Origin of the sequence: Rathayibacter sp. VKM Ac-2929, assembly GCF_022815495.1 — a bacterium.
GTDB classification, from domain to species: domain Bacteria; phylum Actinomycetota; class Actinomycetes; order Actinomycetales; family Microbacteriaceae; genus Rathayibacter; species Rathayibacter festucae.
This window is the reverse complement of record NZ_JALGRV010000003.1, coordinates 623,055-680,725: the sequence shown is the minus strand read 5'-3', so window position 1 is coordinate 680,725 and position 57,671 is coordinate 623,055. Positions and strand designations below refer to the sequence as shown.

Here is a 57,671-nt window from a genome sequence, read left to right as displayed (position 1 = left end):
CCTCGAGCACTCCCGCGCGCACCTCGCCTGGATCGACGGCGTGCTCGACCGCCACCCGCAGCTGATCCTCGAGAACTGCGCCTCCGGAGCGATGCGCGCCGACTCCGCGATGCTCTCCCGGCTGCAGCTGCAGTCGACCTCCGACCAGGAGGATCCGCTGCTCGCGCCGCCGATCGCCGCAGCGGCCCCGCTCTCGATGCTCCCCGAGCAGGCCGCGAACTGGGCCTGCCCGCAGCCGGAGATGAGCGACGAGGCGATCGCCTTCACGCTGGTGACGGGCCTCGCGGGCCGGCTCCTCCTCACCGGCCACCTGGATCGGATGACGGCGCAGCAGCGCGCGCTCGTCGCCGAGGCCGTGCGCACCGCCGGCGAGCTCCGGGCGCACCTGGTCGCGTCGGTGCCGCTCTGGCCGCTCGGCCTGCCGGGCTGGACCGACCGCTGGGTCGCCTCCGCGCTGCGCGGACCGGACGCGATCTCCCTCTCGCTCTGGGACCGCGGCGACGACGCGGGCGAGACGACCCTCGCGTTCCCCAGCCTCCTCGGCCGCGCGGTCGAGGTGAGCACGGCCTTCCCCGCCGGGCTCCCCGCCTGGCGCACGAGCTGGGACGCGGGGACCGGACTCCTCACCGTCCGCTCCGTCGCCGGCGAGCCGGGAGCGCGGTCGCTGATCCTGAGCGTCACCGGCTGAATCGCCCCGGAGCCGATCCCCCGGCCCGCTTGACTATGCTGAACGGACCCGCGATGTCGAGCCCTCGTCATCCCGCCGCACCGAGGGTGCCCGGCTCTCCCCTCAGGGGAGCGGAGGAGGTCCGCGCCATGGCCGATCGGCCCAACCTCCGGCATGTCGCCGCGGTCGCCGGCGTCTCGCACATGACGGTCTCCCGGGTGCTGAGCGGGCACCCGAACATCAAGGAGTCGACCCGGCAGAAGGTCCTCGAGGCCGTCTCCGAGCTCGACTACCGCCCCAACATCGCGGCGCGCTCCCTCGTCACCCAGCGCACCGACCGCATCGGCGTGATGATCGAGAGCGGCGCCGAGTTCGGCCCGTCCAGCACCCTCCGCGCCATCGAGCGGGCCGCGCGCGAGAAGGGCTACTCCGTCACCTCCGTCGCGCTGCGCGACGACCAGGACATGAGCCCCGTCGACGCGATCCGGCACCTCTCCGGCCTCGGGATCGACGCGCTCTGCGTGATCGCGCCGCGCTCCTCCTCCGTCGCGACGCTCCGCACCGTCGAGATCGGCGTGCCGACGCTCGTCGTGAAGTCCGACAAGGACGCGAACTTCCTCACCGTCTCGGTCGACCAGCAGGCCGGGATGAGCCAGGCGGTCGACCACCTGGCCTCGCTCGGCCACCGCGACGTGCTGCACATGTCCGGCCCGCTCGACTGGCTCGACGCCCGCGCCCGCGAGCGCGCCTTCCACAGCCGGGCGAAGGCGTGGGGGATGCGCGAGCGCCCGATCGTCATCGGCGACTGGACGCCGGACTCCGGCTACGAGTTCGCGCGCAGCCTGCAGTCGGTCCCGGAGTTCACCGCGATGGTCGTCGCGAACGACGAGATGGCGCTCGGCGTCATCCACGGTCTCGTCGAGCGCGGCATCCGCGTGCCGCAGGACGTCAGCATCGTCGGCTTCGACGACCTGCCCACCGCCCGGCACTTCCTGCCCCCGCTGACCACGGTGCGGCAGGACTTCGACAAGCTCGGCACCACCGTCGCCGAGGTGATCCACGCGCGGATCCGCGGCCAGGAGATCCCGCAGCGCACCCGCATCCCCACCGAGCTCGTGGTGCGCGAGTCGACGGCGCCGCCCCGCAGCTGACGCTCGCGACCGGCGCTCGCGTATCATCGGCGGCACCCCTGGCGCGACGCTCCCCCGGCGCCGCCCCGCACACGAACCGAGGACGGCACGTGTCAGTTCAGTCGACGACGACTCCCGCACGCCCCGGTCCCGCACGCCCGGACCCGGTCGTGGAGATGACGGGCATCCACGTCTCCTTCTCCTCCGGGCCCGCGCTGGCCGGTGCGCGGCTGCGCCTCGTGCCGGGCGAGATCCACGGCCTGATGGGCGAGAACGGCGCGGGCAAGTCCACGCTGATCAAGACGCTCACCGGGATCCACCAGCCCGACGCCGGTGAGATCGTCGTCGACGGCGTCGCCCGGCGCTTCAGCGGACCGGCCGACGCGAAGGCCGCCGGCATCACCGCGGTCTTCCAGGACGAGCGGCTGACCGACAACCTCAGCATCGGCGAGAACGTGATGATCGGGCACGAGATCCGCGGGCGCCTCGGCATCTCCTGGTCGCGCACCCACGCGCGGGCGGCCGAGATGCTGGCCGAGCTGGGTCTCGAGGACCTCGATCCGCGCCTGCCGCTGCGCTCGCTGTCGCCCGCGATCCGGCAGCTGGTCGCGATCGGCCGCGCGATGGTCGACCGGCCGCGGGTGCTGATCCTCGACGAGCCGACCTCGAGCCTCGACCTCGGCGACGTCGCCCGGCTCTTCACGGTGCTGCGGAGGCTGCGCGGCCAGGGCGTCGCCATCGTCTTCGTCTCGCACTTCCTCGAGCAGGTGCTCACCCTCAGCGACCGCATCACCGTGCTCCGCGACGGCTGCACCGAGGGCGAGTACCCGGCCGGGCGGATGGACCGGGCCGAGCTGATCGCGAAGATGATCGGCAAGGACATCGACGCGCTCCGGCAGATCGGCTCCGACCGCCGCGAGCACCGCCGCCAGCCCACCGGCCCCGCGATCTACCGCGCGGTCGGCATCGGCCGCCGGGGCGCCGTCTCCCCCACCGACATCGAGCTGCACCGCGGCGAGATCGTCGGCTTCGCGGGCCTCCGCGGCTCCGGACGCACCGAGCTGGCGTCGCTGCTCAGCGGCGTCGAGCGGCCGGACAGCGGCGAGGTGCTGATCGACGGCGAGCACGCGGACATCGTCGACCCGGTGTCGGGGCTGCGGAACCGCATCGCGCACTCCAGCGAGAACCGCCGCGAGGACGGGATCATCGGCGACCTGTCGCTGCGCGAGAACCTCGTGCTCGGGCTGCAGGCGCTGCGCGGCTGGGCGCACCCGCTGTCGGCGGCCGAGACCGACACGCTCGTCGCCACCTACGTCGAGGCACTGAACATCACGCCGGCCGACCCGGACATGCCGGTGAAGTACCTCTCCGGCGGCAATCAGCAGAAGGTCGTCCTGGCGCGCTGGCTCGCCACTCGCCCGCGCCTGCTGGTGCTCGACGAGCCGGCCCGCGGCATCGACGTCGCCTCGAAGGTCGAGATCCAGGCGCACATCGCCCAGCTCGCCAAGGAGGGCGTCTCCATCGTCTACATCTCCTCCGAGCTGGAGGAGGTGGTGCGCCTCAGCGACCGCATCGTCGTCTTCAAGGACCGCGAGAAGATCGGCGAGGTCAGCAACGGCCCCTGGCTCACTGTCGACACCATCGTCGAGATGATCGCCGCCGACACGACGGACGACGACGCGACCGACGACCCCTGGTGACGCGCTCCCTGCTGATCGAGTAGCCCTCGCAGAGGGCGTATCGAGATCCGGTGGACACGGTTGACCCCTGTGAAACGTCTCACGTAGGGTGGCGCGGGACCGGGGAAAGCGCATTCCTGCATCCCGGACCATCGATGCCGAGGGATTCAATGCCGAATTCACGTCCGTTCCGTCCGACCACCGCCGCCGGGGCGCTCCGCTCCGGCCTCGGCCTCGCGCTCGCCGCGGGGCTCGCGCTGACCGGCGCATCCGCTGCCGCAGCGCAGACCACCGCGCCGCCCGCCGTCCCCGCCAGCCCCGTCCTCACCGCGCAGCTCGAGGACCTCGACCGCGGTGTCGTCGCGCTCGCCTCGCCCGACGGCGGCGTCTTCGTCAGCTGGCGGCTGCTCGCGACGGAGGTGACCGGCTCCTCCGACAGCGGGATGGTCGGCGCCGACTTCGCCGTCTACCGCGGGGCGGAGCGGATCGGCGTCGTCACCGACAGCACCAACCTTCACGACCCGGTGGGCGCGCCCGGTGACGAGTACCGCGTCGTCCCGCTCGTCGACGGCGAGCCCGGCGAGCCGAGCGCTCCGGCCACCGCCTCGTCCGACGCCTTCGAGACGCTGCCGCTGCAGAAGCCGGCCGACGGCGTCACCCCGGCCGGCGAGGCCTACACCTACAGCGCCAACGACATGAGCGTCGGCGACATGGACGGCGACGGCGACTACGAGTACGTCGTGAAGTGGTACGCCTCGAACGCGAAGGACGTCTCGCAGAAGGGCTACACCGGCAGCACCTACCTCGACACCTACGAGGCCGACGGCACACTGCTGCACCGCATCGACCTGGGCGTGAACATCCGCTCCGGCGCGCACTACACGCAGTTCCTCGTCTCCGACTTCGACGGCGACGGCCGCTCCGAGATCATGACGAAGACGGCCCCGGGCACGACGATCCTGCCCGGCGGCGACACCGCCCGCGCCGAGTCGATCACGCTCCTCCCCGAGGACGTCGCCGCGGGCGTCACCCCGCAGGACGACTACCGCCTCTCCGCCGCCGGCTACCGCGAGCACCTCATCGAGGTCTTCGAGGGCTGGGGCACCCGCGAGGAGGTCACCTCCGGCCAGTGGCCCGCGACGCTCGAGGAGGCGTTCGGCATCGCGCCGACGCACGCCTACCCCCTCGACCGCGCCGGGGCGACGGAGCTCGCCGACTACTTCATCGACGTCTACGCGCCGAGCCGGAGCGACCGCAACGACCTCACCACCTTCGAGGGCTTCGTCCTGACCGGCCCCGAGTACCTCACGGTGTTCGACGGCGAGTCCGGCGAGGAGCTGCAGACCGTCGCCTACGAGCCGGCCCGCGGAGACGACGGCCTGCTCTGGGGCGACTACGCCTACTCCCGGATCGAGCCGGGCAACCGCAACGACCGCTTCCTCGCGGGCGTCGCCTCCTTCGACGGCGAGACGCAGTCCGCCGTCTTCGCCCGCGGCTACTACACCCGCGCGGTCGTCGTCGCCTACGACTGGGACGGCAGCGAGCTCTCGCAGCGCTGGGTCGCCGACAGCGGCCACGTCCCGCTGACCAACCCCTTCAACGACACCCCGCACGGCCGCGAAGGCACCAGCCCGGAGTGGGCGACGCTCACCACGCAGGGCTTCCACTCGCTCAGCGCGGCGGACGTCGACGGCGACGGCCGGCAGGAGATCGTCTACGGCTCCGCCACCCTCGACGACGACGGCAGCCTGCTCTACAGCTCCTACGACACCCTGCCCGAGGGCAGCAGCGCGCCCGGCACCGAGGCCAAGCTCGGCCACGGCGACGCGATGCACGTGACCGACATCGACCCGGCGAACCCCGGGCTCGAGATCTTCTCCGTGCACGAGGGCGGAGTCGGCGCCCCCTACGGCTACGCGCTGCGCGACGCCGCGACCGGCGAGGTGCTCTTCGGCGCCTACTCCGGCAAGGACACCGGCCGCGGGATGATCGGCGACATCGATCCCGCGATCCCCGGCCAGGAGGTCTGGGCGATCGGAAAGCTCTCGGCGAGCGGCGAGCCGCTCGACGGCGGGGACCCCGCCGAGCAGCCCGGCACCAACCAGAGCATCCGCTGGGCCGCGGACATGACCACGCAGATCGTGGCCAGCACGACGATGCAGGACGCGACGCCCGTCACTCCGACGATCGTCACCGGTGACGGCACGGTGCTGCTCTCGGCCGAGGGCACGGTGACGAACAACGGCACGAAGGGCAACCCGTCGCTCGTGGCGGACGTGCTCGGCGACTGGCGCGAGGAGCTGCTGCTGCCGACCGCGGACTCGAGCGCGATCCGGATCTACTCGAGCACCGAGGTCACCGACCGCAAGCTGACCACGCTGATGCACGACCCGCAGTACCGGGTCGAGGTGGCGCGCCAGCAGACCGCCTACAACCAGCCGTCGTACACCTCGTACGGCCTGGCGAGCGACATCGACTGGTCGACCGTGCCCGTGCTCGCGCAGGAGGGGACGGAGCCGGTGCCGACGCCGACGCCGACGCCGACGCCGACGCCGACCGCCACCGCCACCGCGACGCCCGTGCCGATGCCGACCGAGACCGCGCCGCCCGTGGTTCCGGCGCCGGGCGATCCCGCGCCGCACGAGCCCGCGCCCGTCGCCGGCCCCGACGGCGACCTGGCCGCCACCGGCACCGACCTGACGCTGCTGCCGCTCGGAGCGCTCGCGCTCCTGCTCGGCGGCGGGGCGCTGCTCCTGCGCCGTCGCGCGACGCCCAGCGCGTAGCGAGCCCTTGCTGGTCGAGTAGCCGCGCAGCGGCGTATCGAGACCCCACCCTCTGCACACGGTGCATCTCGATACGCCCGCACGCGGGCTACTCGATCAGCATGAAGCGGGCACCCTCAGGGAGTTGCGCGGCGGGCTAGCCGGCGAGCAGCTTCAGCGACGGGGCACGGCCCTTCTCGATGTGGGTGAAGGCGATCGACTCGGCGAGACGGTCGTTCCCGGAGAGGATCGCCTCGAGCAGTCCCTGGTGCTCGTCGGACTGCTGGTGCTGGTCGCGCGCGGAGGTCAGATAGAACAGCCACGTCATCCGCCCGCTGACCGCCCGCATCAGCGAGCCGAGCAGTGCGCTGCCGGCGATGTCGACGATCGCCTCGTGCACGATCGTGCTGGTCTCGGCGACGAGCAGCCAGTCCTCGCTGTCGAGCGCCCGGTGCTCGGCTGCGATGGCCTCGTGCAGCGGCTCGGGTGACACGCCCTCTGCGACGCGCCGGGCGGCCAGGCGGGCGGCGAGCGTCTCCAGGCTCAGGCGCACGTCGAACAGCTCCGTGACATCGGCGGTGGTCCACTCCGTGACGCGCGAGCTGCGCCGCGGCAGGGTGCGCACGAAGCCCTCGTTCTCGAGCTGCGGCACCGCCTCGCGGATCGGCAGCCGCGACACCTTCAGCTCGCTCGCCAGCGTCGACTCGACCAGCCGCGACCCCTGCGGATACCGGCCCAGGATGATCTCGCGGCGGAGCGTGCGATAGGTCTGCGCCGTCAGCGACTCCTCGGGGGCGATGCCGGTCACGCGGGCCTCCTTCGCTCGGCTCCCCCTATTCAACCGGGTCGGCGGCGCGACCGTCACCGGACGGCCCGCGTCTCGACCTCGACACCGAGGGCCGCGCGCTCAGCCCGGGCGAGCACGTGGGCGCCCGCAGCCAGATCCTGCAGGCCGATGCCGACACTGTTGAAGACGGTCACATCGTCGCGCGACGAGCGGCCCCCGGTCCGGCCGGTCAGCACCTCCCCCAGCTCCGCCACGTCGGCGGGCCGGAGACCGGAGCGGCGCACGTTGTCCGACTCGGAGAAGGCGATCCCGCGGGTGTCGACCACGACCCGGTCCGCCCGCGCGAAGACGTCGGCGCCGAGCTCGCGGTAGCCGTGTCGAGGCGGCGACCCGACCGCGTTGACATGCACGCCATCGGTGAGCCAGGCCGCGTCGAGCAGCGGCTCGACCGACGGCGTCAGCGTGCACACGACGTCGGAGCCGCGCACCGCATCCGCCAGACCCTCGGGAGCCGTCGCCGACACGCCGTTCGCGACGAGCTCCGCGGCGAGCGCCGTGGCGCTGGAGCCCGACGGCGACCAGACCCGCACCTCCTCGAGCTCGACCACCGAGCCGAGGGCGAGCGCGTGCTCGCGGGCGAGCGGACCGGCGCCGACCAGGGTGAGGATCCGGGAGTCGGGACGGGCCAGGGCCGAGGTCGCGAGCGCCGAGACCGCCGCCGTCCGCAGGCGCGTCAGCGCGCGGCCGTCGATCAGTGCCAGGCACTCCGCGGTGTCGGCGGAGTAGAGCGAGACCGTCGAGCGCTGCGGCGGCAGCCCGCTCGCGCGGTTGCGCGGGGCGTCGATCAGCAGCTTCACCGAGGCGAGACCGAGGTACGGCGCGAAGGCGACCATCGGGACGGCGGCGGGGCCGTCGGCGCTGGCGTCCCCCGGGATCCGCAGGGCCTCGGGGACGGGCTGCACCGCGCCGCCACTGGCGAGCGCCCGGTGGGCGTCGGCGAGTGCGGCGATCAGACCGGGCCACTCGGTGAGCGCCTCGCACTCCTCCGACGTGATGATGCGTGTCGACATGTGATCCTCCTGCGCTCATTCTGTATGCACTGACCGCCCGACCGCATCATCGTGGCCTATCGCAGGCGTCGTCATTTTGGTATCCAGAACGAGTGGCAACGCACTAAATACCGGCTTTTAGGCGCGTTTCGGAGGTCGAAAGGATACTAATCGGCGCAAAAGTGTTTACACCCCGGAAACCTCCGGAGACGCGCACGAAACAGAGAAGGCGCAATTCTGTATACCGACAGCACCACGGACACCCACTCGAACGGAGGCGGCGCGATGGGCCCCTACCTCGTCAGACGACTCGCCCAGGGTCTCGCGACGATCTTCGCCGTCGTCACGATCGCGTTCGGCCTGGGCCGCCTCAGCGGCAGCCCCGCGGCGCTCCTGCTCACCGAGAACGCGACACCCGAGCAGATCGCCGACCTGAACCAGCGCCTCGGCTTCGACCTGCCGCTCTGGCAGCAGTACCTCCGCTACCTCGGCGGGCTCCTCACCGGCGACTTCGGCGACTCCTACCGTCAGGCGGGCGTCTCGTCGATGCAGCTGGTGCTCGAGCGGCTGCCCGCATCGCTCTCGCTCGGCGCGGTCGGCCTGCTGCTCGGGCTGGCGCTCGCACTGGTCGCCGGAGTCGTCATCCAGCTCACCCGCTCCCGCGGGCTCCGCGCCCTCTCGCTCGGCCTCGGCTCGACCCGCCAGGCGATCCCCGACTTCTTCTTCGGCCTGCTGCTGGTGCTGGTGCTGTCGGTCTGGCTGGGCCTGCTGCCCTCGCTCGGCAACCGGGATCCGCTGGCGATCATCATGCCGGCGCTCACCATCGCGACGGGTCAGTTCGTGCTCTACACGCGCCTGCTCGACAACGCGCTGACCGAGCAGTCGACGCAGGACTACGCCCGCACCGCCTTCGCCCGGGGCGAGAACCGCTTCCGCGTGGTCGTCGGCGAGCTGCTCCCGAACGCGTTCCTCCCCGTGCTCACGGTCGCCGGCATCAGCCTCGGCTCGTTCCTCGGCGGCCTGGTGATCGTCGAGAACGTCTTCGCCTGGCCCGGGATGGGGCAGCTGATGCTCGGCGCGGTCTACTCCCGCGACTTCCCGGTCGTCCAGTCGGGTCTGATCGTCGTCGCCCTGCTGTTCATCCTCGCCAACCTGCTCGTCGACGTCGTCTCCGGGCTCATCGATCCCCGAGTGAGGCTCGCATGACCACCACCGAGATCATCCGCACCGGCGCCCTGCGCGCCGGCATCACCACGGCCTTCGCCCGCGGTCGCCGCGTTCCCGCGCTGCAGGTCCTCGGGGCGGCGATGGTCGGCTCGATCGTCCTCTTCTCGCTCGTGTATCCGCTGCTGCCGGGCTACGACCCGTTCGCGCAGGACCTCTCGAGCGTCCTCGCCGCGCCGGGCGCGTTCGCCGAGCACTGGCTGGGCACGGACGCGCTCGGGCGGGACGAGGCCAGTCGGCTCGCGCTCGCCGGCCGGGTCACCCTCGGGATCGTCCTGCTGATCGTGGTCGTCAACAGCCTCGTCGGCATGGCCGTCGGCACCTGGTCGGGCTACGTCGGCGGCAGGACCGACAACGTGCTGATGGGGCTCGCCGACATCCAGCTCGCGATGCCCGTGATCCTGGTGCTGATCGCCCTCGCCGCCTCGCTCGGCCCGAGCGTCTGGCTGATGATCACGGTGCTCGCCGCCACCTATTGGGTCGGATACGCGAGGGTCGCCCGGAGCACCGCGATGGCGCTGCGCGACCGCGACTTCGTGCTCGCACCGCGCCTGCAGGGAGCGGGCGGGCTGTGGACCGTGCGGCGGCACATCGTGCCGAACGTCGCGGTGCAGATGATGATCCTCGCCTCCAGCGACATCGGCGCGGTCATGCTGCTGACCTCCTCCTTCGACTTCCTCGGTCTCGGCGTGCAGGCGCCGACACCGAGCTGGGGCCTGATGATCAGCGAGGGCCAGGACTACGTCCGCCAGGCGCCGCACCTCGCGATCATCCCCGGCGTCGCGATCTTCCTCACGGTCGCCGGCACCAACCTGCTGAGCCAGCGCTTCACCGCCGAGGGCTCGGCCACCACTGTCCGACGCACGTCACGACGATCCGTGAAGCGGAGCCTCCGATGACCACCACCGCCTCCCCCGAGGACCGTGCGGTCCTCCTCGACGTCCGGAGCCTCAGCGTCGGCTACACCGACGAGCACGGCGACACCGTCGTCCTCGTCGACCGCGTCTCCTTCACCCTGCACGAGCGGGAGGTGCTCTGCCTCGTGGGCGAGTCGGGCTCGGGCAAGAGCGTCACGATGCTCGCCGTGCTCGGCCTGCTGCCCGAGGGCCTGGAAGTGCTCGACGGCACCGTGCACTACCGCGGCCGCGACGTCCTCGGGATGCCGGAGCCCGAGCTGCGGGGTCTGCGCGGCAGCGAGCTCGCGATGATCTTCCAGGACCCGATGACGGCGCTCAACCCGGTCAAGCGGGTGGGCGGTCAGATCGGGCGGGCCCTCCGGGTGCACGACCGCGCGCTCGGGCACGCCGAGGTGCGCCGCCGCGTGACGGGACTGCTGACCGATGTCGGGGTCCCCGAGCCGGAGCAGCGCGCTCGCCAGTACCCGCACCAGTGGTCGGGAGGCATGCGGCAGCGCGCCGTCATCGCGATGGCGATGGCCAACGAGCCCTCGGTGCTCATCGCCGACGAGCCGACGACCGCGCTGGACGTGACGATCCAGGCGCAGATCATGACCGTCCTCGGCACCGTGCGGGCGAAGACCGACGCGGCGATGGTGCTCATCACGCACGATCTCGGCCTCGTGGCCGAGGTCGCCGATGCGGTCTGCATCCTCTACTCCGGTCGCGTGGTCGAGCGGGGCTCGGTCTGGGACGTCTTCGGCCGGCCCGCGCACCCGTACACGGCGGGGCTGCTCGGCAGCCTGCTCTCGGCCGAGCGCGACTCCGGCGATCGGGTCTACGCGATCCCGGGCTCGCCGCCGTCGCCGCAGAACCGCCCCCGCGGCTGCCCTTTCGCTCCGCGCTGCGAGCTGCCCGCGAAATCCGAGCTCTGCACACAGCTCGAGCCGCTGCTCGAGGACCTCGGCCGCGACCGCTGGGCCGCCTGCCACTACGCGCAGCAGACCCCGCGCTTCGCCGCGGAGGTGACCGCGTGAGCGCCCCGGCACTGAAGGACGCCGTGCTGAAGGTCGACGACCTGCACGTGCGGTTCACCCAGCGCACGGGCCTGCGCTCGCGCCGCGTGATCGAGGCCGTCAAGGGCGTGTCGTTCGAGCTCGCGCGCGGCGAGACCCTGGGGCTGGTCGGCGAGTCCGGCTGCGGCAAGTCGACCCTCGTCCGCACGGTCTTCGGCCTGAACCCGGTGGCGAGCGGCTCGATCGAGGTGCTCGGGCGCCGGCTCGACACCCTCTCCAGCCGCGAGCGCCGGAGCGTGCAGAACCGGATGCAGCTGGTGTTCCAGGATCCGTACTCGGCCCTGAACCCGAGGCTGACGGCGCACGAGATCGTGGCGGAGCCGCTGCGCATCGCCGGCCGCTACTCCCGCGACCGCGTGGTCTCGCTCCTCGACGACGTCGGCCTCGGGACCGACGCGCTGGAGCGGCGTCCCGGCCAGTTCTCGGGCGGACAGCGCCAGCGGATCGGCATCGCCCGTGCTCTGGCGCTCGAGCCCGACGTGCTGGTGCTCGACGAGCCCGTCTCCGCCCTGGACGTGTCGGTGCAGGCGCAGGTCATCAACCTGCTCAAGGACCTGCAGGCCGCCCGCGGGCTCTCCTATCTCTTCATCGCCCACGACCTGGCGGTGGTGCGCTACCTCTCCGATCGGGTCGCGGTGATGAACCGCGGCGAGTTCGTCGAGGTCGGCACCCGCGATCAGGTGTTCGGCGCCCCCGCGCACCCCTACACGCGCTCGCTCCTCGACTCCATCCCTCTCTCCGATCCCCGGCAGCGGCCGAACGCGCCGGCCGCCTCCCCTCAGCCCGTCTCCACCCTCAGCGAAGGAACCCACCGCTCATGACCCGGAACCGCGCCACCTCGACCCTCGCCCTCACGACGATCGCCCTCGCGATCGCCGCTCTCACCGGCTGCTCGGGAGCCTCGAGCGCCTCGGCCGACCGCGACCTCGTCATCGGCCAGGTGGCCGAGCCGGAGAGCGCGCCCGACCCGATCATGGACGGGTCGCTCGCGGGCTACAACTACTACTACAACGTCTTCGACCAGCTGACGAAGCTCGATGCGGACGGGGCGATCGAGCCCTCACTCGCCACCGAGTGGACGCCGAGCGAGGACCTCACGACGTGGACGTTCACGCTCCGCGACGACGCGACGTTCTCGAACGGCGACCCGGTCACGGCCGGCGACGTGGCGTTCACGTACAGCACGATCCTGGCCTCGCCGGACTCCGACAACCTCGGCTACATGGGCGTCCTCCAGTCGGTCGAGGCGACCGACGACACCACCGTCGTCTTCACCCTGAACGCCCCGTTCTCGCCGTGGCCCTCGATCACCACCGCGATCTCGATCGTGCCCGAATCGGTCTACACCGAGCTCGGCTCCGAGGGCTTCGCCGCCGCTCCCGTCGGCAGCGGGCCGTTCCGCTTCGTCAGCTACACCCGCGGCGTCGAGTACGTCATCGAGCGGAACCCCGACTACTGGGGCGAGGAGCCCGAGGTCGAGAAGGTCACCTTCCAGACCGTCGGCGACTCCGACGCACGGCTGAACGGCGTCTCGTCGGGAAGCCTCGACATCGCCCTCATCTCGCCCAACCAGGTCGACTCGCTGAGCGGGAGCGGTGTCGACGTCGCCTCGCGCACGGCGAACGGCGTCACCTTCCTCGGGATGAACTCGAGCACCGGAGTGCTCGCCGACCCCCGCATCCGCCAGGCGATCGGGCTGGCCATCGACAAGCAGTCCCTGGTCGACGGCGTCCTCAGCGGCCGCGCGGTCCCGAACGACCAGATCGTGGCGCCGGACGTGGCGGGCTACGCCGACCTCGACGCCACCGAGTACGACCCCGACGCCGCGAAGGCGCTGCTCGCCGAGGCCGGCTACTCGGGCGAGACCATCCCTCTCCAGTACGCGACGGAGGGGCGCATCCCCCTGTCGTCCGAGATCGCCCAGGCGATCGGCGGCTACCTCGAGGCGGCGGGCATGACGGTCGAGCTGAAGGGCACCGACCAGGCGAGCCTGTCGAACATCATCTACGGCACCGTCTCGGTCGAGGGGCTCTATCTCAACACCTGGGCGCCGTCGACGATGGACGGCGACATGCCGGCCACGAACCTCTTCGCCGGCGGCCAGAACGACTACGCGAAGTCGCCCGAGCTCGCCGCCCTGGTCGAGGAGCAGCGGACCGTGACCGGCGACGAGCGCACCGCGGTGTTCGGCGAGATCGCGCAGACCAACATCGACAACGCCTTCATCGCACCACTGTTCACCCCGGACGCCGACTACGCGGTCGCCCCCGGCCTCGACTGGACGCCCCGCGCCGACGGCGAGTACGTGCTGAGCGACGTGACGTTCGCCGACTGACCCGTGACCACCACTCCTCGCATCCGAAAGGCTCCGCCCATGCCGCACTCCACGCTCCTCCGCGACGTCCGCCCCTGGGGCGGCGAGGCACGCGACGTCGTCGTCGACGAGACCGGGATCGTCGCGATCACCGCGGTCGGCGAGGGGGCACCCGGCGAGGTCGACGCGGTGATCGAGGGGCGTGACGGGATCCTGATCCCCTCCTTCTCCGACGTGCACGTGCACCTCGACTCGACGCGGCTCGGCTTGCCCTTCCGGCCGCGCACCGGCGAGGAGGGACGCTGGGGCCGGATCATGAACGACCGCGCGCACTGGCGCAGCGCCGAGGCGCCGGTCGCCGACCGCGCGACCGCGACCCTCCGGACGATGATCGAGAAGGGGGCGACCCGGGTCCGCAGCCACGCCCAGGTGGACGCCGACTCCGGGCTCGAGAAGTTCGAGGGCGTGCTCGCCGCCCGCGAGGCGCACCGCGACCGCAGCGACGTCGAGATCGTGGTCTTCCCCCAGGTCGGCGTCTTCGTCGAGCCCGGAGTGGTCGAGCTGCTCGACGAGGCCCTCTCCCTCGGCGGCGACCTGATCGGCGGCATCGACCCGTGCGAGATCGACCGCGACCCGGTCCGCCACCTCGACGCCGTCTTCGCCCTCGCGGAGAAGCACGACGTCGGACTCGACATCCACCTGCACGAGCGCGGCTCCCTCGGGCTCTTCTCGATGGACCTGATCGCCGAGCGGATCCGCGCACACGGACTCCAGGGCAGAGTCTCGATCTCGCACGCGTTCGCCCTGTCGTCACCCGCCCGGGGAGTGGCCGCCGCCATCGAGACACTCGCGTCGCTCGATGTGGCGCTGACGACGATCGCGCCCGGCCACGGCGCCGAGCTCCCCCTGCTCGACCTCCTCGCCGCCGGGGTGCGCGTCGGCCTCGGCATGGACGGCCAGCGCGACTACTGGTCCCCGTGGGGCAACGGCGACATGCTCGAGCGGGCGTTCCTCCTGTCCCACGGCCAGGGCTTCGACAACGACATCGACATCGAGCACGCGCTCGCGGTCGCGACCTGGGGCGGCGCGTCGGTCATCGACGGCGGGCTGCACCGGCTCGCCTCCGTCGCCGACCGCCCGGGACTCGCGGTGGGCGACCCCTCCGAGCTCGTCGTCCTGCGGGGCGACACTCCCACCGCCGCCGTGATGGACCGCGACCCGGACCGCCTGGTGCTGCACCGCGGCCGGCTCGTCGCCGCGGGCGGCGCCCTCGTCTGACCCCTGCAGGGGCGCACCCCTGCTGGTCGAGCAGCCGCGGAGCGGCTTCCTCATGGCCCGCCCCCTCCTCCGGGAGGCGGCGGGTCCTCGGCGTTAATGCACGATCGTTACCGAAGTCGCTCCGGCGCTGTTGCGTCACAAGAATTGTTCACGGTAACATTTTGCCCAGGACGCACCCGGACGTGTCACTTCACGACGGGCGTCCACCGCACATCCTGCACTCACTGCACCTCGGGCGCCAGGCCCGCACTGCACTCATCACATCCGGGCCCCTGGGCCCGCACCCACGGGCGCTCCCGCGCGTCCGTGATCTCAAGGAGGAGATCCATGTACAACACGAGGCGTTTCGGCCAGTTCCTCGGTTTCGCAGCAGTCGGCGCACTCGCGCTCGGCCTCGCCGGCTGCTCCGGCGGCTCGGACACGGCCGCCGGCGGCGGAGGCGACGACGTCACCACCATCGGCTTCGTGGCCGTCGGCCCCGAGGGCGCGTGGCGTCAGGCGAACGAGACCAACATCGAGGAGACGTTCACCGCCGACGCGGGCTACGACCTCAAGTACGCCCCCGCCACCAACGGCGACCAGAAGTCGCAGATCGACTCCTTCACGTCCTTCGTGGACGAGGGCGTCGACATCATCCTGCTGTCGGCCACCGAGGGCTCCGGCTGGGAGGACTCGCTCGAGCGCGCTCAGGAGGCCGAGATCCCGGTCATCCTGATCGACCGCGGCATCGAGCCGGACAACAGCGACCTCTACGTCACCCGCATCGCGCCGGACAACATCGCGGTCAGCACCTCGGTCGCCGACTGGGCGAAGACCGCCTTCCCCGACGGCGCCAAGTACTTCACCCTCGAGGGCCCCGCCGGTGTCTCGGTCGTCAACGAGCGCAACGAGGGCTGGGACGAGGTCATCGGCGCCGACTCCGCCTTCACCAAGGTCGGCGCGCAGACCGCCAACTGGTCCACCGAGGAGGCCAAGAGCGTCTTCGAGACCGTCCTGAAGTCGAACAACAACGACGTCCAGATGGTCTTCGCCCAGAACGACGAGATGGGTCTCGGCGCGGTCCAGGCCGTCCAGGAGGCCGGCCTCACCCCGGGCGTCGACGTCAAGATCGCCACGATCGACGGCACCAAGAACGCCCTGCAGGCCCTCGCCGACGGTGAGCTCAGCTTCGTCGCCGAGTACAACCCGCTCTTCGGCGAGACCGCCCTCGACGCCGTCGAGAAGACCCTCGCCGGCGAGACCGTCGAGTCCTCGATCGTCGTCCCGAGCGAGACCTTCGACTCGCCCGAGGCCGCGGCGACCGCCCTGCCCGACCGCAAGTTCTAAGCACCACCCCCCTCCGGAGCGACCGGGACCCCACCGCGGGTCCCGGTCGCTCCCACCTCCGGCGCAGAGCAGCGCCACTCGAGAACGGAACGACGCGACATGGCGGATTCGCCTCCGATCGTCGAGATGAAGAACATCTCGATCAGCTTCCCCGGCGTCAAAGCCCTCGACGGTGTCGACTTCCGCCTGTTCCCGGGCGAGGTCCACACCCTCATGGGCGAGAACGGCGCCGGCAAGTCCACCCTCATCAAGGCGCTGACCGGCGTCTACAAGATCGACAGCGGCGAGATCGTCGTCGGAGGGACGCCCCGGCGCCTTGCCGGCACCGCGGACGCGCAGGCGGCCGGCATCTCGACCGTCTACCAGGAGGTCAACCTCTGCACCAACCTCAGCATCGGCGAGAACGTCATGCTGGGCTACGAGGTGCGCGGTCCCTTCGGCATCAACTGGCGGGCGACCCACGACGCCGCGAAGCGCGCCCTCGAGCGCCTCGGCCTCGGCCACCTCGACCCGCGCCGCCCGCTCTCCTCGCTCTCCATCGCGATGCAGCAGCTGGTCGCGATCAGCCGCTCCACGGTGAGCGACTCGCGCGTGCTCATCCTCGACGAGCCGACCTCGAGCCTGGACGCGAACGAGGTCGAGAACCTCTTCGTCGTCATCCGCCGCCTCCGCGCGGAGGGCGTCGCGATCCTCTTCGTCTCGCACTTCCTCGACCAGGTCTACGCGATCAGCGACCGCCTGACCGTGCTGCGCAACGGCACCTACGTGGGCGAGTACCTCACCCACGAGCTGGACCGCACCTCGCTGATCTCCAAGATGATCGGCAAGGACATCGCCGCCCTGCGCTCCCTCGACTCCGAGCGCGCGGACAGCGACCACCTCTACCGCGAGGCCCCGCTCTACACCGCGAAGGGCCTCTCGAAGAAGGGCTCCATCGAGTCCACCGACCTCACGCTGCACCGCGGCGAGGTCGTCGGCTTCGCCGGTCTCCTCGGCTCCGGCCGCACCGAGCTCGCCCGCCTGATCTACGGCGTCGACAAGCCCGACACCGGCGAGATCACGCTGCACGGCAAGAAGATCGACGTCCCGACGCCGACCGCCGGCCTCGCGCACAAGATCGCCTTCTCGAGCGAGAACCGCCGCGACGAGGGCATCATCCGCGACCTCTCGGTCCGGGAGAACCTCATCCTCGCCGTCCAGGCCAAGCGCGGCTGGGCCCGCCCCCTCTCCAAGAAGGAGAAGGACGAGATCGTCGCGAAGTACCTCGTCGAGCTCAACGTGCGCCCCGCCGACCCGGACCGCCCGATCAGCAAGCTCTCCGGCGGCAATCAGCAGAAGGTGCTCCTCGGGCGCTGGCTGGCCACCGCCCCGGAGATCCTCATCCTCGACGAGCCGACCCGCGGCATCGACGTCGGAGCCAAGGCCGAGATCCAGGAGAAGGTCGTCGCCCTGGCCGGCGAGGGCGTCGCCGTGGTCTTCATCTCGTCCGAGCTCGACGAGGTCGTCCGCCTCAGCGACCGCATCATCGTCCTCAAGGACCACCGCGTGATCGCGGAGATCCTCAACGGACCCGCTGTCACTGCGGAGTCGATCGTCACTACCATCGCCGCAGAGGGAGTCGTCGACGAGGACGTCGTCGTTCTCGAAGGCGCCACGCAGGAGGCCGCATCATGAGCAGCGACACGCGACCGGACCGGGGCTCGCTCCTCGCGAGCCTGATCCGCCGTCAGTACTTCTGGGGAGCGGTGGCCATCGTGCTGCTGCTGCTCGTCAACGTCGTCAAGGACCCGAGCTACCTCGGCGTCACCGTCAGTCCGACCACGGGCTACCTCGTCGGCAACGTGATCGACATCGCCCGCGCCGCCGCCCCGATCCTGATGATCGCGGTCGGCATGTGCCTGGTGGTCGCGACCGGCGGCATCGACCTCTCGGTCGGCTCGATCATGGTCGTCGCCGGCGCCGTCTCGATGGAGTTCCTCAACGCCCAGGGCGCGCCGGACTCGCTCGGCGCCGCCGCGGCCGCCTTCGGCCTCGCGCTGCTGGTCGCCGGAGTGCTGGGCGCGGTGAACGGCATCCTGGTCTCGGTGGTGGGGCTCCAGCCCTTCATCAGCACGCTCGTCGTGATGCTCGCCGGCCGCGGCCTGGCGAAGGTCATCACGGGCGGCCAGAACACCGCCGCGACGAACGAGCCGTTCCGCTGGCTCGCCAACGGCTACGTCTTCGGACTCCCCGTCGTCTTCCTGCTCGCCATCGCGATCGTCGTGGTCGTCGGGGTCCTGGTGCGCCGCAGCGCGCTCGGCCTGATGATCGAGGCCATCGGCATGGACCCGAAGGCGGCCCGCCTCGCCGGCATCAACCGCCGCGGCCTGCTGATGACCGCCTACATCGGCTCCGGCGTGCTCGCCGGCGTCGCGGGCGTCTTCGCCACCGCGAGCGTGATGACGGTCGACGTCTCGCGCACCGGCTACCAGCTCGAGCTCGACGCGATCCTCGCGGTCGTGGTCGGCGGCACCTCCCTCGCGGGCGGCAAGTTCAACATCACCGGAGCGGCCGTCGGAGCGATCCTGATCGCCACCCTCGACAAGACGGTCGTCTTCCTCGGCGTCTCGTCCTCGGCGACGCCCGCCTTCAAGGCGATCGTCATCGTCGCCCTGTGCCTGCTGCAGTCGGAGCGGGTCCGCTCCGCCTTCAAGAACCGTCGCGAGGCGCGCCGCAGCGTCCCGCAGAAAGAGGCGATCCCCGCATGAGCGCCGTGCTGACCCGACCCGCCCCGCCGGCGAAGTCGAACCGCTCCTCCGCCACCTCGTGGCTGAGCCAGCACCTCGACAAGCTGCCGACCCTCGCCGCCCTGGTCATCTTCCTGGGCATGATCGTCTACGGCGAGGTCGCCTACGGGCGCATCCTGCAGGCGAGCACGATCTCGAACCTGCTGATCAACAACGCGCACCTGATCATCCTCGCCGTGGGCCTCACCTTCGTGATCCTCACCGGCGGCATCGACCTCTCGGTCGGCGCGGTGATCGCCTTCAGCAGCGTGAGCGGCGTGCTGCTCATCAACAGCGGCTGGAACCCCTGGCTCGTGATGCTGCTGATGGTGCTGATCGGCTCCGCGTTCGGCCTGATCTCGGGCGTGCTCATCCAGTACTTCAACGTCCAGCCGTTCATCGCGACCCTCGCGATGATGTTCCTGGCCCGCGGTCTCGCCTCGATGCTGAGCACGGTCCCGGAGCGCCTCCCCGAGGACTCGGCCGTGCTGTCGCTCGCGACGCCGATGAAGCTGATCGACGGACCGAAGGTCAACGACTTCGTGATCAGCCCCGGCGTGATCATCGCCGTGCTCGTCGTCGCCGCCGCGTTCTTCGTGCTGCACCGCACCCGCCTCGGCCGGACGGTCTACGCGATGGGCGGCTCGGAGCCGTCGGCCGCGCTGATGGGCCTGCCCGTCGTCCGGACCAAGCTGCTCATCTACGTGATCAGCGGCACCCTCGCGGGCCTCGCCGGCGTGGTCTACACCGCCCGCCTCGGCAGCGCGCAGAACATCACCGGCACCGGCTGGGAGCTCGACGCCATCGCGGCGACCGTCATCGGCGGCACGCTGCTCACCGGCGGCGTCGGCTTCGTCCTCGGCTCGGTGATCGGCGCCCTGGTCCTCGGCCTGATGAACGTCCTGATCACCCGCGACGGCGGCATCCCGCCCGAGGCGACCACCATCATCACCGGCGGCATCCTGCTCGTCTTCGTGCTCCTGCAGCGCGCAGTGATGGCCCGCAACCGGACCTGACGCCCGCCGCCCGACGCCCCGCGCCAGCCTTCGACCATACCCCCTTGTCTGCTTTGACAAGGGGGTATGGTCCGCTACCGTGGCCAAGGAAGTCAAGCAGCGCGAGGTCGAGCGGTTCCTCGAGTCCTGCGGATGGCGACTCCTCCGCGAGAAGGGTCCGCACAACGTCTGGGGCTCCCCGGACGGCACGCAGGTCCTCGCGATCCCGCGGCACGGCAAGGTGTCTCCGGGAGTCGTCCGCCAGGTCATCAGGGCCCAGCCGGGCAGTCCGGCGGGCTGGCGATGACGGACCGCAACAGGAGCGAACGGCATCGCGGGGAGAGGAGGAGGGCGTCATGACCAGCACGGACCTGCTGCGCACCACGGAGCGCTCGTTCGACGCCGTGGTGACCCGGGAGGGCCGCTGGTGGATGATCCACGTCCCCGCCCTCGACGCGGTGACGCAGGCGCGGTCGCTCCGAGAGGTGCCCGCCATGGCGACCGGTGTCGTCTCGGCCCTCCTCGACGTCGAGGAGGAGGAGCTGACGATCCGCCTCTCCTACGAGCTGCCCGCCGAGGTCGCGACCGCGTGGCACGAGGCGGAGACTCTGCGCACGCAGGCCGAGGAGGCCGAGGACCGCGCCGCCGCCCTGCGCCGTGAGGCCGTCCGCACCCTCCTCAGCACGACGCACATGAGCCAGGCCGACGCCGGCGTGATGCTCGGCCTCTCGAAGCAGCGCGTCCAGCAGCTCGCGTCCTGAGCGCCGCTCGGACCCCGCTGCGCCGCGCTCGGCGCGCGATCGAAGGGCGTGAAACGCGCGAGGAATGCCCGTCGCGTTGACGTCAACATCGTGTTACCGTGAACATCTCCGGTGCACGCCGGACCCTTTCCCTTCAGCAATGGTGCCGAACCAGGAGTTAGTGCGATGAAGCCCTTCCTACGACCGGTCGTCCTCGTGACGGCGCTCGCGCTCACCGTCCCGCTGCTGACGGCGCAGTCCGCCGCAGCCGCTCCGGCCGACGATCTCGTCCTCCGCTACGCGCTCGACGCGACCAGCGGCACGACCGCCGTCGACAGCTCCGGCAAGGGCCGCGACGGCGTCCTCTCCGGCGGCGCGGTCGCCTCGGGCGCCGCGGGCGTGACGCTCGACGGCGTCGACGACTTCGTCAAGCTGCCCGACGACGTGCTGGCCGGCCTCAGCTCGATCACCGTGAGCACCGAGGTCCTGGTGAAGCCCTCGCAGGGCACCCCGTACTTCATCTGGGGCCTCGGCAACACCACGAACAGCGCCGGCAACGGCTACCTGTACACGACGGGCAACAGCTACAAGGCCTCGATCGCCACCGGCAACTGGACCACCGAGCAGACCGTGAACTCGGGCGCCGACCTCGCCCGCGGGGTCTGGAAGACGCTCACCTACACGCTCGACGACGCCTCCGACACCGCGCGGCTCTACCTCGACGGCACCCAGGTCGCGCAGCAGACCGGCGTGACCATCACCCCCGGCGAGATCGGCGCCGGCAGCACCACCGCGAACGCGATCGGGCGCTCGGTCTACACCGGCGACAAGTTCCTGGCCGGCTCGGTGCGCGACTTCCGCATCTACAGCAGCGCGCTCAGCGCCGCCGACGTCGCGACCCTCCAGGCGAGTGACGCCACCCGCACCACCCGCGACGCCGCCGCGCTGACCCTCGGCGACCTCTCCGCCGTCACCGCGAACCTGACCCTGCCGACCACCGGGCCCAACGGCTCCGCGATCGCCTGGTCCTCCAGCAACGCCGCCGTCGTCTCCTCGAGCGGAGTCATCACCCGGCCCGCCACGGGCAGCGCCCAGGCCGTGCTCACCGCGACCGTCACCCGCGGCTCCGCGACGCAGACCCGCACCTTCACCGCGACCGTGCCCGCGCAGGACGCGAACGCCGACGCGCAGAAGGCGCTCGACGCGCTGAGCATCGTCAACGCCGGCGACGTCCGCGGCAACGTGACGCTGCCCGCGAAGGCCGGCTCCTACGACGTGACCTGGGCCTCCTCGAACGCCGCCGTCGTGAGCACCACCGGCGTCGTGAAGCGCCAGGCCGCCTCGACCCCCGTCACCCTCACCGCGACCGTCGCCGGCACCACCGCCACCCGGCAGCTCCCGGTCACCGTGACCGCCGCGCCCGCGGACCTCGACACCGCGTACGACGCCGGCTACCTCTGGACCCACTTCGCCTCGACCGACTACGAGAAGATCTACTTCGGCTCCAGCACCGACGGCCTGCACTGGTCGAAGCTCAACAACGACAAGGCCGTGCTCGCCAACCTCGCCGGAACGCTCGGCGTCCGCGACCCGCACCTCGTCCGCTCCCCCACCGGCGACGAGTACTGGATCCTCGGCACCGATCTGCACGCCGAGGGCACCGCCGGCGGCGGCTCCTGGGACCAGGTGAACGCCAGCCAGAAGCTCGTCGTCTGGCGCTCCACCGACCTCGTGACCTGGGGCCAGCAGAACCTCGTCTTCGCCGGCGCGCCGAACGCGGGCAACGTCTGGGCGCCCGAGGCGATCTGGGACGAGGCCACCGGCCAGTACTACGTCTACTGGTCCGGCCGCGACAAGACGCAGGTGAGCACCGACGACTGGGCGCTGCGCGTCTACGTCTCCACCACCCGCGACTTCCAGACCTTCTCCACCCCGAAGGTGTGGCTCGACGAGAACTCGTCGACGAACAACGCCGACGGCCCGAACATCATCGACACCACCATCGCCGTCGAGAACGGCGTCTACTACCGCTTCTCCACCTCCGACTGGCGCACCGTCGTCGACAAGGCCTCGAGCCTCGCCGGCCCGTGGACCCGCGTGATCGCCCGCGGCGAGGAGACCTCCCGCGGCCTCGCCGACCACCTCGAGGGCCTCACCGTCTACCAGCTGCCCGACGGCCGCTGGGTCGTGATGGGCGACTCGTTCGGCTACTCCGCGTACGTCACCGACACCCTCGCGGACATGCGGTTCACCGCGCTGCCGGTGGGCACGACCGGAGCGAACACGTACTCGTTCTCCAAGCCCTTCCGCCACGGCTCGGTGCTGCGGCTCTCCAGCGCCGAGGAGGCCCGCCTGACCGCGGCCTACGGCGGCACGACCACCGGACCGACCCCGAAGCCGGTGAACGCGAAGGGCGAGATCCTCCGCTACACCTTCGACGGCGGCTCCGGCACGACCGTCACCGACAGCTCGGGCAACGGCCAGAACGCGACGATCGTCTCGGGCGGCGCCTGGCAGACCGGCTCGGTGAAGCTCGACGGCACCGACGACTACATCAAGCTGCCGGACAGCCTGCTCGCCGGCGTCACCGACGTCACCGTGCAGACCGAGGTCTGGATCGACCCCGCGCAGAGCGGCGCGTACTTCCTCTACGGCCTCGGCAACACCACCAACGGAGCGGGCGACGGCTACCTCTTCACCTCCGGCAACAACTACCGCACCAGCCTCACCACCGGGAACTACACCACCGAGCAGACCGTCTCCTCCGGCTCGGCCGTGCCCCGCGGGCAGTGGGCGCAGCTGACCTACACGCTCTCCGGCACCACCGCGACGCTCTACCTCGACGGCGTCCGCGTCGGCGGCGGCACCGTCACGGCCGACCCGAAGGACATCGGCGGCGGCACGACCACGGCGAACTCCATCGGCCGCTCGAACTACGACGCCGACAACCGCTTCCGCGGCCAGGTCCGCGAGTTCGCCCTCTACAACCGGGCGCTGAGCTCGGCGGAGGTGCTCGCCTCCTCCGGCAACACCACCGTGCTGGCCGATGTGACGCTCACCGGCGACGTGCTGAAGACCGCACCGATCGTCGACCAGGCGACCCGCACCGTCACCCTCCCGGTGAAGCCCGGCACAGACCGCTCGAAGCTGACCGCCACCTACTCGACCGCCGCGGGCGTCACCGCGAGCCCCGCCTCCGGCACCGTCCGCGACCTGCGCACCCCGCAGACCGTCGTGCTGGCCCCGGCCGGCGGCGGAGCGACCACCACCTGGACGCTCAAGGCCGTCGAGATGAAGAGCCCCGTCCTCCCCGGCCTCTACGCCGACCCGAACATCGCGGTCTTCGGCGACACCTACTACCTCTACGCGACCTCCGACGGCTTCCCCGGCTGGGGCGGCAAGACCTTCTACGCCTGGTCCTCGAAGAACCTCGTCGACTGGACCCGCTCCGCGCAGCCGATCCTGACCCTGGACGGCGCGAACGGGAACGTCCCGTGGGCGACCGGCAACGCTTGGGCGCCGACGATCATCGAGAAGGGCGGGAAGTACTACTTCTACTTCTCCGGCCACAATGCCGCGCTCGACCGCAAGACCATCGGAGTCGCGGTCGCGTCGAACCCGATGGGCCCGTTCACCGCGCAGCAGTCCCCGATGATCACCAACGGCGAGTCCGTGAAGTCCGGCCAGGCCATCGACCCGGCCGCGTTCACCGACCCGGCCACCGGCAAGAGCTACCTCTTCTGGGGCAACGGCGCACCCGTGTACGCCGAGCTCTCGGACGACATGCTCTCGGTCAAGGCGGGGACCATCAAGACGATCTCGGGCCTCACGGACTTCCGCGAGGGCGCGTTCATGAACCACCGCAACGGGCTCTACCACCTGACCTACTCGATCGACGACACCGGCTCCGAGAACTACAAGGTCGGCTACGCGACCTCGACGAGCATCGACGGACCGTGGACGTACCGCGGCGTGATCCTGGAGAAGGACCCCTCGCAGGGCATCCTCGCCACCGGCCACAGCTCGATCGTCAACGTCCCCGGCACCGACGACTGGTACATCGCCTACCACCGCTTCGCCGTCCCCGGCGGAGACGGGCAGCACCGCGAGACCACCATCGACAAGGTGACCTTCGACCCGGCGACCGGCCTGATGCAGAAGGTCGTCCCGACCCTCACCAGCGTCAGCCCGCAGACGGTGCCGACCGCGGCCCCTGCCATCACGGCGACTGCCACGGCGTCGACGCGCTGCGTGCAGGGCAAGGTCGTCCTCTCGGTCGTCGCGACGAACCCGAACGCCTTCCCGGTGAAGATGGTCGTCACCTCGACCTCGGGCTCGAAGACGTTCGAGGAGGTGGCCGCCGGCAAGTCGGTCACCCACTCCTTCACGACCCGCACCGCCGCGCTGCCCGCCGGCTCCGCGACCGCCACGGCCACCGCGTTCGTCGCGGGCAAGCCCGCCACCGCGACGGCCACGGCGCCGTACGCGGCGGCGAGCTGCGGCTGACGCGCTCCCGCCTCCCCACCGACCTCACCGACCACCCGACACCACCGACCCCACACCACTGAACCGGACGGCGACGACGCCGTCTCGAGAACGGAGAACACCCTGATGAACACCCGCTCCTTCCTCCTCCGCGGAACCGCCGGCATCGCCGGAGGCCTGCTCCTGCTCGGCGTCGCCGGCACCGCCTTCGCCGACGAGCAGCAGGGCGCCGAGGACGTCGACGTCAACGTGCAGATCGCACCGCTCACCACACCCGGCTCGCTGTCGATGACGGTCGCGAGCGACTCCACCGCCCTGACCGAGAACGGCTCGAACAGCGTGGCCCGCCAGTTCACGGGCACCCTGCCCACGGTCACCGTGACCGACACCCGCGACGCCGCCGACATCCCGGCCGGCGCCGGCTGGTACGTCCTCGGAACCGCCAGCGACTTCACCTCGTCGACCGGCGACACCATCGGCGCGGAGAACCTCGGCTGGGCCCCGAACCTGATCGACGGCGGCGACTCCGGCCTCGTCGCCGAGGGCGACGTCGTCGACACCGCCCTCGACGGCGGCCCCGACGGCGTCGGCCTCGTCGACCAGGAGCTCCTCGCCATCACCAACGACTCCGCCGGCGTCGCGGAGGAGGGCTCCTGGACCGCGAACGCGGCGCTGACCCTCAAGACCCCGACCACCGTCGACGCGGGCGCCTACAGCTCCACCCTCACCCTCTCCCTCTTCGAGTGACCCGGCGCACGCCGGCCGAGCAGCCGCCGGCGTGCCCCTTCCATGCTGGTCGAGTAGCCGCCGCAGGCGGCGTATCGAGACCCACCCCGCCGAACACGCCGGATCTCGATACGTCCGCTCCGCGGACTACTCGATCAGCATGCAGAGAGCCCGCTCCGCTGCCTCCTCGCTCCGCAGGCAGAGGGCCCGCGTCCCCTCCACCCCGTGAGAACCTGGACTCCCCATGACCTCCGTGCTCCGCGCCCTCCTCGCCGTCCTCGTCGGCGCGCTCGCGCTCTCCGCCGCTCCCCCGGCCCTCGCCGCCGCCGCGACCGACCAGATCACCTGGGCGGTCAGCCCCGCGACCGACGGCGCCGTCGACAAGCGCTCGTGGGTCGAGCTCGACCTCGACCCCGGCGCGACCGCCGACGAGCAGGCCGCGGTCCGCAACCTCAGCGACCAGACCGTCACCTTCCGCATCGACGCGGCCGACGGCTACTTCACCGACAAGGGCCGCTTCAACATGCTCCCCTCGGACCAGGAGTCCGTCGACGCCGGCACCTGGATCACCGCCCCCGAGACCGTCACCGTCGAGCCCGGCGGCACCGGCATCGTCCCCTTCACCGTCTCCGTGCCCGACGACGCGGAGCCCGGCGACCACGCCGCGGGCATCGCCGCCTCCCTCGTCTCCGTCGGCACCGACGTCGGCGGCTCCTCCGTCGGCGTCGAGAGCCGCATCGGCTTCCGCGTGATGACCCGCGTCACCGGCGACGTCGCCCCCGCCGTCGCCGTCGAGAACCTCACCGGCGACTACCGCCTCTCCTGGAACCCCTTCCAGCCCGGCGCCCTCACCGTCACCGCCGACATCGTCAACACCGGCAACGTCCGCCTCCTCCTCGACGGCAGCGCCACCGCCCAGGGCGCGACCGCTCCGCTCGTCGCCGCCGACGCCGCCCAGCAGGAGCTGCTCCCCGGCGACCGCCGCGCCGTCACCCTCCCGCTCGACGACGTCTGGCCCCTCTTCGCCGTCGGCACCGACCTCACCGTCGCGCCGACCGTCGTCACCCCCGACGGCCTCGACCCCGTCGACATCGCCCCGCTCACCGAGTCGACCACCACCGCCGCCGTCCCGCTGCCCCAGCTCGCCGTCCTGCTCGGCCTCGCGCTGATCCTCGCCGCGCTCCTCGCCGGCCGCACCCGCTCCCGCCGCCGCGTCGCCGCCCTCGTCGAGCAGGCCAAGGAGGAGGGCCGCCGCGAGGCCGCCCACCAGCCCTCCTGACCCCGGCCCCGTCCGTCCCCCTCCGCGAGATGCCACTTGTGCACGCTTTTCACGGCGTGTCGCGCTCATAAGTGGCATCTCGCGAGAACTCACACGTCAGCCGGGTGGACGTGGGACCATGCTCGTATGGGTCAGAGGATCGAGCCTCTCATGGCAGGCGCGCCGGAGGAGGACGAGTCGCAGGTCGAGACCGCGTATCTGCTCCACTCCCCGGAGAACGCTCGCCGACTCCTCTCGGCGGTCGCGAGCGCACACTCCGGGGACACCCTGGACCGTGGCCTGCACGAAGCATGACCCGCCTCCTCACCAGGACGACCGTCGACGTCGACGAGGTCTCCCTCGACGGCGCTCATGTCGCTGACCCCGACCGCGAGATGCCACTTGTGCACGCTTTTCACGGCGTGTCGCGCGCGCAAGTGGCATCTCGCGGAAGGGGGGGCTACTGGTACGTGATCAGGTCGGGGAGGGGGGCGACCTCGGACATCGTCTGGGCGGGGGTCAGCATCGGGAGGTCCTCGTCGTAGAAGTTCTTCCAGCCCCAGGCGATGCCCTCGGGGGCGCCCTCGTGCAGGGCGTTCCAGGTGGCCTGCTTGTCGGGCTGGCCGCCCTGGCCGTCGACGTGGATCAGGAACTCGAGCTCGGGGCGGTCGCGGCGGATGCTGTCGCGGTCCTGCAGCATCGACAGCCGGAACTGGTGCAGCACGAACATCTTCGGCGGCAGGCCCTCGCGCTGCACGAGGTCCGCGAGCCAGCTCGAGACGCTGTCGACCTCGGCGGCCTGGACGCGGCCGATCTGCGCGAGCGGCACCTCGTCGGGCGCGAGCCGCCACTCCGGATCGAGGGCGAGGCCGACGTTCGGGAGGCGCAGCAGCTCCTCGTAGGCCTGCGCCTGAGTGAGGAAGTCGGAGCGGCCCGGCTGCAGGTCGAGCACGACGTACATGCCCGCCGCGGCGGCCGCGTCGATGTAGGGGCGTATGCCCGCTGGGTCGAGCTCGTTGGAGTAGTCGCCGTCGCCGCCGGCGCTGCCCGCCGCGACCGTGGTGATGATCTCGAGGCTCGGCACCACCTGCAGATCGGTGAGCGAGCGGTACGGCTCGGCCACCGCCTCCGCCCGCGCGATCGTCGCGTCGAGACCCTGCTCGCCGAGCACGCCGAGGACGGGTGCGCCGGGCGTGCCGTAGATCGCGACGTAGAGGTGCCCGCCGAAGAGGCGCTGCCCGCCGCCGGGCAGCTGCCAACCGCTCGCCGCGGCGCGCACCGACCACTCCGGCAGCGACTGCGCGGCGAGCACCGGTCCGAGCAGCAGGGTGCAGGAGGCGCCCGCGTCGGCGATCGCGGTGACGGCCGGCCCCGAGGCGAGGAGGTCGGTCACGGAGTCGCCGACGAGGGTCACCGGGACGCCGACGGCGCGCGCATTGGCGACGGCCGCGACATCGGCGGACTGGGCGAGGGCGGTCACCCCGGCGGGCGGTTCGGCCCGCGCCGGCAGCGCGCCGAAGGGCGGCTCCGCGGGGGCACCGGGCGCGAGGGCGACGAGGGAGGCGACGTCGAGCGGGCCGACCGCGACTCCGGTCGCCTCCTCGATCGCGGCGGCCTCGGCGGCGGCGGTCACGGTGTCGACACCCGCGTGCTCCGCGACGGCGCCGACGGCGACGACACGGGTGGTGCCGAGCCGGGAGAGCTCGGCGTCGATCGACGAGTCGGACGGCGAGGCCGAGGCCGTCGCGGTCGACGTGGATCCGGCACTCTCCACCAGCAGCGGCACGCCCCAGGCGATGCTCACCTGCGCGGCGAGCAGCACCGAGGCGGGTACGTCCTCCACCACGACGACGAGCGGCGCCGCGGTGAACAGCAGGGCGCTCGCACTCGCGGCGTCGGCGGCGAGCGCCACGGGACCGGCGGGTGCGGCGGCCTGCGTGCGCGGCGCCTCCTGCGGCTCGGAGTCCGAGGGGGACGCGGAGTCGAAGGTGCAGGCGCTCAGCAGCGGCAGGACGGCGAGGCCGCCGAGCACGACGCCGCGGCGGGTGAGGCCGCGGCGGGTCAGCCGATCGACGGCGGGGACGTCGGGGATCTCGGGGGGCATGCGCGGACCTCTCCTCTCGGAGCCGGCGGGCTCACTGGTGCGCGGTGGGTCTCGCTCCAGTGTCGCAGGCGCTGCCCCCCTCCCGCGGGACAAGGGGTCGGACAGACCGCTCGGTCAGACCGTGCGCGGGGCCTTCGCGAGGTTGGCCTCGAGCTCCTCGCGGTTCTGCCGCACCACGTAGGCGGGGCGGTCGCGCTCGACGCGCCAGGACTCGCTCAGCGGCGTGATCGCGACGGTGTCAAAGCCGAGGCGGTCGTAGAGGTCGGTGACGAAGTGCACGGCCTCGGGGTAGTCGCTCGACGTGGCGAGCGCGCGGCGGTCCTCGGTGCCGGCCGGGGTGCCGTCGGTCGTGATGTCCGCGGCCATGATGTGGTTGAACGCCTTGACGACCTTCGACTCCGGGAGGTGCTTCTGCAGCATCTCGCTCGTGGTCGTCTCGCCCTTGTCGAGCGCCTCGATGCGGCCGTCGCGCTCGAAGTAGTAGTTGTTCGTGTCGAGGACGATCTTCCCGGCGAGCGGCGCGACCGGCACCTGCTCGAGGTTCTTCAGCGGCACGGTCACGACCGCGATCTCCGCGGCCTCGGCCGTCTCCTGCGCCGTGGCGGCGCGCGCCTTCGGGCCGAGCTCCGCGATGAGGTCGGCGAGGGTCTCGGGACCGCGCGAGTTCGCGATCACGACCTCGTCGCCCTGGGCGAGGACCGCGCGCGCGACCTGGCTGCCGATGTTGCCTGCTCCGATGATTCCGTAAGTGGTCATGGGGAAGGGAACGCCCGCAGAGGGGAGGAATTCCGTCCTGGGGCGCACTCCCACGCCGCGTCCAGGCACCGCGGACGCGCGTCGCCGCGATAGGTTCGAGCGTCCGCTGACGAACGACCCCGGAGACCGCGATGCCGCAGTTCGACCTCCCGCTCGAGCTCCTCGAGCAGTACCAGCCCGACCTGCCGGAGCCCGAGGGCTTCGCGGACTTCTGGCGCGAGACCATCGCCGAGGCCCGCGGCCTCGCGACCGAGCCCGTCTTCGAGCCCGTCGACGCCGGCTTCCCGCTCCTGGAGATGTTCGACGTCACCTTCTCCGGCTTCGGCGGCCACCCGATCCGCGGCTGGCTGATCCTCCCCCGCGGCGTCGAGGGGCCCCTCCCCGCGCTGGTCACCTACATCGGCTACGGCGGCGGCCGCGGCCTGGTCGACGAGTGGACCGCGATGAGCGCCGCCGGCTACGCGCACCTGGTGATGGACACCCGCGGCCAGGGCTCCGGCCACCGCGGCGGCGACACCCCCGACCCGGTCGGCAGCGGCCCGCACGTCAGCGGCTTCATGACCCAGGGCATCGAGTCGCCCGCGGACCACTTCTACCGCCGCGTCTTCACCGACGCGGTGCTCGCGCTCGACGTGCTGCGGGCGCACCCCGCCGTCGATTCGGCGCGCGTCGCGATCTCGGGCGGCAGCCAGGGCGGCGGCATCTGCCTCGCCGTCGCCGGCGTCCTGGGCCTGCTCGGCGAGTCGGAGTCGGCGCGCGCCGCGATCATCGACGTCCCGTTCCTCAGCCACATCGGCCACGCCGTGCGGATCGTGGAGTCCATGCCCTACGGCGAGGTCGTGCGCTACCTGCGCACCCACCGCGGCTCGGAGTCGTTCGTCTTCGACACGCTGTCCTACTTCGACGGCACCTCGTTCGCCCCGCACGCCGAGGTCCCGGCGATGTTCTCCGTCGCCCTGCTCGACGAGATCTGCCCGCCCTCCACCGTCTACGCCTCCTACAACCGCTACGCCGGCCCGCGCGAGATCCGCGTCTACCCGTTCAACGGCCACGAGGGCGGCGAGGTGTTCCAGATCCGCGAGCACGTGCGCTTCCTGGCCCGCGAGCTGGCGTAGCGGGCGAGCAGCTCGGCCGGCTCAGCCCGACTGCGCGTCGAGCATCGCCGTGCCGATGCGGTCCTCCAGGTCGGCCAGCTCGTCGAGGACGTCGACGGCCACCCAGGCCTGGTCCCGCTTCCGGTCGGTCAGCGCCGTCAGCACGCCGGCGGCGACGAGCTGCCCGATCGCCGCGCCGACGCTCGAGGGCGCCCGTCCGGTCAGCGCGATCGCGCGGGCGGTCGTGACGATCGGATGGTCGAGCAGCCCGTCGAGGAGGAGCGCCGCCGCACTCCCCGCCCGCGGCCGGACGGCGGCCCACCAGGCGGCCGGGAGCGCCTCGAGGACGGCGGCCGTCCGGGCCGATTCGGGAGCCGCGATCGCGCAGGCGCGCGCGAGCTCGTCGACGAAGTGCGCGAGCGCCCCGTCCCGGTAGTCGTTCACCAGCTCGAAGTAGCGCTCGCGATCCGCGACCAGCGCCGACGCCACCGGGACGACCGTGGTCCTCGTCAGCCCGCGACGGCGGAGGATCGCGGTGATCAGCGCGCGGCCGATGCGCCCGTTGCCGTCGGTGAAGGGGTGGATCGACTCGAACTGCGCGTGCGCGATCGCGGCCTGCACGATCGGGTCGAGGTCGCTCCGATTCGAGAACCGGATCAGGTCGGCCATCAGCGCCGGGACCGTCTCGGGCGGCGGGGGGACGTGCACCGCACCGCGCGGGGAGTGGTCGCTGCCGCCGATCCAGTTCTGCATCGGCCGGTAGGCCCCGGCGGACCGGGCGTCCACCGGGTCGTCGGCCATCAGGACCCGGTGCGCCGTGAGGATCGCCGCCTCGTCGATCAGGCCCGTCCGGCCGGCGGCGTCGACCATGCCCGTCATCGCCTCGGCCGCGGCCACCATCGACGTCGCACTGGAGTTCGCCCGGATGCCGATGGTCGCGCGGGCGCAGTCCTCCAGGCTCGCGTCCTCGTCTTCGATCTTGGAGGAGGAGACCGCCTCGGTCCGGAGGAGGAGCCGGCCGAGCACGCCGAGCCGGTTCCCGTACTCGGCGTCCAGGGCGATGACCGCGTGCCTGGCATCGTCGAGGGCCGGCCGAGAGGCGAGCGGCGGCTCCCAGGAGGACTCCGCGATCAGCGGCGGCAGGGCGACCACGACCTCGCTGAGCATCCGGTCAGCGCGCGTGCCGGCCCGGACGGTCTGTCGCCAGGGGCGCGTCTCGTACTCGTGCGCCGGCCACTCGGACGTCATCGGGCTCCCTTCGACAACCCGAACCAGCGGGTGCGTTGTATCGGGTTAAAGCTACAACTCGAATCAAGGGCGAAGCTGTTTCGCCGTTGTATCGGGTTAAAGCTACAACCCGAATCAAGGGCGAAGCTGTTTCGGGTTGTGGGCGCAGTCCGACGGCCATCGCTTTGTGACGTCGTGCGACGACAGCGGTGCCGATTCCCGGGTGCACTGGGCACGATCGGGGGATGACTCGTCAGATCCGCTTCAACGCCTTCGACATGAACTGCGTCGCCCACCAGTCCTCGGGCATGTGGCGCCACCCTCAGGACCAGTCCTGGCGCTACAAGGACCTCTCCTACTGGACCGGTCTGGCGAAGCTGCTCGAGCGGGGCACCTTCGACGGCATCTTCATCGCCGACGTCCTCGGCACCTACGACGTCTACGGCGGCTCGAACGAGGCCGCGATCCGGCACGGCGCGCAGGTCCCGGTGAACGACCCGATCCTGCTCGTCTCGGCGATGGCCGCCGCGACCGAGCACCTCGGCTTCGGCATCACCGCGGGCACCGCCTACGAGCACCCGTACCCGTTCGCGCGCCGCATGTCGACGCTCGACCACCTGACCAAGGGCCGCGTCGGCTGGAACGTCGTCACCGGCTACCTGCCCAGCGCCGCGCGCAACATGGGCCACGAGGACCAGCTCGAGCACGACGACCGCTACGACGTCGCCGACGAGTACCTCGAGGTCCTCTACAAGCTGTGGGAGGGGTCGTGGGAGGACGACGCCGTCATCCGCGACCGCGAGTCCGGCGTGTTCACCGACCCGGCGAAGGTGCACGAGATCGGCCACCGCGGCAAGAACTTCACCGTGCCCGGCATCCACCTCTCGGAGCCGTCGCTGCAGCGCACCCCCGTCATCTATCAGGCCGGCGCGTCGCCGCGCGGGATCCGCTTCGCGGCGGGCAACGCGGAGGCGATCTTCGTCGCGTCCTCGACCAAGGCGGGCCTGAAGGCCACCGTCTCGCGCATCCGCGACGCGCTCGAGGCCGCCGGCCGCGACCGCCACTCCGCGAAGATCTACACGCTGCTGACGATCATCACCGACGAGACCAGCGAGAAGGCGCACGCGAAGCACCGCGACTACCTCTCCTACGCGAGCGAGGAGGGCGCGCTGGTCTTCATGTCCGGCTGGATGGGCATCGACCTCTCGCAGTACGACCTCGACGAGCCGATCGGCAACGTGAAGAGCAACGCGATCCAGTCGACCGTCGCCAACTTCCAGGAGGCGAACGAGGACGGCAGCGAGTGGAAGGTCCGCGACATCGCGAAGCTCGGCGCAATCGGCGGCCTCGGCCCGTTCATCGTCGGCTCGCCCTCCGAGGTGGCCGACCACCTGCAGGAGTGGGTCGAGGACACCGACGTCGACGGCTTCAACCTCGCCTACGCGATCACCCCGGGCACCTTCGAGGACGTCGTCGAGTTCATCGTGCCGGAGCTGCGCCGCCGCGGCGCCTACCCCGACGAGTACGTCGAGGGCACGCTCCGCCAGAAGCTGCACGGCCGCGGCGACCGCCTGCCGGAGGAGCACCTCGGCGCCGGCTTCCGCTACCGCGCGGACGCCTGACGCGGGGTCTCGATACGCCGCGTCCCGCGGCTACTCGACCAGCATGGGGTCGCCGTCGCCGGCGTCGGCGCGCACAACCTCAGCTGAGAGCACCCGGCCTCCTCTGTCAGCGGAGGGACCCCCTTCTCAGCTCATGTTGTGCGCGGGCACGTGCTCGGGATCCGCCCGCCGGACGCAGAAGCACCCCGCCGCAGTGCGCGACGGGGTGCTCGTGTGCGTGGGCGAGGAGCGTCAGCCCTCGAAGGTGGCGTCGAGGGTGATCTCGACTCCGGTGAGCGCCTTACTGACGGGGCAGGTGTTCTTCGCGTCCTCGGCGGCCTTGAGGAAGGCGGCCTCGTCGATGCCGGAGACCTCGCCGCTGACGACGAGGGCGATCTTGGTCAGCTTGAAGCCGCCGGCCGAGTCCGGGCCGAGGGAGACGTCGGCGCGGACGTCGAGCGCCTCGACGGTGCCGCCGGCCTGGCCGAGGACGGCCGAGAACTGCATGGCGTAGCAGGCCGAGTGCGCGGCGCCGAGGAGCTCCTCGGGGCTGGTCGAGCCGTTGGCGTCGTCGGCCGCGCGCTTGGGGAACGAGACGTCGTAGGTGCCGAGCTTCGAGCTCGAGAGCTCGACCTGGCCCTCGCCGGTCTCGAGCGAGCCGTTCCAGGCGGTGCGTGCAGAACGAGTGGGCATGGTTCCTCCTTCGGGGCGGGGAGCACCTGCCGTACCGGTGCTCTCCCTGGGGTTCCGAGCCTAGGGGAACGATCGTTCTCCTGCAATGCGCTGGCGCGGAACGTCGCCTGGGAAGGCGCCGACTCAGTGCAGCAGCTTGAGCCCGATCACGCAGCCGACGATCCCGAGGACCAGCAGCGTGCGGACGAGCGAGAAGCCCTCGCCGCCGAAGAACATGCCGTAGAGCACGGTCAGCGAGGCGCCGATCCCGACCCAGACGGCGTAGGCCGTGCCGGTGGGCAGGTCGCGCATCGCGTAGGCCAGCCCGGACAGGCTGGCGACGACGCCGACTCCGAAGATCACGGACGGCCAGAGGCGGGTGAACCCCTCCGACTTGCCGAGGGCGGTGGCCCACACGGCCTCGAGGACACCGGAGACGATCAGGACGATCCAGGACACGACGACTCACTCCTTCGAGTCAGTCTTGTCGTGCTGCCGGGTACTGCTCCCTCGTCCGGTTCGCCGTCATCGGCTCCCGCCAGCGTGTCACCGCGCCCTGGGCAGGCCCTGGGCAGCGGCGGCGGGCGCGGGGCGGGGCAGCGCCGCTAGGCGAGGACCCGGTGGCCGCCGCCGCGCTGCCGCGCCATCTCGGCGCCGAGGCGCTCCGCCTCCTCGCGGGAGTCGTGGCGGGTGAGCGGGACGGCGGCGCCCGCAATGCGGTTGTGCCAGCCGGCGTCGTCGGCGTAGGTCTCGATGGCGGCGATGCGGTCGCCGCTCCTGCTGGTGTGCGCGGTCAAGGGCGCCCTCCGTCTCTCCCGCGTCTCGGAGTCGAGCGGGCCCACCAGACAACCCCGCGCAGCGGCGTCCGCTCCAGGGGTTGACGCTTCCGAGCAGGGAGGCGAAGGTCTCAGCCCGCGACGGAGGCGGCGGGATCGAGGTGGTCGGCCAGCGCGTCGATCGCCTGGTCCCAGCCGTCGTAGAACGAGTCGTCGCCCTGCTCGCCGTCGACGCCGGCCAGCTCGAAGGTCAGGCGCGTCAGCTCGCCGGCCGAGCGGATCGACACGGTCACGACGGGCGCGTCCGCGTCGCCGGGCTCGCCCCAGGTGAAGACGAGCTTCTCGGGAGCCGTGATCTCGCGGTAGACACCGCCGGTCGGGTAGGTCTCCTCGCTCGCGGTCGAGACCATCGTGTAGGCGTAGCGGCCGCCGACCTTCAGGTCGACCTCGACGGTGTCGCGCGGAGTGGTCAGCCCGCGGGGGTGCCACCACTGGGCGAGCTCGTCGGGGTCGGTCCACGCGCTCCAGATCTCCTGGGGCGTCGCGTCGAACAGCCGGGTGAGGGTGAAGCCCTGAGAGTCGTCGGTCATGGTCGTACTCCTTGCTGAGCGTCGGAAGGGGTGCGCGCGAGCGTACTCCGGGGGCCTCCGAGGCTCCTCCACTCGGTCCCCCGCGCGCAACCCGGACCGTGCTGGACGAGGGAGAGGACGCGCCGCGCCCCTTTTCTTGCTGGTCGAGCAGCCCCGCAGGGGCGTATCGAGACCCGACGTCATCAGCAGGGCGGGGCTGCAGACTCGCGTTCTGACGGTGGTGGATCTCGATACGCCCGCTGCGCGGGCTACTCGATCAGCATGAGAGGGCCCGATCCGCGGGCCGCTCGCTCAGCACGGACGCGGGTCAGCTGCCGAGGCGGCCCGTCAGGCGGCGGTGGAAGCCGGTGCTGCGCTCGTCGAGGCCCTCGATGGTGACGGTGGCGCCGTGGTCGCGGTACTTCGTCTCGATGGAGTCGAGGGCGGCGACGGTGGAGGCGTCCCAGATCTGGGCGCGGCCGAGGTCGATGACGACGGCGGCCGGGTCGTCGGAGTAGGCGAAGCGGTCGACGAGGTCGTTGCTGCTGCCGAAGAAGAGCGGGCCGGTCACGGTGTAGCGGACGGACGCGCCGTCGGCGGCGAGGGCGCGCTCGACCGCGATGACGTGGGCGACGCGGCGGGCGAAGAGGATCATCGCCAGGATCACGCCGACCAGCACGCCGAGCGCGAGGTTGTCGGTCGCGACGACGACGACCACGGTGACGACCATCACGAGCGTCTCGGGCACGGGCATCCGGCGCAGGGTCGAGGGGCGGAGGCTGTGCCAGTCGACGGTGCTGATCGCGACGATCATCATCACCGCGGCGAGCGCCACCATCGGGATGCGGCCCATCACCGAGCTGAGGCCGGTGACCAGCGCGAGCAGGAAGACGCCGGCGACGATCGTCGAGATCCGGGTGCGCGCGCCGCCGGTCTTCACGTTGAGCACGGTCTGGCCGATCATCGCGCAGCCGGCGATGCCGCCGTAGAAGCCGGCGAGCAGGTTCGAGACCCCGAGCGCCCAGGACTCGCGGCCCTTGTGCGAGGGGGTGCCGGTCATCTCATCGACGAGCTTGGCGGTGAGCAGCGTCTCCATCAGTCCGACGAAGGCGACGCTGAGCGCGGTCGGCAGGATCAGCTGCAGCGTCGCGAGGTCCAGCGGCACCAGGAACGGCGTGATGCCGGGCAGCTGCCCGGTCAGCGGTCCCTCGTCGGCGACGTCCGGGACGGCCAGGTTCGCGAGGATGACGACGGCCGTCACGACGACGATCGCGACGAGCGGGGCCGGCACCGCGGTGGTGAAGCGGGGCAGCACGAAGATGATCAGCAGGGTCGCGGCGAAGAGGGCGTAGGCGATCCAGGGCACTCCTATGACATGCGGCACCTGCGCCAGGAAGATCAGGATCCCGAGCGCGTTGACGAAGCCGATCATCACCGAGCGCGGGATGAACCGCATCAGCCGGGCGAGACCGGCGAAGCCGAAGACGATCTGGATGACCGCGGCGAGGATCACCGTCGGCAGCACGTACTCGACGCCGTGCTCCGAGACGAGCGGCGCGATGACGAGCGCGACGGAGCCGGCGGCCGCGGTGATCACACCGGGGCGCCCGCCGAGGATCGACATCGTCAGCGCGAGGACGATCGACGCGACGAGGCTCACCATCGGGTCCACTCCCGCGACGACCGAGAAGGAGATCACCTCGGGCACGAGCGCGAGGGTCGTCACCATGCCGGCGAGCACCTCGCGGGAGAGCTGGCGCGGCGAGCGGAGGGCGTCGAGGACGGTGATCGCGCGGTTCGCGGCGGCGGGGCGGGGCCCGGGCAGGCTGGTCGGGCTGGTGGGGACGGACACGACGGACCAATCTACCGTAACGTGAGGGTTGACGGAACGGAGTCGAGATGACGGACGAGCACAGCACCGAGCTGACGGCCGAGGAGGTCGAGGCGACCATGCGCATCGGCGAGCTCGCCGACCGGTCGTCGCTGTCGCTGCGGACGATCCGGCACTACGACGAGGTCGGGCTGCTCCGGCCGAGCGGCCGCACCGAGGGCGGGTTCCGCCTCTACACCGAGCGCGACTTCGACCGCCTGCTGCTCATCCGCCGGATGAAGCCGCTCGGCTACACGCTCGACGCGATGACCGAGCTGCTGCGCGTCGTCGACAGCCTCGAGCAGGCGGAGACCCCGGAGGAGACCGCCGCGATCCGCGCGCGGCTGGCCGCCTTCGAGGAGGAGGCGTCGCTCCGCCGCGCGAAGCTGCAGGACCAGCTGGCGATGGCCGACGAGTTCCTCGCCCTGCTCCGCGCGCGCTGAGGCGGCGAGCAGGGCGAGGCGATCGGCCGGGCCCGGCTACAGGATGAAGAGCATCTCCTGGTAGGTCGGCAGCGGCCACAGGTCGTCGGCGATGAGCCCCTCGATGGTGTCGGCCGCCTCGCGGACCGCCGCCATCGCCGGGATCAGCGCGGCACGGGCGTGCTCCGCCTCGGCGAGGGCCGTGTGGCCCGGCTCCGCGGCGAGCGCGTCCTTCAGCGTGGCGAGCGCCGTGCGCAGGTCGGCGATCGGCGCGCTCACCTCGTGCAGCGGCGCGAGATCCGGCTCCACTCCGGCGGCCTTCAGCGCGCCGACGTTCAGCGCGACCTCGGTCTGGTGCCGCACGGCGGCCGGCAGGATCGAGGTCGTGCCCATCTCGAGCGTCAACCGCGCCTCGACGCCGACCGACAGCGCGTACTGCTCGAGGCCGATCTCGTAGCGGCTGTGCATCTCGCGGTGGTTGAAGACCCGGTACTTCTCGAAGAGCTCGAGGGCGGAGTCGGTGATCAGCTCGGGCAGGGCGTCGAGCGTCGTGCGCAGGTTGGCGAGCCCGCGCTTCTCGGCCTCGATCGGCCAGGCGTCCGCGTAGCCGTCGCCGTTGAAGACGACAGCGCCGTGCTCGGTGATGATCGCGGTCAGGAGGTCCTGCACCGCGGTGTCGAAGTCGGTGCCGGCGGCGACCGCGGTCTCCAGCTCGGTCGCGGCGAAGTCGAGCGACTCCGCCATGATCGTGGCGATCGTCACCATCGGGCCGGCGACCGACTGCATCGAGCCCGGCGCGCGGAACTCGAAGCGGTTGCCGGTGAAGGCGAACGGGCTGGTGCGGTTGCGGTCGCCCGGGTCGGTCGGGAGGATCGGCAGGGTGTCGACGCCGATCTGCATCGCGCCGCGCCCCTTCGACGAGGTCGCCGGGCCCTTCGCGAGCTGCTCGAAGACGTCGGCGAGCTGGTCGCCGAGGAAGATCGAGATGATCGCGGGCGGGGCCTCGTTGGCACCGAGGCGGTGGTCGTTCGAGGCGGAGGCGACGGAGGCGCGCAGCAGCCCGCCGTAGCGGTGCACCGCGCGGATGACCGCGGCGCAGAACACCAGGAACTGCGCGTTCTCGTGCGGGGTGTCACCGGGGACGAGGAGCGAGCCGAGCTCGCTGTTGCCGAGCGAGAAGTTGACGTGCTTGCCCGAGCCGTTGACCCCGAGGAAGGGCTTCTCGTGGAAGAGGCACTCCATCCCGTGCTTCTTCGCGACCGACTTGAACGTGGTCATCAGGAGCTGCTGGTGGTCGGCCGCGATGTTGCCGCGCTCGAACATCGGCGCGATCTCGAACTGCCCGGGCGCGACCTCGTTGTGCCGGGTCTTCGCGGGGATGCCGAGCTTGAACAGCTCGCGCTCGGTGTCCATCATGAAGCCGAGCACGCGCTCCGGGATGGCGCCGAAGTAGTGGTCGTCGAACTCCTGGCCCTTGGGCGGCTTGGTGCCGAAGAGGGTGCGGCCGGCGTTCAGCAGATCGGGGCGGGCGAGGAAGAAGTGCCGGTCGATCAGAAAGTACTCCTGCTCCGGTCCGCAGAACGAGACGACGGGCTTCGGCGCGACGTGCCCGAAGAGCTTCAGGATGCGGACGGCGTGCTCGCCCATCGCCTGCTGCGAGCGCAGCAGCGGCGTCTTGTGGTCGAGGGCCTCGCCGGTCATCGAGACGAAGACGGTCGGGATGCAGAGGGTGTTGCCGTTGGGGTTCTCGAGCACGTAGGCCGGGCTGGTGACGTCCCAGCCGGTGTAGCCGCGGGCCTCGAAGGTGTTGCGGAGCCCGCCGTTGGGGAAGCTCGACGCGTCGGGCTCGCCCTGGACCAGGGTCTTGCCGGCGAACTCGGCCAGAGCCGAGCCGTCGCCGACCGGCTCGAAGAAGCTGTCGTGCTTCTCGGCGGTGAGCCCGGTCAGCGGGTAGAAGACGTGCGCGTAGTGGGTGGCGCCCTTCTCGAGGGCCCAGTCCTTCATCGCCGAGGCGACGGCGTCGGCGACCAGCGGGTCGAGCACGGCGCCGTGCTCGATGGTGGCCATGACCGACTTGAAGACCGACTTCGGCAGGCGCTGCCGCATCACGATCGTGCTGAAGACGTTCGAGCCGAAGATCTCGCCCGGCGCCTCGGTCTGATCGAAGACGACCGCGGGCGGGACGTAGGCTTCGACGTCCTTGATCGCGTCGCGGCGGACCGTGTTCCCACTCATGTGTGCCCCGTTCAGCGGCGTCGTGCTCCGCGCCGACCGCGGAGACCGTGGCCAGGCTAGGGAGCGCAGATGCCGGGGCTGTTTCGGGGCGGTGACGTTCTCCCCCGGCCTGTCGCTCTCCCGCGTCTGCTTGCATGGGGGGATGAGCCTGCAGCGGACCGATGTGCTGGTCGTCGGCGGCGGACCGGTCGGCGTGCTGCTGGGCGCGCTGCTCGCCCGTCGCGGGGTCGACGTGCAGGTCTGGGAGCGGCGGACCGCGGTGCCCGCCGGGTCGCGGGCGATCGGCATCCACCCGCCCTCGCTCGACGCGATGGCCGAGGTCGGTGCGACCGAGCGGATCCTCGCCGAGGGCGTCCGGGTCGCGGAGGGCGTCGCGGTGAGCCGGCGCCGGGTGCTCGGAGCGCTGTCGTTCGCACGGGCCTCGCGCACGCATCCGTACGTCGTCACCCTCGATCAGCACCGGACCGAGTCGATCCTGCGCGAACGGCTGGAGGCTGCGGCGCCCGGCGCGCTGCGCTCGGGGGTGACGCTGACCGGGCTCGACCGCGGGCGCGACCACGTCGACGCGACCGGGGCGGACGAGCACGGCGCTCCGGTGACGGTGCTCGCCGCCTTCGTCGTCGGCGCGGACGGGGCGCGCAGCGCGGTGCGCGAGCTGCTCGGGATCCGCAGCACGGGCCGCGACTACCCCGACTCCTACGTGATGGGCGACTTCGCCGACCCGGAGCCGGCCGCGCGGGCGTCGTCGGCGCTCGTCGACGTCGGGCCGGACGGCGTGATCGAGTCGTTCCCGCTGCCGGGCGGGCGGCGGCGCTACGTGGCGCTCGCCGGTGACGATCTGGTGGCGCCCGCGTGGCGGCCGGACGCGGCGCCCGATCCGGCGTCCGCCCTGGCGCTCAGCACCGTGGTGCGGGCGCGGACCGGCGCGGAGCCCGACCCGGCGACCTGCACGATGCTCAGCGGCTTCCAGGTGCGGCGGCGCGCGGCGGAGCGGATCGGCGTCGGCCGGGTGGTGCTGATCGGCGACGCCGCGCACGAGATCAGCCCGATCGGCGGGCAGGGGATGAACCTGGGCTGGCTCGACGCGGCCGAGCTCGCGCCGCTGCTCGCGGACGCCGTGCGCAGTGGTAGGGCGGGGCCGTTCCCCGCCTTCGCCCGGCGGCGGATGCGAGTGGCGCGGCGCGCGGCGCGGCAGGCCGAGCTGAACATGGCGGCGGGACGGCCGGCCGGCGGCGCGGGGCTGCTCGGGCGCGAGGGACTGCTGCGGGCGCTGCTGGCGCTGCCGACCTCGGACCTGCTGGCGCGGGTGTACTCGATGCGGTGGTCGTAGGGCCGCCGGTCGGGTTGCTCGGGCTGCCGGGGCCGGTCAGGCGACGAGTCGCGCGCCCGCCAGGCCGAGCTCGACGACGAGGACGAGCGAGGAGGCGATCACCAGGCGGAACAGCGTGCGGGTCGGCGGGCCGGTGAGCACCAGGCGGACGCCGGCGGCCGCGAGGACGAGGACCGCCACGGTCGCGACCACGGCGAGGACGATTCCCGGGCCGCCGACCGGATCGTCGCCGGCGACCTGGCCGAGCAGCACGAGCACCGCGCCGAGCATCAGCGAGCCGAACGCGACGACGCCGGAGAGGCGCAGCCCGAGGCGGTGCGGGAAGCCGCGGACGCCGGTCGCCTCGTCGTCGACGAGGTCGGGGAGCACGTTGGTGCAGTGGATCGCGACGCCGAAGACCGCGCCCGTGGCGACCGCCCACCAGGCCGGCAGCTGGCCGCCGCCCGCCGCGACGGAGACGACGGGGAGCAGCCCGAAGGCGACGAGGAACGGGACGACGGAGAACGCGGTGCGCTTGAGTCCGGCGTCGTAGGCCCAGCCCGCGGCGACGAGGACGAGGTGGGCGACGGCGGCGACCGGCCCGAGCAGGAGCGAGAGCACGACGGCGACCGCGGCGGTGCCGAGTGCGGCGGCGCGGACCTCGCCGACGCTGATCCGGCCGAGCGCGACGGGCTTGTCGGTGCGGCCGACGGCGCGGTCGCGGTCGGCGTCGATCCAGTCGTTCGCCAGCCCGATCGAGAGCTGCCCGGCGAAGACGGCGAGCGCCACGAGGACGACGATCCCTGGTGCGTGCCCGGACGCCACGGCGAGCACGGTCGCCAGCACGGTGACGGTGACGGTCGGCCCGGGATGCGACGAGGCCAGCAGGAGGCGCACCCGGGACGTCATCCGGCCAGCCTACGGCGGGCGTGCGCGGGACGCCGTTCCGTCCCGGTGGCGAGGGGAAGTGAGACCAGCATCTCTCTCTCATGCTGGTCGAGTAGTCCCGCAGGGACGTATCGAGACCCACCCCCTCCGTCACGGGGGCCGATGGCCTCCCGCTCCGACACCGGTGGATCTCGATTCGCCCGTTGCGCGGGCTACTCGATCAGCAGGGGACGCGGTGCCGCTGCGCAGGTGTGGGTGGCGGTGATCATGCTGGTCGAGTAGCCCGCAGGGCGTATCGAGACCCGCCATCGCCAGGCCGAGGGTCCTCCGCTTCATGCGGGTCGAGTAGCCCCGCAGGGGCGTATCGAGACCTTCCCCGTCGGCGCAGTGCCTCCTCCACAGCCCCAGTTCGGCCCCCGATCGTCCCTTTGCGCCCTTGAGCCGGCCCGCGTGTCGGTAGTCCTTGATTCAATACTCGTATGACGGATTTCGGATCGACAGAGGCAGTGCTCGCGCACCTGCGCGTGCTCAGCGACCGTGCCGCCGCGAACGCCCGCGCCGCAGCCCAGCCGCGTCTCGCCGAGGCCCGGTACCTCTACGACTTCCATCGCACTGCACTCGCCCACCCGGACGTCTTCGCCCGGGGCGCGACCCCCAGCGAGACCCGCGATCTCGTCGAGCGCTCCATCCGCGCGGAGCTCGCCGTCGCGGAGGGTCTGTCGGAGCAGGTGATCGCCCGGCGTCTCGAGAACGCGCAGCTGCTCTTCGAGCACCTGCCGCTCACGCGCGCCCTCCTCGCGCAGGCGCGCCTGCACTGGGAGGAAGGGGAGGCGATCTGCGCGACCGCCAGCAGCCTCCCCGAGGGGTCCCGCGCCACTCTCGATGAGCGCGTCGCGGAAGCGGCGCCGTCGATGACGCTCACGCAGCTGCGCCGCGCCCTGCGCCGCTGGCGGGAGGAACTGCACCAGGAGTCCCTCGCGGCGCGCCACGCCCGCGCCCGGACGGACCGGGCCGTGTGGGTCACGCCGGATGTGGACGGAATGGCGACGCTGTGCGTGTACTGGCCAGCCCCTGCGGTGATGGGGGCTTACGACCGCGCCGACCGGATGGCCCGTTCTCTGCGCGATGCGGGAGATGAGCGCACGCTCTCGCAGCTTCGCGCGGACGTCGCCGTGGATCTCCTCTGCGACGGCGACATCATCGGCACCACTCCCGACGCCGAGGACCGCCCCGACCCGACGTTCGTTCCCGGTGTCCGGGCGGAGGTGCGGCTCACGCTCGCGGCGTCCACGGCCGTGGATCTCGATGACGAGCCCGCTGAGTTGGACGGCTACGGCCCCGTCCCTGCCGACGTCGCGCGGGAGCTGATCCGGACGGCGGCGTCGTTCACCCGGGTGCTCACCGAACGGGACACCGGTGCCGTCGTCTCCGTCGGCCGGACCCAGCGCGTCCCGCCGTCACGGATGCGGCTGCACCTGCAGCTGCGGGATCAGACCTGCCGCTTCGCCGGCTGCTTGCGCACCGCCGCACGCAGCGAGGCCGACCACACCCTCGAGTGGCGCAACGGCGGCGAGACCTCCCTCGAGAACCTCGTCTCGCTCTGCACGGCGCATCATCACCTCCGGCACGGCGACCGATGGACCTACACGAAAGGTGACGACGGAACGATCGTGTGGACGACGCCGACCGGGCGGCGCGTCAGCAACCGGCCGCCCCCGCTGCCGGGGCGGCCGCCGGACCTGCGGCCGCGACCGCATTTCGTCGACACACCGCCGCCGTTCTGACGGTGGTGGATCTCGATACGCCCGCGATGCGGGCTACTCGATCAGCATGCAGCTCGCGCAGACCACTTCGGGCGGTTCGGCACGGGCTCGCGCTTGCTGGTCGAGTAGCCAGCGGGGCGTATCGAGGCCCACCGCGATCGGGCGCGCCTCCGCCGAGGCGCACAGGGGAACCCCAGAAAGGTGCCAGGCGGCGCATCGGGTCGGAGCCGTAGGCTCGGAGCGTTCTGAAACCGCTCCCACACCCCGGGGGCGGCGACCCCCACGACGCCAAGGACGACGCCGATGAACCGCATGCCGAGCAACCGCACCACCGTGATCACCGCGCTGGCCTGCGGCCTGCTGCTCTCGACCGGAGTGGCCGCCCAGGGCGCCGCCGCCGACACGGCCGCCGCGTCGCTCGAGGACCACCTCGGCCCGGAAAGCGCCGCGGGCGACACGCTGCTGGTGAACGGGCGCGCATACCCGCTGCAGTAGCGCGGACCACAGGGCGATCCGGCTCATCGTCGCGCCGCCCAGGACGAGAAGCGATGGTTCGCGGGCGGGGGCGACGGAGACCTGATGTCTCTTCGCTGTCGGATCCTTCCGCTCGGCGCAGCTCCGTGTCCCCGGGGCAAGGACGCAGGGCGAGATCAGGGCGAGTAGTTCCGCTCTGATTCCTCCGAGAGGCCATCCGGTTCACCGCGGAACCAGGGGCCGGTCGGGAGGCACACCCCAGTAACGACGCGGAAACAGCGGCGACCGTCCTCGAGAAGAGGACAAAACGGACCCCCCGAAGTGGGTCATTTGCGGACCCTGTGAATCTCATCACACTGAGCTGCCTTCGCAGGACCGCAGATCCATGGACGACCAGCAGGCGCAGCACCATCACCCGAATCGCCGCTCGTCTTGGAGTCCCCATGCCCTCACCTCAGCCTGCCCGTTCCCGCCTCCTGGCGCCTTTGACCGCCCTCGCCGTGGGCTTCGGACTGCTGGTCGCGCCGGCAGCCGCAGCATCGGCGGAGGAGCAGCCGCAGACGACCATCGCGGGGACGTGGCACACGGAGGGGCCTGTCGTCGCGACTCCTCCGAGCTCGTCCGCTCGCCAGACCGGCGCCGCAGCAGCTCCTCCGATCAACGACGACCGGGCGAACGCGACGACCATCCCGTCGCTGCCCTACTCGTCCTCGGGGGCCCCCTACGACGGTGCGACTCTCGAGCCGGGCGAGGAAGCGAACTGCCGCACGACCGACCCCGATGGCTCGGAGTACCCGACCGACGGCTACGACTCGATCTGGTATCGGTACGCCTCCGACAAGCGCCAGACGCTGAGCTTCTCGGCCGCGATCACCGGGCAGTACAGCCTCGTCAGCGCCTACGTCGACGGACCCGTCACGCCGGCCACCCGCCTCAGCTGCAGCGAGACCGACTACCGCCGCACGAACTACCTGCAGGCTCAGGCCGGGGTGACCTACTACTTCCAGGTCAGCGCGCGCGAGTCGTGGGACGGCGATGCTCCCTCGGGCACGGCGAGCCTCACCGTCACCTCGAGCGCCGCGATCCCGAACACGACCTACTCCACTGCGACGGCCGTCACCGCTCTGCCCGCCACCATCACCACCACGAACGCGAAGGTCGACTTCAACTGGTACCAGCCCTACTCCGGCTGCGACTACAACGCGTTCATGGGGTCGCTCTGGTACAAGTACACGCCGACTAGCACGGCGTCCGTCCGCGCCGACGTCGGCAGCAGCGCCATCGAGGCGAACGTCGGGGTCTACTCCTCCGACGGCACGACTCCCGGACAGCTCCTCGAGTGCCCGGTGGGCCAGTCGGTGGAGCCGGAGGGCTACAGCTTCTCGCGGGACCGCGCGAACACGCACTTCGTCGCCCAGGCCGGCAAGACCTACTTCATCCAGGTGTCCGGCTTCGAGTTCAATTCGGGCCCCATCACGCTCCAGCTCACCAAGGTCGGGACACTGACGTCGGCAGCTCCGACGGTGACCGGGTCCGGCGCGGTCGGCGACACTCTCACCGCGGTCCCCGGCACCTGGGGACCCCAGCCCGTCGAGCTCAGCTACCAGTGGTTGAGCGGGACCTCTCCCATCAACGGGGCGACCGAACCGCAGTTCGTCGTGCGCGACAACGAGCTCTACAACGGTGAGGTCAGCGTCCGCGTCACCGGCACGAAGGCCGGGTACGCCCCGTCCGCGCGGGTCAGCGCTCCGGTACCCGTCACCGAAGGCTCGCTCACGAACTCGGTGCCGACCGTGACCGGGTCCGCCGCGATCGGCGGGATGCTCACCGCGAACCCCGGCAACTGGGGCCCCGAGCCCGTCAACCTGGCGTACCAGTGGAAACGCAACGGCACCGCTATCGCGGGCGCGACGGGGAGCAGCTACGTCGTCACCTCCGCCGACTCCGGCACCGCGCTGACCGTCAGCGTCACCGGCACGAAGTACGGGTACACGACTGCGACCCGCACGAGCTCGGCCACCCAGGTCGGGCTGCCGCTGCAGACGCTCATGCCGACGCCCACGATCACCGGCAGCACCACCGTCGGGTCGACGCTGACCGCGAATCCGGGTACCTGGGACTCCGGCGTGACGCTGAGCTACCAGTGGAAGAAGAACAACGGCGTGTACATCTCCGGTGCCACCGCGAAGACGTACGTCCTCAAGGCGAGTGATGCCGGAGCGACGCTGACCGTGAGCGTCACCGGCACCAAGTCCGGCTACTCCCCCGCCACCAAGACCAGCGCGACGACCGCCGCCGTCACCAACGGCGCGGTCATCACGGGAGCCACGCCGACCATCACCGGCACGGCGACCGTCGGGCAGAAGATCACCGCCGTCCCCGGGACCTGGACGCCCTCGCCCGTCACGCTCGCCTACCAGTGGCAGCGCAACGGCACCGCGATCAGCGGCGCCACCGCGAGCACCTACACGCTCGTCGCGGCCGACGCGGGCGCGGCGATCACCGTCGCCGTCACCGGCACGAAGTCCGGCTACACCGCGGTCACGAAGACCAGCGCCGCGGTCACCGCCAAGGCAGCGCTGCAGACGCTGATGCCGACGCCGACGATCACCGGCACGACGAAGGTCGGCTCGACCCTCACCGCCAACCCCGGCACCTGGGACTCCGGCACCACGCTGACCTACCAGTGGAAGAAGAACGGGGGCACCTACATCTCCGGCGCCACCGCGAAGACCTACGTGCTCAAGGCCTCCGACGCCGGCGCCACGATCACCGTCTCCGTCACCTCCACGAAGACCGGCTACTCCCCCGCCACCAAGACCAGCGCCACCACCACGCTCGTCACCGGCGGCGTCCTCACCGGCGCCACCCCGACGATCACCGGGACCGCGAAGGTCGGCCAGACCCTCACCGCGAAGCCCGGCACCTGGACGCCGGCCCCCGTCACGCTGACCTATCAGTGGTACCGCGGGACGACGGCGATCTCGGGCGCGACCTCGAGCACCTACAAGCTCGTCACCGCCGATAAGGCCAAGTCGATCACGGTCAAGGTCACCGGCTCCAAGACCGGGTACACCGCGCTCACCAAGGCCAGCGCCGCGGTCAAGCCCTCCTAGATGCGTCCGGCACCCGCCGGCGCATCCCCGACGCGCTCGATCGAGGGACCGCGCGCGAACACCCTTTCCGACCCTGACCCAGGAGTCCTCCCGTGAGCACGAACCGTGGCGTCCTCGCCGCACTCGCAACCTTGGCCCTCGCGGCCGGAGCTCTCGCTCCCGTCGCGACCGCAGCGCCCGTTCAGACACAGCGATACATCGTTCAGACCAGCACTGCGGGGGCGGCCCGCGTCGCCGTCGCCGATGCCGGCGTCGCCTCGTCCGCTGTCTCGGCGCGCTACACCCGCGTGCTCACCGGCTTCGCCGCCGAGCTCACCGCCACACAGGTGGCGGAGCTCGACGACGACCCGACGGTGGTGTCGATCACCCCGGACGCTCCGACCGAGGCGTCGACGGTCCAGACGGACCCGCCCTATGGGCTGGACCGGATCGACCAGCGCGAGACGTCGGGAGACGCTCTCTACAACTACGACACGACGGGAGCCGGAGTCACCGTCTTCCTCGTGGATTCGGGAATGCGCTTCTCGCACACCGAGTTCTCGGGTCGTGCGACCAGCGGGTGGGACTTCGTGGACGGCGACGCGGATGCCTCCGACTGCGCCGGGCACGGCACCCACGTCGCAGGCACCATCGGGGGTGAGACCTACGGCGTCGCGAAGGACGTCGCCTTCGTCTCCCTCCGGGTCTGGGGGTGCAACAACAGCGGCTGGATGAGCGACATGATCGCCGCCCTGGACTGGGCCGTCGCCAACAAGCCCACGGGTCCCTCCGTGGTGAACATGAGTGGCGGAGGAGGCGCGTACAGCCTCATGAACGAGGCGGTCGTGCGGACCGTAGCGGCAGGCATCCCAGTCGTCGTCGCCGGAATGAACAGCAACGCCGACGCCTGCTCCGTGAGTCCGGCCAGTGCTCCCTCGGCCATCAGTGTCGGCGCGGTCGACCCCGTCGATCAACGGGCCTCCTTCTCTAACTACGGGAGCTGCATCGACCTCTTCGCCCCCGGCGTGAACACGATCTCGTCGACGATGGATTCCGACAACTCCAGCGGACCGATGAGCGGCACGTCCATGGCCACGCCGCACGTCGCCGGCATCGTCGCCCGCTATCAGGAGGCGAACCCGACCGCGACGGTCGCTCAGATCACCTCCGCCGTTCTCGGAGCGGCGACTCCCGATGTCGTGATCGACCCGGTCGGCTCACCCAACCTCCTCGCCTACGCAGCGCCGCCGGTCCCCGTCGTCGACAAGCCGCTCTCCGGGCAGACGCCCACGATCTCCGGATCCGCTCAGGTCGGCAAGCCGCTGACGGCGACGGCGGGCACCTGGTCGCCGCAGCCCGTGGCCCTCTCCTACCAGTGGAAGCGCGACGGCTCGGTCCTGCAGGGAGCGACCGGCGCGAGCTACACCCCCGTCGCCGCGGACGCGGGAACCACGTTGACAGTCACCGTGACCGGCACGAAGACGGGGTACACCACGCTCTCGAAGTCCAGCGCAGGAGTGGTCGTGACCTCGGGTCTGCAGACGCTCATGCCGACGCCGACGATCACCGGCAGCACCACCGTCGGGTCGACGCTCACCGCCAACCCCGGCACCTGGGACTCCGGCGTGACGCTGAGCTACCAGTGGAAGAAGAACGGCGGCACCTACATCTCCGGCGCCACCGCGAAGACCTACGTCCTCAAGGCCAGTGACGCGGGAGCGACGCTGACGGCCTCTGTGACCAGCACGAAGCCGGGCTTCTCGCCCGCCACCAAGACCAGCGCGACGACGGCCGCCGTCACCAACGGCACCGTCCTCACGGGGCCGACGCCGACGATCACCGGCACCCCGACCGTCGGGCAGAAGCTCACCGCAGTCCCCGGCACCTGGGCTCCCGCCCCTGTCGCGCTGGCGTACCAGTGGAAGCGCGGAGGCGTCGCGATCAGCGGAGCCACCGCCTCCAGCTACACGCTCGTCGCCGCCGATGCGGACACCGCGATCACGGTGAGTGTCACCGGAACCAAGACCGGGTACGCCGCGCTCACGAAGACCAGCGCCGCGACCACGGTGAAGGCCGCGCTGCAGACCGCGATGCCCGTCCCGACCATCACCGGCACCAAGACGGTCGGCGCCACTCTCACCGCGAACCCCGGCACCTGGGACGCCGGCACGACGCTGACCTACCAGTGGAAGAAGAACGGCGGCACCTACATCTCCGGCGCCACCGCGAAGACGTACGTGCTCAAGGCCTCGGACGCCGGCGCGACGCTCACCGTCTCGGTGACGTCGACGAAGCCGGGCTTCTCCCCCGCGACCAAGACGAGCGCCACCACCAGCGCGATCGCCAAGGGCACGCTCACCGGAGCGACCCCGACGATCACGGGAACCGCCAAGGTCGGGCAGATCCTCACCGCGAAGCCCGGCACCTGGGCACCGGCCCCGGTCACCCTGACCTACCAGTGGTACCGCGGCACGACCGCCGTCTCCGGAGCCACGTCAGCGACCTACAAGCTCGCCACCGCGGACAAGGCCGGCTCGATCACGGTCAAGGTCACCGGCACCAAGACCGGTTACACGACGCTCACCAAGACCAGCACGGCCGTCAAGCCGAGCTGACCCGGCGAACCCCACTTCCAAGGAGCCCCAGCGTGTCGCACCTCCCCCGCGCCCTTGCCGTCCTGGCGTCACTCGCCCTCGCGCTCGGCGCCGCAGTCGTCCCGGCGGTCCCGGCGGCCGCTCAGGACCTCGCCGACCCGGGCTCCCGCGCCGCCGTCGAACACGATGCACCACCGCCGCAGCGATCGGTCCCGACCCCCTCCGCGGCGCGGGCCGTCGCCGCGCCTCCCGCGAATGACGCCCTCGCTGCGGCGACGGTGATCGCCTCGGTCCCGTTCAGCACGACGACGGCCCCGTACTACGGAGCGACTCTCGAACCCGACGAGCCCGTCGTCTGCCGGACGACCGACGGCGACCACACGGACTACGAGACCGCCGCGACGGGATCGGTCTGGTTCTCCTACACCGCGACCGCCCGGCAGACCCTCACCATCGGGGGTGACGTCGGCGGGAAGTACACCCTCGTCAATGCGTATCCCACAGCCCCGATGTCGGAGCTCTCCCGGGTGAGCTGCGCGGAAACCGAGTTCCGCGACGTCAATCACCTCCAGGTCGAGGCCGGAAGGACGTACTACTTCCAGGTCGGACTCGGCTTCGGCGACTACTCCGGCGAGTACTCACCGGCCACCCCGGAGGACCGCGTGCGGCTGACCATCACTCCCAGCGCTCCGGTCGCCGGTACGACGACGGCTTCAGCCGTGCCGGTCACGTCGCTCCCGGCGGCGATCGCCGGCTCGAACACCCGTGTCGACTTCAACTGGTACTACCCGTACGACGCCTGCAGCGATGCCGAAGCGCTGCGCGGGACCGTCTGGTACCGCTTCCGGGCCGCAGCGGACCAGACCGTCCAGGTCGATCTCCGCGAGAGCTACGTCGGTGCAGCTTTCGCGGTCTACGAATCCGATGGAACGAATCCCTCCTTCGAGGTCACCTGCGTCTCGAGCGGATCGGTCGACGGGCCCACCTCGGAGCCACTGGCGACCTTCACAGCACGACGCGGAGTGACCTATTTCATCCAGGTGGCGAGTGCGACCTCGCAGAAGGGCGACTGGGTCCTCCGACTGAGCGACCCGACCGCTCTCACGGCAGGCACCCCGACATTCAGCGGGAACCTCGTCGTCGGACAGGGAGTGACCGCGAATCCGGGGGCGTGGGGTCCTCAGCCGCTGACTCTCGCCTACCAGTGGAACCGCAATGGAACTCCGATCGCGGGGGCGACCAGTGCCTACTACGTGCCGAAGGCGGAGGACGCGGGGAAAGCACTGACGGTGACCGTGACCGGATCGAAGGCCGGCTACACGTCGACATCGCGGACGAGCGCGGCATCGACTGTTGCAAGCGGTGCACTCATCCAGACGCCCACGCCGACGGTCTCGGGAACCGCGACCGCCGGCTCGACACTCACCGCCGCCCCGGGCACCTGGGACAGCGGTGTGGTCCTGAGCTATCAGTGGAAGAGGAACGGCACCACGGCGATCACCGGCGCCACCGCGAAGACCTACGTGATCCAGTCGGCGGACGCCGGGGCCGGCCTCTCCGTTTCGGTCACGGGGACGAAGCCCGGGTACACGGTGGTCACGAAGACCAGCGCCGCGGTCTCCGTGAAGGCGGCATTGCAGACACTCATGCCGACGCCCACCATCACCGGCACGAAGACCGTCGGAGCGACGCTCACGGCGAATGCCGGGACCTGGGACGCGGGCACGACGCTGACGTACCAGTGGAAGAAGAACGGCGGCACCTACATCTCCGGCGCCACCGCGAAGACCTACGTGCTCAAGGCCTCGGACGCCGGCGCGACGATCACCGTCTCCGTCACCTCTACGAAGCCCGGCTACTCGCCCGCCACGAAGACGAGCGCGACGACCGCCGCGGTCGCCAAGGGCACGCTCGCAGGACCCGTTCCCACGATCACCGGAACGGCGAAGGTCGGGCAGACACTCACCGCGAAGCCCGGCACGTGGGCGCCCGCCCCGGTCGCCCTGACCTATCAGTGGTACCGCGGCAGCACTGCGATCTCCGGAGCCACCACCGCGACCTACAAGCTCGCCACCGCCGATAAGGCCGGCTCGATCACCGTCAAGGTCACCGGCACCAAGACCGGTTACACGACGCTCACCAAGACCAGCACGGCCGTCAAGCCGAGCTGACCCCGACCGATGGTCGCTCGAGTCGCGCGACCCCTCGGCCGAGTAGTTCTCCCGGCTGAGTAATTCTCTCTACACCGCCCCGAACGGGTGGTACCTGCTGCCTGTGAATCTCATCACACTGAGGAGCCTTCTCGACGAACGTGGTTCTGCCGCGCTCGGGTCCCGCAGGCGCAGCACTGCCACCCGATCGCCGCTCGCCCTGGAGTCGTCATGCCCGAACCCCGTCCCGCCCGCGCGCGGGTCCTCGCCCTCGCCACCGCCCTCGCGGTCGGCTTCGGGCTGCTCGTCGCTCCGGCGGCTGTGGCGGCGGAAGCTGCACCGTCGGCTGCGCCGGTCTCGAAGACCTCCGGCCAGTGGCACACGGACGAGTCGGCTGCTCGCCAGGCCGCTCCGCAGGCAGTGGAGCCCCGGGCTCTGGTCGCTGCGACCCCGCCCGTGAACGACCTGCGCGAGAACGCGACCGTCGTTTCGAGCCTGCCGTACGCGATCTACGACGCGCCTTACGCAGGAGCGACCCTGTCCGACGGTGAGCCTTCAGCGTGCCGGACGACTGACCCTGACTACACCGAGTACTTCGAGGGGGGCAACGGATCCATCTGGTTCGCTTACACGTCCACGAAGAGGCAGACACTGACGTTCAGCGGAACCTCGCCCGGAAGCACTGCGGTCATCAACGCATACGCTGACGGTCCGATCACCGATGCCACGCGGATCAGCTGCGTTCAGGACGAGTACCGCGAACAGAACTTCGTCCAGGCGGAAGCCGGACGGACCTACTACTTCCAGGTCAGCTCCGACTACTCGACCTCCGCGACGACCGGCTTCGCGCAGTTCTTCCTTTCCGCGAGTGCAGCCATCCCGAACACGACCTACTCGTCGGCGTCCGTGATCGCGAGCATCCCTGCCACCATCCAGGGGTCGACCTTGAAGATCGACAGCAACTGGTACGAGCCCTACGCGGGTTGCGACTACAACCCCTTCATGGGTTCCGTCTGGTACAAGTTCCGCGCATCCGCCACCGGAAGCGTCGCAGCGGACCTCGGCGACAGCTTCTCTCCCGTGAATCTCGGGGTCTACGAGTCCGACGGCGTCACTCCTGGCGCCATGCTCGCCTGCCCGTATCAGTACACCGAGACGGGCAGCACGGGCGAGTCCGACTACTCCTTCGACCGGGCCAACACGAGCTTCGCCGTGCAGGCGGGGAAGACCTACTTCCTCCAGGTGTCCAACTTCGACTTCTACGAGGGCGACTTCGTGCTGACGCTCGCGAACGTCGGCACCCTCACTTCCGCGACGCCGACCATCAGCGGGTCCGGAGCCGTCGGCGACACGCTGACCGCCGTGCCCGGCACGTGGGGTCCGCAGCCGGTGACCCTGGCTTACCAGTGGCTGAACAACGGCTCTCCGATCGACGGAGCGACCGGACCGCAGTACCTCGTCACCGACTCCGACTACTACCGCGGCTCGATCACCGTGCAGGTCACCGGTACCAAGGCCGGCTACGCGACGGCCTCGCGCACCAGCGCCGCCGTCACTGTCACCGCGGGGTCGCTGACCAACTCGGTGCCGACCGTGACCGGGTCCGCTGCGATCGGCGGGATGCTCACCGCGAACCCCGGCAACTGGGGCCCCGAGCCCGTCAACCTGGCGTACCAGTGGAAACGCAACGGCACCGCTATCGCGGGCGCGACGGGGAGCAGCTACGTCGTCACCTCCGCCGACTCCGGCACCGCGCTGACCGTCAGCGTCACCGGCACGAAGTACGGGTACACGACTGCGACCCGCACGAGCTCGGCCACCCAGGTCGGGCTGCCGCTGCAGACGCTCATGCCGACGCCCACGATCACCGGCAGCACCACCGTCGGGTCGACGCTGACCGCGAATCCGGGTACCTGGGACTCCGGCGTGACGCTGAGCTACCAGTGGAAGAAGAACGGCGGCACGTACATCTCCGGGGCCACCGCGAAGACCTACGTCCTCAAGGCCTCCGATGCCGGAGCGACGCTGACCGTGAGCGTCACCGGCACCAAGACCGGCTACTCCCCCGCGACCAAGACCAGTGCGACGACGGCCGCCGTCACCAACGGCGCGGTCATCACGGGAGCGACGCCGACCATCACCGGCACCGCGACCGTCGGGCAGAAGCTGACCGCCGTCCCCGGCACCTGGACGCCCTCGCCCGTGACCCTCGCGTACCAGTGGCAGCGCAACGGCACCGCGATCAGCGGCGCCACCGCGAGCACGTACACGCTCGTCGCTGCCGACGCGGGAGCGTCGATCACCGTCGCCGTGACCGGCACCAAGTCCGGCTACACCGCGGTCACCAAGACCAGCACCGCGGTCACCGTGAAGGCGGCGCTGCAGACGCTCATGCCGACGCCGACGATCACCGGGACGACGAAGGTCGGCTCGACCCTCACCGCCAGCCCCGGCACCTGGGACGCGGGCACCACGCTGACCTACCAGTGGAAGAAGAACAACGGCGTCTACATCTCCGGCGCCACGTCGAAGACCTACGTGCTCAAGGCCTCGGACGCCGGCGCCACGATCACCGTGAGCGTCACCTCCACGAAGACCGGCTACTCCCCCGCCACCAAGACCAGCGCCACCACCGCGCTCGTCACCGGCGGCGTCCTCACCGGCGCGACCCCGACGATCACCGGGACCGCGAAGGTCGGCCAGACCCTCACCGCGGTGCCCGGGACCTGGTCGCCCGCGCCCGTCACGCTGAGCTACCAGTGGAAGCGCGGCGGCACGGCGATCTCGGGCGCGACGTCGGCGACCTACAAGGCGGTGTCGGCGGACGCGGGCAAGGCGGTCACGGTGACGGTCACCGGCACGAAGGCGGGCTACACGACGCTGAGCAGGACGAGCGCGGCCAAGACCGTCGTCAAGTGAGCACCGTCGCGAAGTAACCCCCCGGACACCTGAGGGGGGCGCGGGCGTGCGAGGCTTGATGGTCGCCGCCCGCCCCTCCTCCCTCAGGACACCGTGAACACCCCTCCGCGCACCAGCTCCAGCACCCGCACGACCTCCCCCGCCGCCTTCCCCTGGATCGGCCTGCTCACGCTCGCCGGCGCCGTCTTCGTGTCGGTGACCAGCGAGTTCCTGCCGACCGGCCTCATCCCGGACATGTCACGGGACCTCGGCGTGAGCATCCCGCTGACCGGTCAGCTGGTGACGATCTTCGCGGCGACTGTCGTCATCGCGACGACGCCGCTGACGCTGGTGACGCAGCGGTTCTCGCGGAAGAGCCTGCTCCTCGTCGCGCTGTGCACGATCGCGGTCGCGAACGTGCTGGCCGCGCTCGCGCCGACGTTCGCGCTGCTGGTCGGCGCGCGCATCCTCGGCGGACTCGCGCACGGACTGTTCTGGGCGATCGTCGCCGCCTACTCGGCGCACCTCGTCGCTCCGGAGCACCTCGGCCGGGCGACCGCGATCACGGCCGGCGGCGGCTCGGCGGCCTTCGTCCTCGGCGTGCCGGTGGGCACCGCGCTCGGCCACGCGTTCGGCTGGCGTCCGACGTTCGCGATCCTCGGCGCGATCGTGCTGCTGCTGGCGCTGCTCGTCGTGAAGTTCCTGCCGGCGGTCGATCACAGCATCCCGCTGCGCACCGGCGAGATCCGGCTGCCCGCCCGCAAGGACCGCAGCCTGCCGCGCATCATCGGCGTCTGCGTGGTCATCCTGCTGGTGCTGATCGGCCAGAACACGCTCTCGACCTACGTCACGCCGTGGCTCGAGAACGCGTCGTTCTCCCCCGACAGCGTCCCGCTCCTCCTCTTCGCGTTCGGCGGCGCGGGCGCGGTGGGCCTCGTGCTCGCCGGCTTCGCGACCGACCGCTTCCCGCGCTCCGGCTTCGTGGTCGCGGCGATCGCCGTGGTGCTCGCGCTGGTCGCGCTCGGCCTGGCCGCCGGCTCGCAGGCCACGGTCGCGATCGTCGTCGCGGCGATCGTCTGGAACATCGCGTTCGGCGGCATCCCGGCGATGCTGCAGACGCGGATGCTGCGCACCTCCTCGTTCCAGCTGCGCAGCCTCGCCGCGGCGCTGCAGACGACCGCGTTCAACATCGGCATCGGCGGCGGCGCGATCGTCGGCGGGCTGACCATCGACCTGAGCGGACTCGACCTGCTGCCGTGGGTGGCGATCGTGATGATCGCGGTCGGGCTCGTGGTGAGCCTGATCGTGGAGGCGCGCTCGTCGGCGGCGGTGCGGCGCGAGCAGGCCGCGGGAGTCCGCTAGGGCGAGGCGTCTCCTCCCCGCGGACGACGACCTGCCCGACGAGTGCGGGATAGCGTGAAGCGCATGAGTCAGAGCACGATCCCCGTTCCCGGGCAGCCGTACTACGGTGCTCCTCCGCTCGCCGCGATCCGGCGCTTCTTCTCGCAGTACGCGCGCTTCCGCGGCAGGGCGAGCCGCGCGGAGTACTGGTGGATCATCCTCGCCGGGACCCTGCTGAACCTCGCGCTGCAGCTGATCGACGGCTCGGAGCCGGGGCTGCAGCTGTCGTTCACGCCGTTCCGCTCGGGCGAGCTGGACTTCGCGGCGCCGTGGGTCGCCGTGCTGGCCGGGGCGATCGCGCTCGGCACGCTGGTGCCCTCGCTCGCGCTGATCTGGCGGCGGCTGCACGACGTGAACCGCAGCGGGATGTGGATCTTCGCGCTGTTCATCCCCGTCGCGGGCGCGGTGTTCCTGCTGATCCTGTTCGTGCTGCCGCCGCGGCCGGAGGGGATGCGCTTCGACTGATGCTCGCGGTGTCGCTCGCGCCCTCTACGGTGAGGGCGTGACTGCGCGCAGCAACGACTTCGACGCCCTGCGGCTGGTCGCCGCGCTGATGGTCGTCGTCGGGCACGGTGCCGTGCTGCTCGGCGAGCCGGCGCCGCGGCTGCTCGGGCTG

44 protein-coding genes and 1 riboswitch (2 of these 45 cut by a window edge) are annotated in these 57,671 nt (G+C 71.3%); of the genes, 32 read left to right on the top strand and 12 right to left on the bottom strand.

What is annotated here, in order from left to right:
- From MT355_RS12215 to MT355_RS12200, 4 genes are all read left to right on the top strand, one after another.
- On the top strand, positions 1–688 hold the 3' portion of the coding sequence (locus MT355_RS12215) for a glycoside hydrolase family 36 protein (protein ID WP_243599730.1). 1,421 nt of this gene lie to the left of the window's left edge; the window shows 688 of its 2,109 coding nt (coding positions 1,422–2,109); its start codon lies beyond the left edge, outside the window; the stop codon is at positions 686–688.
- A 128-nt stretch (positions 689–816) separates the two neighbouring features.
- Positions 817–1,818 (top strand): LacI family DNA-binding transcriptional regulator, encoded by a 1,002-nt coding sequence (locus MT355_RS12210; protein ID WP_165908983.1) that lies wholly within the window; start codon positions 817–819, stop codon positions 1,816–1,818.
- Between the two features lie 155 nt (positions 1,819–1,973).
- Complete coding sequence (locus MT355_RS12205; protein ID WP_243599800.1) at positions 1,974–3,497, top strand: sugar ABC transporter ATP-binding protein; 1,524 nt, start codon at positions 1,974–1,976, stop codon at positions 3,495–3,497.
- A 149-nt stretch (positions 3,498–3,646) separates the two neighbouring features.
- Positions 3,647–6,259, top strand: a complete 2,613-nt coding sequence (locus MT355_RS12200; RefSeq protein WP_243599729.1) for a rhamnogalacturonan lyase — start codon at positions 3,647–3,649, stop codon at positions 6,257–6,259.
- Positions 6,260–6,395: 136 nt separating this feature from the next.
- Here MT355_RS12200 and MT355_RS12195 read toward each other — a convergent pair whose 3' ends face one another.
- On the bottom strand, positions 6,396–7,046 hold the full coding sequence (locus tag MT355_RS12195) for a GntR family transcriptional regulator (RefSeq protein ID WP_160086803.1): 651 nt from the start codon (positions 7,044–7,046) through the stop codon (positions 6,396–6,398).
- A 53-nt stretch (positions 7,047–7,099) separates the two neighbouring features.
- The gene (locus MT355_RS12190; protein WP_243599728.1) at positions 7,100–8,095 is read right to left on the bottom strand and encodes an ornithine cyclodeaminase family protein; all 996 of its coding nucleotides are present in this window, start codon (positions 8,093–8,095) and stop codon (positions 7,100–7,102) included.
- Between the two features lie 264 nt (positions 8,096–8,359).
- Here MT355_RS12190 and MT355_RS12185 point away from each other — a divergent pair, with 264 nt between their 5' ends.
- The 15 genes from MT355_RS12185 to MT355_RS12115 all read left to right on the top strand — a co-directional run bounded on the left by MT355_RS12185 (position 8,360) and on the right by MT355_RS12115 (position 27,178).
- The gene (locus MT355_RS12185) at positions 8,360–9,280 is read left to right on the top strand and encodes an ABC transporter permease (protein ID WP_160086799.1); all 921 of its coding nucleotides are present in this window, start codon (positions 8,360–8,362) and stop codon (positions 9,278–9,280) included.
- The gene (locus MT355_RS12180) at positions 9,277–10,197 is read left to right on the top strand and encodes an ABC transporter permease (RefSeq protein WP_160086797.1); all 921 of its coding nucleotides are present in this window, start codon (positions 9,277–9,279) and stop codon (positions 10,195–10,197) included. The genes MT355_RS12185 and MT355_RS12180 overlap by 4 nt, the downstream gene beginning before the upstream one ends.
- Positions 10,194–11,231 (top strand): ABC transporter ATP-binding protein, encoded by a 1,038-nt coding sequence (locus MT355_RS12175; protein WP_243599727.1) that lies wholly within the window; start codon positions 10,194–10,196, stop codon positions 11,229–11,231. Before MT355_RS12180 ends, MT355_RS12175 begins: the two co-directional genes overlap by 4 nt.
- On the top strand, positions 11,228–12,091 hold the full coding sequence (locus tag MT355_RS12170) for an ATP-binding cassette domain-containing protein (RefSeq protein WP_208543728.1): 864 nt from the start codon (positions 11,228–11,230) through the stop codon (positions 12,089–12,091). The genes MT355_RS12175 and MT355_RS12170 overlap by 4 nt, the downstream gene beginning before the upstream one ends.
- Positions 12,088–13,605: an ABC transporter substrate-binding protein gene (locus MT355_RS12165; protein WP_160086793.1), complete on the top strand. Its 1,518-nt coding sequence runs from the start codon at positions 12,088–12,090 to the stop codon at positions 13,603–13,605. Before MT355_RS12170 ends, MT355_RS12165 begins: the two co-directional genes overlap by 4 nt.
- A gap of 39 nt (positions 13,606–13,644) precedes the next feature.
- Positions 13,645–14,862, top strand: a complete 1,218-nt coding sequence (locus MT355_RS12160; protein WP_160086791.1) for an amidohydrolase family protein — start codon at positions 13,645–13,647, stop codon at positions 14,860–14,862.
- A 327-nt stretch (positions 14,863–15,189) separates the two neighbouring features.
- A complete protein-coding gene (locus tag MT355_RS12155; protein WP_123446517.1) occupies positions 15,190–16,188 on the top strand; it encodes an ABC transporter substrate-binding protein in 999 nt (332 codons plus the stop codon).
- A 99-nt stretch (positions 16,189–16,287) separates the two neighbouring features.
- Positions 16,288–17,862: a sugar ABC transporter ATP-binding protein gene (locus MT355_RS12150; RefSeq protein ID WP_243599726.1), complete on the top strand. Its 1,575-nt coding sequence runs from the start codon at positions 16,288–16,290 to the stop codon at positions 17,860–17,862.
- A complete protein-coding gene (locus MT355_RS12145; RefSeq protein ID WP_127888177.1) occupies positions 17,859–18,935 on the top strand; it encodes an ABC transporter permease in 1,077 nt (358 codons plus the stop codon). The genes MT355_RS12150 and MT355_RS12145 overlap by 4 nt, the downstream gene beginning before the upstream one ends.
- A complete protein-coding gene (locus tag MT355_RS12140; protein ID WP_123446514.1) occupies positions 18,932–19,969 on the top strand; it encodes a sugar ABC transporter permease in 1,038 nt (345 codons plus the stop codon). Before MT355_RS12145 ends, MT355_RS12140 begins: the two co-directional genes overlap by 4 nt.
- A gap of 79 nt (positions 19,970–20,048) precedes the next feature.
- On the top strand, positions 20,049–20,255 hold the full coding sequence (locus MT355_RS12135; protein WP_243599725.1) for a type II toxin-antitoxin system HicA family toxin: 207 nt from the start codon (positions 20,049–20,051) through the stop codon (positions 20,253–20,255).
- A gap of 49 nt (positions 20,256–20,304) precedes the next feature.
- A complete protein-coding gene (locus MT355_RS12130) occupies positions 20,305–20,709 on the top strand; it encodes an antitoxin HicB (protein ID WP_243599724.1) in 405 nt (134 codons plus the stop codon).
- A 165-nt stretch (positions 20,710–20,874) separates the two neighbouring features.
- The gene (locus MT355_RS12125) at positions 20,875–25,194 is read left to right on the top strand and encodes a family 43 glycosylhydrolase (protein WP_243599723.1); all 4,320 of its coding nucleotides are present in this window, start codon (positions 20,875–20,877) and stop codon (positions 25,192–25,194) included.
- Between the two features lie 105 nt (positions 25,195–25,299).
- The gene (locus MT355_RS12120) at positions 25,300–25,920 is read left to right on the top strand and encodes a hypothetical protein (protein ID WP_243599722.1); all 621 of its coding nucleotides are present in this window, start codon (positions 25,300–25,302) and stop codon (positions 25,918–25,920) included.
- Positions 25,921–26,143: 223 nt separating this feature from the next.
- The gene (locus MT355_RS12115; RefSeq protein WP_243599721.1) at positions 26,144–27,178 is read left to right on the top strand and encodes a WxL protein peptidoglycan domain-containing protein; all 1,035 of its coding nucleotides are present in this window, start codon (positions 26,144–26,146) and stop codon (positions 27,176–27,178) included.
- Between the two features lie 439 nt (positions 27,179–27,617).
- Here the strand turns inward: MT355_RS12115 and MT355_RS12110 are convergent, their stop codons facing one another.
- Together MT355_RS12110 and MT355_RS12105 are read right to left on the bottom strand one after the other, a co-directional pair.
- Positions 27,618–29,261 carry a hypothetical protein gene (locus MT355_RS12110; RefSeq protein ID WP_243599720.1) on the bottom strand — a complete coding sequence of 548 codons (1,644 nt, stop codon included), beginning with the start codon at positions 29,259–29,261 and terminating at the stop codon, positions 27,618–27,620.
- Positions 29,262–29,375: 114 nt separating this feature from the next.
- Positions 29,376–30,017, bottom strand: a complete 642-nt coding sequence (locus tag MT355_RS12105; protein WP_243599719.1) for an NADPH-dependent F420 reductase — start codon at positions 30,015–30,017, stop codon at positions 29,376–29,378.
- A gap of 131 nt (positions 30,018–30,148) precedes the next feature.
- Here MT355_RS12105 and MT355_RS12100 point away from each other — a divergent pair, with 131 nt between their 5' ends.
- Positions 30,149–31,132 carry an acetylxylan esterase gene (locus MT355_RS12100; RefSeq protein ID WP_243599718.1) on the top strand — a complete coding sequence of 328 codons (984 nt, stop codon included), beginning with the start codon at positions 30,149–30,151 and terminating at the stop codon, positions 31,130–31,132.
- Between the two features lie 21 nt (positions 31,133–31,153).
- Here MT355_RS12100 and MT355_RS12095 read toward each other — a convergent pair whose 3' ends face one another.
- A complete protein-coding gene (locus MT355_RS12095; RefSeq protein ID WP_243599717.1) occupies positions 31,154–32,359 on the bottom strand; it encodes a Fic family protein in 1,206 nt (401 codons plus the stop codon).
- Between the two features lie 224 nt (positions 32,360–32,583).
- Here MT355_RS12095 and MT355_RS12090 point away from each other — a divergent pair, with 224 nt between their 5' ends.
- Positions 32,584–33,960, top strand: a complete 1,377-nt coding sequence (locus MT355_RS12090; RefSeq protein WP_243599716.1) for an LLM class flavin-dependent oxidoreductase — start codon at positions 32,584–32,586, stop codon at positions 33,958–33,960.
- Positions 33,961–34,191: 231 nt separating this feature from the next.
- Here MT355_RS12090 and MT355_RS12085 read toward each other — a convergent pair whose 3' ends face one another.
- The 5 genes from MT355_RS12085 to MT355_RS12065 all read right to left on the bottom strand — a co-directional run bounded on the left by MT355_RS12085 (position 34,192) and on the right by MT355_RS12065 (position 37,781).
- Positions 34,192–34,632: an OsmC family peroxiredoxin gene (locus tag MT355_RS12085; protein ID WP_123444486.1), complete on the bottom strand. Its 441-nt coding sequence runs from the start codon at positions 34,630–34,632 to the stop codon at positions 34,192–34,194.
- Positions 34,633–34,755: 123 nt separating this feature from the next.
- Positions 34,756–35,070, bottom strand: a complete 315-nt coding sequence (locus MT355_RS12080) for a multidrug efflux SMR transporter (protein ID WP_123444485.1) — start codon at positions 35,068–35,070, stop codon at positions 34,756–34,758.
- Between the two features lie 13 nt (positions 35,071–35,083).
- Positions 35,084–35,149: riboswitch (guanidine-III (ykkC-III) riboswitch) on the bottom strand.
- A gap of 67 nt (positions 35,150–35,216) precedes the next feature.
- Positions 35,217–35,408, bottom strand: coding sequence for a DUF2188 domain-containing protein (locus MT355_RS12075; RefSeq protein WP_243599715.1), 192 nt, complete (start codon positions 35,406–35,408; stop codon positions 35,217–35,219).
- A 110-nt stretch (positions 35,409–35,518) separates the two neighbouring features.
- Positions 35,519–35,977 carry an SRPBCC domain-containing protein gene (locus MT355_RS12070; protein ID WP_243599714.1) on the bottom strand — a complete coding sequence of 153 codons (459 nt, stop codon included), beginning with the start codon at positions 35,975–35,977 and terminating at the stop codon, positions 35,519–35,521.
- 307 nt (positions 35,978–36,284) lie between these two features.
- Complete coding sequence (locus tag MT355_RS12065) at positions 36,285–37,781, bottom strand: SulP family inorganic anion transporter (protein ID WP_243599799.1); 1,497 nt, start codon at positions 37,779–37,781, stop codon at positions 36,285–36,287.
- Positions 37,782–37,855: 74 nt separating this feature from the next.
- Here MT355_RS12065 and MT355_RS12060 point away from each other — a divergent pair, with 74 nt between their 5' ends.
- Positions 37,856–38,269: a MerR family transcriptional regulator gene (locus MT355_RS12060; protein ID WP_160086759.1), complete on the top strand. Its 414-nt coding sequence runs from the start codon at positions 37,856–37,858 to the stop codon at positions 38,267–38,269.
- A 36-nt stretch (positions 38,270–38,305) separates the two neighbouring features.
- Here the strand turns inward: MT355_RS12060 and MT355_RS12055 are convergent, their stop codons facing one another.
- A complete protein-coding gene (locus MT355_RS12055) occupies positions 38,306–40,483 on the bottom strand; it encodes a glutamine synthetase III (RefSeq protein WP_127888167.1) in 2,178 nt (725 codons plus the stop codon).
- A 142-nt stretch (positions 40,484–40,625) separates the two neighbouring features.
- Between MT355_RS12055 and MT355_RS12050 the strand changes: the two genes are divergently transcribed.
- The gene (locus MT355_RS12050) at positions 40,626–41,813 is read left to right on the top strand and encodes an NAD(P)/FAD-dependent oxidoreductase (RefSeq protein WP_243599713.1); all 1,188 of its coding nucleotides are present in this window, start codon (positions 40,626–40,628) and stop codon (positions 41,811–41,813) included.
- Positions 41,814–41,849: 36 nt separating this feature from the next.
- On the opposite strand, the gene MT355_RS12045 is transcribed toward MT355_RS12050, so the two are convergent.
- A complete protein-coding gene (locus tag MT355_RS12045; RefSeq protein ID WP_243599712.1) occupies positions 41,850–42,701 on the bottom strand; it encodes a UbiA family prenyltransferase in 852 nt (283 codons plus the stop codon).
- Between the two features lie 458 nt (positions 42,702–43,159).
- On the opposite strand from MT355_RS12045, the gene MT355_RS12040 reads away from it, so the two are divergent.
- From MT355_RS12040 to MT355_RS12000, 9 genes are all read left to right on the top strand, one after another.
- Complete coding sequence (locus MT355_RS12040; RefSeq protein WP_243599711.1) at positions 43,160–44,464, top strand: HNH endonuclease signature motif containing protein; 1,305 nt, start codon at positions 43,160–43,162, stop codon at positions 44,462–44,464.
- Positions 44,465–44,746: 282 nt separating this feature from the next.
- Positions 44,747–44,938: a hypothetical protein gene (locus MT355_RS12035; protein ID WP_243599710.1), complete on the top strand. Its 192-nt coding sequence runs from the start codon at positions 44,747–44,749 to the stop codon at positions 44,936–44,938.
- 422 nt (positions 44,939–45,360) lie between these two features.
- Positions 45,361–48,033, top strand: a complete 2,673-nt coding sequence (locus MT355_RS12030; protein WP_243599709.1) for a hypothetical protein — start codon at positions 45,361–45,363, stop codon at positions 48,031–48,033.
- A 92-nt stretch (positions 48,034–48,125) separates the two neighbouring features.
- Positions 48,126–50,627, top strand: a complete 2,502-nt coding sequence (locus MT355_RS12025; protein ID WP_243599708.1) for a S8 family serine peptidase — start codon at positions 48,126–48,128, stop codon at positions 50,625–50,627.
- Positions 50,628–50,659: 32 nt separating this feature from the next.
- A complete protein-coding gene (locus MT355_RS12020) occupies positions 50,660–52,777 on the top strand; it encodes a hypothetical protein (protein ID WP_243599707.1) in 2,118 nt (705 codons plus the stop codon).
- Between the two features lie 210 nt (positions 52,778–52,987).
- Positions 52,988–55,675 carry a hypothetical protein gene (locus MT355_RS12015; RefSeq protein WP_243599706.1) on the top strand — a complete coding sequence of 896 codons (2,688 nt, stop codon included), beginning with the start codon at positions 52,988–52,990 and terminating at the stop codon, positions 55,673–55,675.
- Between the two features lie 93 nt (positions 55,676–55,768).
- Positions 55,769–57,016 (top strand): MFS transporter, encoded by a 1,248-nt coding sequence (locus MT355_RS12010; RefSeq protein WP_243599705.1) that lies wholly within the window; start codon positions 55,769–55,771, stop codon positions 57,014–57,016.
- A 63-nt stretch (positions 57,017–57,079) separates the two neighbouring features.
- A complete protein-coding gene (locus tag MT355_RS12005; protein WP_243599704.1) occupies positions 57,080–57,520 on the top strand; it encodes a DUF805 domain-containing protein in 441 nt (146 codons plus the stop codon).
- A 37-nt stretch (positions 57,521–57,557) separates the two neighbouring features.
- Positions 57,558–57,671 carry the beginning of an acyltransferase gene (locus MT355_RS12000; protein ID WP_243599703.1) on the top strand. The gene runs 930 nt beyond the window's last position, so only the first 114 of its 1,044 coding nucleotides appear in the window; it begins with the start codon at positions 57,558–57,560; its stop codon lies off the right edge, out of view.

Bases quoted from the DNA above. Each gene is read 5' to 3' on its own strand.
- MT355_RS12190 (WP_243599728.1), bottom strand. From the start codon at position 8,095: ATGTCGACACGCATCATCACGTCGGAGGAGTGCGAGGCGCTCACCGAG.
- MT355_RS12070 (WP_243599714.1), bottom strand. From the start codon at position 35,977: ATGACCGACGACTCTCAGGGCTTCACCCTCACCCGGCTGTTCGACGCG.
- MT355_RS12150 (WP_243599726.1), top strand. From the start codon at position 16,288: ATGGCGGATTCGCCTCCGATCGTCGAGATGAAGAACATCTCGATCAGC.
- MT355_RS12205 (WP_243599800.1), top strand. From the start codon at position 1,974: ATGACGGGCATCCACGTCTCCTTCTCCTCCGGGCCCGCGCTGGCCGGT.
- MT355_RS12155 (WP_123446517.1), top strand. From the start codon at position 15,190: ATGTACAACACGAGGCGTTTCGGCCAGTTCCTCGGTTTCGCAGCAGTC.
- MT355_RS12115 (WP_243599721.1), top strand. From the start codon at position 26,144: ATGACCTCCGTGCTCCGCGCCCTCCTCGCCGTCCTCGTCGGCGCGCTC.
- MT355_RS12145 (WP_127888177.1), top strand. From the start codon at position 17,859: ATGAGCAGCGACACGCGACCGGACCGGGGCTCGCTCCTCGCGAGCCTG.
- MT355_RS12035 (WP_243599710.1), top strand. From the start codon at position 44,747: ATGAACCGCATGCCGAGCAACCGCACCACCGTGATCACCGCGCTGGCC.
- MT355_RS12090 (WP_243599716.1), top strand. From the start codon at position 32,584: ATGACTCGTCAGATCCGCTTCAACGCCTTCGACATGAACTGCGTCGCC.
- MT355_RS12045 (WP_243599712.1), bottom strand. From the start codon at position 42,701: ATGACGTCCCGGGTGCGCCTCCTGCTGGCCTCGTCGCATCCCGGGCCG.
- MT355_RS12095 (WP_243599717.1), bottom strand. From the start codon at position 32,359: ATGACGTCCGAGTGGCCGGCGCACGAGTACGAGACGCGCCCCTGGCGA.
- MT355_RS12030 (WP_243599709.1), top strand. From the start codon at position 45,361: ATGCCCTCACCTCAGCCTGCCCGTTCCCGCCTCCTGGCGCCTTTGACC.
- MT355_RS12105 (WP_243599719.1), bottom strand. From the start codon at position 30,017: ATGACCACTTACGGAATCATCGGAGCAGGCAACATCGGCAGCCAGGTC.
- MT355_RS12120 (WP_243599722.1), top strand. From the start codon at position 25,300: ATGAACACCCGCTCCTTCCTCCTCCGCGGAACCGCCGGCATCGCCGGA.
- MT355_RS12140 (WP_123446514.1), top strand. From the start codon at position 18,932: ATGAGCGCCGTGCTGACCCGACCCGCCCCGCCGGCGAAGTCGAACCGC.
- MT355_RS12015 (WP_243599706.1), top strand. From the start codon at position 52,988: ATGCCCGAACCCCGTCCCGCCCGCGCGCGGGTCCTCGCCCTCGCCACC.
- MT355_RS12165 (WP_160086793.1), top strand. From the start codon at position 12,088: ATGACCCGGAACCGCGCCACCTCGACCCTCGCCCTCACGACGATCGCC.
- MT355_RS12060 (WP_160086759.1), top strand. From the start codon at position 37,856: ATGACGGACGAGCACAGCACCGAGCTGACGGCCGAGGAGGTCGAGGCG.
- MT355_RS12125 (WP_243599723.1), top strand. From the start codon at position 20,875: ATGAAGCCCTTCCTACGACCGGTCGTCCTCGTGACGGCGCTCGCGCTC.
- MT355_RS12160 (WP_160086791.1), top strand. From the start codon at position 13,645: ATGCCGCACTCCACGCTCCTCCGCGACGTCCGCCCCTGGGGCGGCGAG.
- MT355_RS12175 (WP_243599727.1), top strand. From the start codon at position 10,194: ATGACCACCACCGCCTCCCCCGAGGACCGTGCGGTCCTCCTCGACGTC.
- MT355_RS12040 (WP_243599711.1), top strand. From the start codon at position 43,160: ATGACGGATTTCGGATCGACAGAGGCAGTGCTCGCGCACCTGCGCGTG.
- MT355_RS12055 (WP_127888167.1), bottom strand. From the start codon at position 40,483: ATGAGTGGGAACACGGTCCGCCGCGACGCGATCAAGGACGTCGAAGCC.
- MT355_RS12005 (WP_243599704.1), top strand. From the start codon at position 57,080: ATGAGTCAGAGCACGATCCCCGTTCCCGGGCAGCCGTACTACGGTGCT.
- MT355_RS12050 (WP_243599713.1), top strand. From the start codon at position 40,626: ATGAGCCTGCAGCGGACCGATGTGCTGGTCGTCGGCGGCGGACCGGTC.
- MT355_RS12100 (WP_243599718.1), top strand. From the start codon at position 30,149: ATGCCGCAGTTCGACCTCCCGCTCGAGCTCCTCGAGCAGTACCAGCCC.
- MT355_RS12210 (WP_165908983.1), top strand. From the start codon at position 817: ATGGCCGATCGGCCCAACCTCCGGCATGTCGCCGCGGTCGCCGGCGTC.
- MT355_RS12200 (WP_243599729.1), top strand. From the start codon at position 3,647: ATGCCGAATTCACGTCCGTTCCGTCCGACCACCGCCGCCGGGGCGCTC.
- MT355_RS12130 (WP_243599724.1), top strand. From the start codon at position 20,305: ATGACCAGCACGGACCTGCTGCGCACCACGGAGCGCTCGTTCGACGCC.
- MT355_RS12185 (WP_160086799.1), top strand. From the start codon at position 8,360: ATGGGCCCCTACCTCGTCAGACGACTCGCCCAGGGTCTCGCGACGATC.
- MT355_RS12110 (WP_243599720.1), bottom strand. From the start codon at position 29,261: ATGCCCCCCGAGATCCCCGACGTCCCCGCCGTCGATCGGCTGACCCGC.
- MT355_RS12085 (WP_123444486.1), bottom strand. From the start codon at position 34,632: ATGCCCACTCGTTCTGCACGCACCGCCTGGAACGGCTCGCTCGAGACC.
- MT355_RS12180 (WP_160086797.1), top strand. From the start codon at position 9,277: ATGACCACCACCGAGATCATCCGCACCGGCGCCCTGCGCGCCGGCATC.